This window comes from Brevibacillus sp. FSL L8-0520 (assembly GCF_037963895.1).
In the GTDB taxonomy this organism is placed as follows: domain Bacteria; phylum Bacillota; class Bacilli; order Brevibacillales; family Brevibacillaceae; genus Brevibacillus; species Brevibacillus borstelensis.
The window spans coordinates 2319442-2377112 of sequence record NZ_CP150171.1 but is presented as its reverse complement, the minus strand read 5'-3'; the positions used below and the strand labels follow the sequence as shown (position 1 = coordinate 2377112).

Annotated in this window: 56 protein-coding genes (2 of these 56 only partly in view); 3 read left to right on the top strand and 53 right to left on the bottom strand. The window is 52.0% G+C overall.

The features are described 5' to 3' along the window. From spoVAD to NSQ24_RS11660, 37 genes are all read right to left on the bottom strand, one after another. Positions 1-697, bottom strand: the 5' portion of a protein-coding gene (spoVAD, locus tag NSQ24_RS11840) for a stage V sporulation protein AD (protein WP_003387183.1). Its footprint begins 332 nt before the window's first position; 697 of the gene's 1029 nt are visible here — the first part of the coding sequence; it begins with the start codon at positions 695-697; its stop codon lies off the left edge, out of view. Positions 698-708: 11 nt separating this feature from the next. Next, positions 709-1188 carry a stage V sporulation protein AC gene (gene spoVAC, locus NSQ24_RS11835; RefSeq protein ID WP_003387184.1) on the bottom strand — a complete coding sequence of 160 codons (480 nt, stop codon included), beginning with the start codon at positions 1186-1188 and terminating at the stop codon, positions 709-711. A gap of 102 nt (positions 1189-1290) precedes the next feature. Then, positions 1291-1713, bottom strand: a complete 423-nt coding sequence (locus tag NSQ24_RS11830) for a stage V sporulation protein AB (protein ID WP_003387185.1) — start codon at positions 1711-1713, stop codon at positions 1291-1293. Then, complete coding sequence (locus NSQ24_RS11825) at positions 1710-2324, bottom strand: stage V sporulation protein AA (RefSeq protein ID WP_003387186.1); 615 nt, start codon at positions 2322-2324, stop codon at positions 1710-1712. Before NSQ24_RS11825 ends, NSQ24_RS11830 begins: the two co-directional genes overlap by 4 nt. An 85-nt stretch (positions 2325-2409) precedes the next feature. After that, positions 2410-3165, bottom strand: coding sequence for an RNA polymerase sporulation sigma factor SigF (gene sigF, locus NSQ24_RS11820; protein ID WP_003387187.1), 756 nt, complete (start codon positions 3163-3165; stop codon positions 2410-2412). Positions 3166-3176: 11 nt separating this feature from the next. Continuing rightward, positions 3177-3626 carry an anti-sigma F factor gene (spoIIAB, locus tag NSQ24_RS11815; protein WP_003387188.1) on the bottom strand — a complete coding sequence of 150 codons (450 nt, stop codon included), beginning with the start codon at positions 3624-3626 and terminating at the stop codon, positions 3177-3179. After that, positions 3626-3976: an anti-sigma F factor antagonist gene (gene spoIIAA, locus NSQ24_RS11810; protein ID WP_003387189.1), complete on the bottom strand. Its 351-nt coding sequence runs from the start codon at positions 3974-3976 to the stop codon at positions 3626-3628. The genes spoIIAB and spoIIAA overlap by 1 nt, the downstream gene beginning before the upstream one ends. 148 nt (positions 3977-4124) lie before the next feature. Then, positions 4125-5312, bottom strand: coding sequence for a D-alanyl-D-alanine carboxypeptidase family protein (locus tag NSQ24_RS11805; protein ID WP_003387190.1), 1188 nt, complete (start codon positions 5310-5312; stop codon positions 4125-4127). A 256-nt stretch (positions 5313-5568) separates the two neighbouring features. After that, positions 5569-7635 (bottom strand): methyl-accepting chemotaxis protein, encoded by a 2067-nt coding sequence (locus tag NSQ24_RS11800; protein WP_243014077.1) that lies wholly within the window; start codon positions 7633-7635, stop codon positions 5569-5571. Between the two features lie 171 nt (positions 7636-7806). Continuing rightward, positions 7807-8766 carry an oligopeptide/dipeptide ABC transporter ATP-binding protein gene (locus NSQ24_RS11795; protein ID WP_003387192.1) on the bottom strand — a complete coding sequence of 320 codons (960 nt, stop codon included), beginning with the start codon at positions 8764-8766 and terminating at the stop codon, positions 7807-7809. Positions 8767-8783: 17 nt separating this feature from the next. Continuing rightward, a complete protein-coding gene (locus NSQ24_RS11790) occupies positions 8784-9782 on the bottom strand; it encodes an ABC transporter ATP-binding protein (protein ID WP_003387193.1) in 999 nt (332 codons plus the stop codon). A 14-nt stretch (positions 9783-9796) separates the two neighbouring features. Continuing rightward, on the bottom strand, positions 9797-10711 hold the full coding sequence (locus tag NSQ24_RS11785) for an ABC transporter permease (RefSeq protein WP_003387194.1): 915 nt from the start codon (positions 10709-10711) through the stop codon (positions 9797-9799). Between the two features lie 6 nt (positions 10712-10717). After that, entirely contained in the window at positions 10718-11650 is a 933-nt protein-coding gene (locus NSQ24_RS11780; RefSeq protein ID WP_003387195.1) for an ABC transporter permease, read from the bottom strand. 254 nt (positions 11651-11904) lie between these two features. Continuing rightward, complete coding sequence (locus NSQ24_RS11775; protein WP_003387196.1) at positions 11905-13563, bottom strand: peptide ABC transporter substrate-binding protein; 1659 nt, start codon at positions 13561-13563, stop codon at positions 11905-11907. 122 nt (positions 13564-13685) lie between these two features. Then, positions 13686-14153 carry an Lrp/AsnC family transcriptional regulator gene (locus NSQ24_RS11770; protein ID WP_003387197.1) on the bottom strand — a complete coding sequence of 156 codons (468 nt, stop codon included), beginning with the start codon at positions 14151-14153 and terminating at the stop codon, positions 13686-13688. A 434-nt stretch (positions 14154-14587) separates the two neighbouring features. Further along, positions 14588-15895, bottom strand: coding sequence for a pyrimidine-nucleoside phosphorylase (locus tag NSQ24_RS11765; protein WP_003387198.1), 1308 nt, complete (start codon positions 15893-15895; stop codon positions 14588-14590). A gap of 93 nt (positions 15896-15988) precedes the next feature. Next, on the bottom strand, positions 15989-16798 hold the full coding sequence (locus NSQ24_RS11760) for a purine-nucleoside phosphorylase (RefSeq protein WP_122958414.1): 810 nt from the start codon (positions 16796-16798) through the stop codon (positions 15989-15991). A gap of 52 nt (positions 16799-16850) precedes the next feature. Next, entirely contained in the window at positions 16851-18026 is a 1176-nt protein-coding gene (deoB, locus tag NSQ24_RS11755; protein WP_003387200.1) for a phosphopentomutase, read from the bottom strand. 86 nt (positions 18027-18112) lie between these two features. Beyond that, entirely contained in the window at positions 18113-19000 is an 888-nt protein-coding gene (xerD, locus tag NSQ24_RS11750) for a site-specific tyrosine recombinase XerD (RefSeq protein ID WP_003387201.1), read from the bottom strand. Positions 19001-19087: 87 nt separating this feature from the next. Beyond that, the gene (locus NSQ24_RS11745; protein WP_031931821.1) at positions 19088-19327 is read right to left on the bottom strand and encodes a DUF4227 family protein; all 240 of its coding nucleotides are present in this window, start codon (positions 19325-19327) and stop codon (positions 19088-19090) included. 68 nt (positions 19328-19395) lie between these two features. Next, the gene (gene ald, locus NSQ24_RS11740; RefSeq protein WP_003387206.1) at positions 19396-20526 is read right to left on the bottom strand and encodes an alanine dehydrogenase; all 1131 of its coding nucleotides are present in this window, start codon (positions 20524-20526) and stop codon (positions 19396-19398) included. Positions 20527-20643: 117 nt separating this feature from the next. Continuing rightward, positions 20644-21108 carry a Fur family transcriptional regulator gene (locus NSQ24_RS11735; RefSeq protein ID WP_003387207.1) on the bottom strand — a complete coding sequence of 155 codons (465 nt, stop codon included), beginning with the start codon at positions 21106-21108 and terminating at the stop codon, positions 20644-20646. A 91-nt stretch (positions 21109-21199) separates the two neighbouring features. Then, the gene (gene spoIIM, locus NSQ24_RS11730; RefSeq protein WP_003387209.1) at positions 21200-21829 is read right to left on the bottom strand and encodes a stage II sporulation protein M; all 630 of its coding nucleotides are present in this window, start codon (positions 21827-21829) and stop codon (positions 21200-21202) included. Positions 21830-21886: 57 nt separating this feature from the next. Then, positions 21887-23095, bottom strand: a complete 1209-nt coding sequence (locus NSQ24_RS11725) for an endonuclease Q family protein (RefSeq protein WP_339167853.1) — start codon at positions 23093-23095, stop codon at positions 21887-21889. Beyond that, the gene (locus NSQ24_RS11720) at positions 23082-23639 is read right to left on the bottom strand and encodes an NUDIX hydrolase (protein ID WP_003387212.1); all 558 of its coding nucleotides are present in this window, start codon (positions 23637-23639) and stop codon (positions 23082-23084) included. Before NSQ24_RS11720 ends, NSQ24_RS11725 begins: the two co-directional genes overlap by 14 nt. A gap of 166 nt (positions 23640-23805) precedes the next feature. Continuing rightward, on the bottom strand, positions 23806-24993 hold the full coding sequence (locus tag NSQ24_RS11715; protein WP_251246894.1) for a DUF3866 family protein: 1188 nt from the start codon (positions 24991-24993) through the stop codon (positions 23806-23808). Positions 24994-25163: 170 nt separating this feature from the next. Then, a complete protein-coding gene (locus NSQ24_RS11710) occupies positions 25164-26285 on the bottom strand; it encodes a M20/M25/M40 family metallo-hydrolase (RefSeq protein ID WP_085974950.1) in 1122 nt (373 codons plus the stop codon). A gap of 127 nt (positions 26286-26412) precedes the next feature. Then, a complete protein-coding gene (locus NSQ24_RS11705; protein WP_024984920.1) occupies positions 26413-27969 on the bottom strand; it encodes a carboxyl transferase domain-containing protein in 1557 nt (518 codons plus the stop codon). Beyond that, positions 27962-28813 carry a methylmalonyl-CoA epimerase gene (mce, locus tag NSQ24_RS11700; protein WP_031931818.1) on the bottom strand — a complete coding sequence of 284 codons (852 nt, stop codon included), beginning with the start codon at positions 28811-28813 and terminating at the stop codon, positions 27962-27964. Before mce ends, NSQ24_RS11705 begins: the two co-directional genes overlap by 8 nt. A 41-nt stretch (positions 28814-28854) precedes the next feature. After that, the gene (locus NSQ24_RS11695; RefSeq protein WP_003387217.1) at positions 28855-30507 is read right to left on the bottom strand and encodes a methylmalonyl-CoA mutase family protein; all 1653 of its coding nucleotides are present in this window, start codon (positions 30505-30507) and stop codon (positions 28855-28857) included. A 321-nt stretch (positions 30508-30828) separates the two neighbouring features. After that, a complete protein-coding gene (locus NSQ24_RS11690) occupies positions 30829-33003 on the bottom strand; it encodes a copper amine oxidase N-terminal domain-containing protein (protein WP_339167850.1) in 2175 nt (724 codons plus the stop codon). Between the two features lie 243 nt (positions 33004-33246). Further along, positions 33247-34644, bottom strand: coding sequence for a dihydrolipoamide acetyltransferase family protein (locus NSQ24_RS11685; protein ID WP_122958418.1), 1398 nt, complete (start codon positions 34642-34644; stop codon positions 33247-33249). Between the two features lie 21 nt (positions 34645-34665). Further along, complete coding sequence (locus NSQ24_RS11680; RefSeq protein WP_003387220.1) at positions 34666-35649, bottom strand: alpha-ketoacid dehydrogenase subunit beta; 984 nt, start codon at positions 35647-35649, stop codon at positions 34666-34668. A 12-nt stretch (positions 35650-35661) separates the two neighbouring features. Further along, positions 35662-36654, bottom strand: a complete 993-nt coding sequence (locus tag NSQ24_RS11675; RefSeq protein WP_003387221.1) for a thiamine pyrophosphate-dependent dehydrogenase E1 component subunit alpha — start codon at positions 36652-36654, stop codon at positions 35662-35664. A gap of 27 nt (positions 36655-36681) precedes the next feature. Next, positions 36682-38103 carry a dihydrolipoyl dehydrogenase gene (lpdA, locus tag NSQ24_RS11670; protein WP_339167847.1) on the bottom strand — a complete coding sequence of 474 codons (1422 nt, stop codon included), beginning with the start codon at positions 38101-38103 and terminating at the stop codon, positions 36682-36684. Positions 38104-38300: 197 nt separating this feature from the next. Then, a complete protein-coding gene (locus tag NSQ24_RS11665) occupies positions 38301-39392 on the bottom strand; it encodes a Glu/Leu/Phe/Val dehydrogenase dimerization domain-containing protein (protein WP_227277463.1) in 1092 nt (363 codons plus the stop codon). Positions 39393-39676: 284 nt separating this feature from the next. Next, positions 39677-41749 carry a sigma-54-dependent Fis family transcriptional regulator gene (locus tag NSQ24_RS11660; protein WP_003387225.1) on the bottom strand — a complete coding sequence of 691 codons (2073 nt, stop codon included), beginning with the start codon at positions 41747-41749 and terminating at the stop codon, positions 39677-39679. Between the two features lie 139 nt (positions 41750-41888). Here NSQ24_RS11660 and NSQ24_RS11655 point away from each other — a divergent pair, with 139 nt between their 5' ends. After that, positions 41889-42146, top strand: a complete 258-nt coding sequence (locus NSQ24_RS11655) for a DUF2627 domain-containing protein (protein ID WP_024984916.1) — start codon at positions 41889-41891, stop codon at positions 42144-42146. A 55-nt stretch (positions 42147-42201) separates the two neighbouring features. Here NSQ24_RS11655 and NSQ24_RS11650 read toward each other — a convergent pair whose 3' ends face one another. From NSQ24_RS11650 to NSQ24_RS11615, 8 genes are all read right to left on the bottom strand, one after another. Then, positions 42202-43077 (bottom strand): hypothetical protein, encoded by an 876-nt coding sequence (locus tag NSQ24_RS11650; RefSeq protein WP_081787854.1) that lies wholly within the window; start codon positions 43075-43077, stop codon positions 42202-42204. After that, complete coding sequence (locus NSQ24_RS11645; protein WP_003387228.1) at positions 43062-43751, bottom strand: glycosyltransferase family 2 protein; 690 nt, start codon at positions 43749-43751, stop codon at positions 43062-43064. The genes NSQ24_RS11650 and NSQ24_RS11645 overlap by 16 nt, the downstream gene beginning before the upstream one ends. Continuing rightward, positions 43738-44295: a copper transporter gene (locus NSQ24_RS11640; protein WP_003387229.1), complete on the bottom strand. Its 558-nt coding sequence runs from the start codon at positions 44293-44295 to the stop codon at positions 43738-43740. Before NSQ24_RS11640 ends, NSQ24_RS11645 begins: the two co-directional genes overlap by 14 nt. 2 nt (positions 44296-44297) lie before the next feature. Further along, positions 44298-45467: a putative cytokinetic ring protein SteA gene (gene steA, locus NSQ24_RS11635; RefSeq protein ID WP_003387230.1), complete on the bottom strand. Its 1170-nt coding sequence runs from the start codon at positions 45465-45467 to the stop codon at positions 44298-44300. Positions 45468-45589: 122 nt separating this feature from the next. After that, positions 45590-45766 carry a DUF2759 family protein gene (locus NSQ24_RS11630; RefSeq protein ID WP_081607723.1) on the bottom strand — a complete coding sequence of 59 codons (177 nt, stop codon included), beginning with the start codon at positions 45764-45766 and terminating at the stop codon, positions 45590-45592. A 129-nt stretch (positions 45767-45895) separates the two neighbouring features. Beyond that, positions 45896-46672, bottom strand: a complete 777-nt coding sequence (locus tag NSQ24_RS11625; RefSeq protein ID WP_339167842.1) for a methyltransferase domain-containing protein — start codon at positions 46670-46672, stop codon at positions 45896-45898. Then, complete coding sequence (locus NSQ24_RS11620) at positions 46669-47040, bottom strand: VOC family protein (RefSeq protein WP_039070841.1); 372 nt, start codon at positions 47038-47040, stop codon at positions 46669-46671. The genes NSQ24_RS11625 and NSQ24_RS11620 overlap by 4 nt, the downstream gene beginning before the upstream one ends. A gap of 23 nt (positions 47041-47063) precedes the next feature. Next, a complete protein-coding gene (locus NSQ24_RS11615) occupies positions 47064-47849 on the bottom strand; it encodes a class I SAM-dependent methyltransferase (RefSeq protein WP_024984910.1) in 786 nt (261 codons plus the stop codon). Between the two features lie 113 nt (positions 47850-47962). Between NSQ24_RS11615 and NSQ24_RS11610 the strand changes: the two genes are divergently transcribed. Continuing rightward, entirely contained in the window at positions 47963-48829 is an 867-nt protein-coding gene (locus NSQ24_RS11610; RefSeq protein ID WP_031931810.1) for a LysR family transcriptional regulator, read from the top strand. Here NSQ24_RS11610 and NSQ24_RS11605 read toward each other — a convergent pair. The 3 genes from NSQ24_RS11605 to NSQ24_RS11595 all read right to left on the bottom strand — a co-directional run bounded on the left by NSQ24_RS11605 (position 48826) and on the right by NSQ24_RS11595 (position 51199). Continuing rightward, positions 48826-49707 carry a metallophosphoesterase gene (locus NSQ24_RS11605; RefSeq protein WP_243014072.1) on the bottom strand — a complete coding sequence of 294 codons (882 nt, stop codon included), beginning with the start codon at positions 49705-49707 and terminating at the stop codon, positions 48826-48828. The two genes, NSQ24_RS11610 and NSQ24_RS11605, sit on opposite strands and share 4 nt — an antisense overlap. After that, the gene (locus NSQ24_RS11600; protein WP_003387239.1) at positions 49682-50260 is read right to left on the bottom strand and encodes a carbonic anhydrase; all 579 of its coding nucleotides are present in this window, start codon (positions 50258-50260) and stop codon (positions 49682-49684) included. Before NSQ24_RS11600 ends, NSQ24_RS11605 begins: the two co-directional genes overlap by 26 nt. 174 nt (positions 50261-50434) lie before the next feature. Continuing rightward, complete coding sequence (locus NSQ24_RS11595) at positions 50435-51199, bottom strand: metallophosphoesterase family protein (RefSeq protein WP_122958420.1); 765 nt, start codon at positions 51197-51199, stop codon at positions 50435-50437. Between the two features lie 148 nt (positions 51200-51347). Between NSQ24_RS11595 and NSQ24_RS11590 the strand changes: the two genes are divergently transcribed. Then, positions 51348-51698 (top strand): hypothetical protein, encoded by a 351-nt coding sequence (locus tag NSQ24_RS11590; RefSeq protein WP_339167837.1) that lies wholly within the window; start codon positions 51348-51350, stop codon positions 51696-51698. Positions 51699-52065: 367 nt separating this feature from the next. Here the strand turns inward: NSQ24_RS11590 and spo0A are convergent, their stop codons facing one another. The 5 genes from spo0A to NSQ24_RS11565 form a co-directional block, all read right to left on the bottom strand. Then, positions 52066-52854: a sporulation transcription factor Spo0A gene (gene spo0A, locus NSQ24_RS11585; protein ID WP_003387242.1), complete on the bottom strand. Its 789-nt coding sequence runs from the start codon at positions 52852-52854 to the stop codon at positions 52066-52068. A gap of 246 nt (positions 52855-53100) precedes the next feature. Beyond that, a complete protein-coding gene (spoIVB, locus tag NSQ24_RS11580; RefSeq protein ID WP_003387243.1) occupies positions 53101-54432 on the bottom strand; it encodes a SpoIVB peptidase in 1332 nt (443 codons plus the stop codon). A gap of 244 nt (positions 54433-54676) precedes the next feature. Further along, positions 54677-56401, bottom strand: a complete 1725-nt coding sequence (gene recN, locus NSQ24_RS11575) for a DNA repair protein RecN (protein WP_339167835.1) — start codon at positions 56399-56401, stop codon at positions 54677-54679. A 16-nt stretch (positions 56402-56417) separates the two neighbouring features. Continuing rightward, positions 56418-56867 (bottom strand): transcriptional regulator ArgR, encoded by a 450-nt coding sequence (argR, locus tag NSQ24_RS11570; protein WP_003387250.1) that lies wholly within the window; start codon positions 56865-56867, stop codon positions 56418-56420. 4 nt (positions 56868-56871) lie between these two features. Next, positions 56872-57671 carry the 3' portion of an NAD(+)/NADH kinase gene (locus tag NSQ24_RS11565; RefSeq protein WP_024984906.1) on the bottom strand. It continues 58 nt past the right edge of the window, so only the last 800 of its 858 coding nucleotides appear in the window; the start codon falls outside the window, past its right edge; the stop codon is at positions 56872-56874.

The following is a 57671-nucleotide window of genomic DNA, read 5'->3' as shown; positions in this document are numbered from 1 at the left end:
AATCATTCGGATTGCGGCCGGTATCCTTGAAATGTGTCTGCAAGGTAGATGCTGCAGCAGGCGCCATCGCCGATCCCATGTCAAATGGGTCTTTAATCCCCATATCGACGACTTTGCCGATCGTGGCGTACGTAATCCGCGGCCCGCTCCCGCCAGTACCGACAACGGCAGCACCCGCTCCTGTCACCGTCCATTGTGCCGATGGCGGCTTCTGTCCGCCGTACTCGGTTGGATAACGGTATTGCCGCTCGGCTGTCGCATTGTGGCTGCTGCAAGCGGCTAATGCTTTATTCGCATACCCGGCGTTGATCTGGGCAGCGGCATTGGCCAGGGTGAGCATCGAAGTCGAGCAAGCCCCGTACATGCCCATGAGCGGAATCGACACCTTCTCGGCAGTAAAGCTGGTCGTAATGTTTTGGTTCAGCAAATCCCCGGCGAAAAACACGTCAATGTCCTGTCCGCTCAGATTCGCTTTGTCCAAAGCGAGATTAACGGCATCCTCCAGCAGCTGTCTTTCCGCGTTCTCCCACGAGTCCTGTCCGGCATACATATCGTCGTAGACCTTGTCGAACAAGGCTCCGAGAGGTCCCTCCCCTTCTTTTGGTCCGACAGCAGTGGCTGTTGATAGAATGCGGACGTCATTCGGGAAGTGCCAGGTCTGCCGGCTTACCCGAAAATCGCTGGATCCATTATTCATAGCAGCTCCCCTCACACGATCATCTTCCAAACCGTTTTCAACACGCCGGCTATGAAAGCGGCGACCACGCCAAAAACAATGACGGAGCCGGCCAGCTTAAACATATTTCCTCCTACTCCAAGAACGAATCCTTCGCTTCGATGCTCAATCGCTGCAGAAGCGATCGAGTTGGCGAATCCGGTGACAGGTACCGCTGAGCCCGCACCTGCGTACTGTCCAATATTGTCGTAAATGCCTAGTCCGGTCAGAAGCACAGAGAGGAAAATGAGCGTGGCAACGGTAGGATTGCTCGCAGCCTTTTCCGAAAATCCGAAGAAGTTGATATAGATGTTTTGCAGCACCTGGCCCAGCAGACAGATGGCCCCCCCAACCCAAAAAGCGCGTATCGAATTGAGCAGGACGTTCCGTTTTGGCTGGTACTTCGCCGCCTGCTGCTGATAGAGCTGCTTCGTCATTTGATTCGAACCATTGGACTTCGATTTTGTCGCCATCTTTGTTCCTCCCACTCGTCCTGTCTGGTCAACATACTCACATATCCATATCTTGTCTCCTCGTCTCCATTCTATGAATGGCTGAATTTACCAGTCGGCGGGTCAAAGCTTCAGCCACCACTGAAGAAGAGATCCGATGATTTTCCCGAGAACCATCGCCATCAACAAGAAAATCAATTTCGAGTCCATGTTGAGCCTTTTTGCCAAGATCGGAAAGACGTTGAGTGCTTCGGTCAGTCCGGCGGCCAATGTGCCTACGAAGACACCTGCAAATACGCCGTAGATAGAAGTAAACAAGATAGGCAATGCGGCCACCCATTGAAAAAAATCGGCCAGCGTAAAAAACAGAGCGCCGCTAACCAGTGACCATTCCAATGCTCGTATGTAGCGATGTGCGTTGGTGAGCTGAGCCAGCCGGGGGATAATGTCCAGAACCGTAATAAAAGCAACGAACCCGCTGCCTACAGCGAGCCCTCCACCCAGTCCGATGATTGCCAGCAAGATATGCTGCCACAAGCTGCTCATGGCTTGATCCGCTCATTCTCCTTATTTTCATGCTGAATGTAATACTGATCGAGATTTTGCTGGTACAAGAACAGCTCAACCTCCAACGGACTGGGTTCTTCGTTGATTCGCTTCTGAAAAATATGGTTGAAAAACAGGATCATCCCCAGACCAATCCCGATGGAATAAGGGATTTGCAACCAAAGGGGCTGGTCGCTTGCCTGTCCGGTGATCAAATAGTGGATGCGCTGATGGACCTGCAGCATGCTGACGTCCGTGTGGAAGTTCATAATCGCAAGACCGGCACCGACGAAGAGCAGGACCCATACCAGTGTAACCATGAGGAGATTTGCCTTTTTGCGAGGGTTCAAAACTTCTACGACAATATGAGCCGCGCCCTGTACCTCCAATGCCAGCTCGGGGTGCACGCGCCGGATTTGTTTGATGACCTGCATAATATCAATGATAATGAGGTTTCCATCAGCAGGTTTCACCTGATAGACAGGCAGACGGGCCAATGCTTTTTCACGGTCGCCATCCCAATACAGCTGGCAAATATCTCCCAGCGTAATCGTCGCGTTCGGCTTGACAGCCAACCGTTTGCGCAGCTTGAGAAACAGCGGCTGGTTCATCTGCTCCCCCTCCTTTCAAAGACTATGTCCTGCTAGTATGTGCGTGTGGACAAAAGCCATGCACATAAGAAAAGACCAGGCTGAGCTAATGCTCAATCTGGTCTTTGATCGTTTGCAGGATTCGCTTTTCCAACCGGGACACCTGGACCTGAGATATACCCAGCCGCTCAGCCACCTCTGATTGGGTCTGATCCTTGTAATAGCGCAAGTAGACAATCAGCTGTTCTCTTTCTGTCAAACGGCTGATTGCATCCTTCAGCGCGATTTTTTCAAACCATTTGTTGACACTTTCATCTGCGATCTGGTCAATCAGTGTAATCGGATCGCCATCATTTTCAAATACAGTTTCATGGATCGACGAAGGGGCCCTGCTTGCCTCCTGGGCAAACACCACTTCCTCCGGTGTAATTCCTACCGCTTCCGCCACTTCAGAGATCGTAGGAGCCCGTCCGAACTGCTTGTACAGCTCGTCTTTCGCCCGCCTTACCCTGTTTGCGGTTTCCTTTAGCGACCTGCTTACTTTTACAGTGCCGTCGTCCCGCAAAAAGCGCTGTATCTCACCGATGATCATGGGAACGGCATACGTGGAGAACTTCACATCGTAATTCAGGTCGAACTTGTCCACGGCTTTCAAAAGTCCGATACACCCGATCTGAAACAGGTCGTCGGCTTCATAACCACGATTGATGAAACGCTGAACAACTGACCAGACAAGCCGAATATTGCTGTTTACAAGCAGCTCTCGCGCTTGTGCATCCCCATCCTGGCTCTGGGCAATCAGTTCTTTTACTTGGTCGTTGGTAAGAAACGGCTGACTGGCGTTTTTAATATCGGCACCCATAGGCACTACTCCTAATTCTGTAATGCTTTGGCAAAGGAAAGGCGTTTTGTCAGGCGGACAGTCGTCCCTTTCCCGACAGCAGTTGCCACTTCAAGCGAGTCCATAAAATTTTCCATAATCGTAAAGCCCATTCCCGAACGCTCCAGCTCGGGCTTGCTGGTGAACAGCGGCTGCATTGCCTGGTCGACGTCCTCGATTCCCTTGCCTTCATCCTCCACTACCAATTCCACGACACCCTCATCGATGCTGACCGAGATGCGGACAACACCATCCGGGTTTTCGTCGTACCCGTGGATGATGGAATTGGTCACTGCTTCCGAAACAACGGTCTTGATCTCTTCCAGTTCCTCAACCGAGATGTCAAGCTGAGAGATGAACGAGGCAACCGCGACACGGGCGAACGCTTCATTCTGACTTACGGCAGCAAACGCCACGCTCATAAAATTGCGTTTGGCCATCATTACGCCACCCCCAATACGTGCAGTGCTTCCGCTTCGTTCTCGCGAAACTTGATCACCTTAAACAGCCCGGACATCTCGAAAATCCGGTAAATGGTTGGATTGATCGAGCACACCACCATTTCACCGGAGCGAGCCGAAATCTGCTTGTACCGCCCCAGGATGACTCCAATGCCGGAGCTGTCCATAAATGAGAGCTCTGCCAGGCTGAGCACGATATGGCGAATAGACGATTGGCGCAAAAGGTCGTCTACTTTCCCGCGCAATTCCTCTGCTGTATGATGGTCCAGTTCTCCTTGCAAACGGACAACCAAGACGTCCTGTTTTGTTTCCATGATGATGCGTAGACTCATGGCTGAAACACTCCTTCATCCCGTAGTACACTCTCATTTCTTCTCTCTCTGTTCCATTTCCTGCCAGCCGACAAAAGAACAAAAAAATCGAGCGGCCACATGGTACAATTCGAGGCAACTCGATTCTTTTCGCGTTCTCGCTGTCAGGTTAATAGCTAATCAATACGTTTCTCGTTGTCCGCTTGAGAATCTCCCACATGCCTGCTTTGTCGACCGTTTGTTCCGGGAACAGGTCGATCCGGTTTACTTCCTTGCCGTCTTTCGTGCGGATAAAAATATGTCCGATCACTTGATTCTTATCGAGCGGAGCGCTGATGTCAGACTGCAACACGACTTCGCGGTCATATTGGTCGGCAGACTCCCCGCGCTTCATCAACAGGCTGACAGCGTGCGGCGTGACCGCGTTAACCGTTGGCTGTCTTCCTTTGTCCACGCTCAAGCCTTGCACAACCTCCCCTTTTTTGTACAAGGGAGCTACCTGATAATGAGCAAAAGCGTAATTGAACAGTGTCGACACTTCGGCGTTTCTCGTTTTTGTATCGGGCTCGCCCATAACGACGGCAATGACCCTCATGTTATTTCGTTTGGCCGTAGCCGTCAAACAGTATTTGGCTTCGCTTGTATAGCCTGTTTTCAGACCATCTACGCCTTCATAAAAGCGAACGAGCCGGTTCGTATTCACCAACCAGAACGGGTTGGACGTTTCTTTTCGCAAATAGTCCTGATAAATTCCTGTATATTTGGTAATCGCTTCATGTTTCAAAAGTTCGCGGGACATAATTGCAATGTCCAATGCGGAGGAGACATGCTCCGGTGCAGGCAACCCGTTGGAATTGACGAAATGCGTTTGCTTCATTCCAAGCTGCTTGGCCCGCTCATTCATTTTGGCTACGAACGCTTCTTCCGTTCCCGCCAAATGCTCGGCCATCGCGACGGAAGCGTCATTCCCCGAGGCAATCGCGATCCCCTTGATCATGTCTTCTACCGTCATTTCCTCGCCAGGCTGGAGAAAAATCTGCGAACCACCCATGGATGCAGCTCGTTCGCTCGTACGAACCTTGTCCGTCAGCTTGATTTCTCCGCGCTCCAGCGCTTCCATGATCAATAGAAGCGTCATGACCTTGGTAATACTAGCAGGAGGCAGCTTTTCGCTTGCGTTTTTTTCGAACAAGACGGTTCCCGTATCCGCTTCCATCAATATGGCGGAGGTTGCATGCGGTGCAAAATTCATCTGTCCGTCTTTCGCCGGCGTGTTTTCCTTGGCTGCCGTCGCTATCGGAGAAAAGAACGCAACGCACAAGATGAAGCATAAGCTCAGATACAGACTCCTTTTCATAGCAAACTCTTCCCTCCATTCATGGTTCTATTCTCACCAAACAGAAAGGAAAATATTCACAGAAAAAAACGGGGTTTTCGCACTCTGAAAAATATGATTGAGAGAAAATCGTGCCGAACCGGGGCAGCTACTTCTCAAAAACAAAACTGCCTTTGTTCGATTAAAAGCTGCCTTGTTAGATTAAAACTGCCTCCGTAAGCAGCAAAAAAACTCCCTCCGAATTGACAACAGAGGGAGTTTCACGTGTTTTACCCATCTAGATCTTAAACTTGCTTACATTTTCCGACAAATCATCCGCAAGCTTTTTCAATTCTTCTACATTTTCACTGATTCGCGCAATGGACTGCAGCTGTTCGTCGACAGTCGCCACGACACCGCTCAGTGATTGATTGATTTCATCCGATACTTCGGAAAGACGCTGCATCGAGCTTGTGACAACCTGATTGCCTGCTGCCATCTCCTCAGAAGCGGCTGACATGGATTCGCTCTGCTCTGCAGCAGATTGAATATCGGATACGATATGCTGGAAGGCCGTACCTACGGTCTCGACGGACTGGAGACCGGTGCTGACCATGGCAACGATCTCATCCATATGCTTGCTCATATCCATGGCTTCGTCGTTGATCGAGTGCGCGATCGACGCGATCCGCTCAGAAAAGGAGCTGCTCTCCTCTGCCAATTTCCTCACTTCGGTGGCTACAACAGAGAAGCCTCTGCCGGCCTCGCCCGCTCTCGCAGCTTCAATTGCCGCATTTAAGGCAAGCAGGTTCGTCTGGGAGGCGATGCTGCTGATCATCTCGACAATGCTTGTGATCTGTCTGGCCCGCTCTCGCAATCCATGCATTTGCTGGGCCGTACGCTCTACTTCACCATTTGCTTGTCTGACGGTAGAGATGACGTTTTCGACCAGCTTCATGCCGTCCTGGGCTCGCTCAAAAGTGCGACTCGTCGCCCTGGTCGTCGATTCTGCCGCAATCGCCACCTGCTCGACGCCTTGGGAAATTTCTGAAACGGTCGTGGCAGCGGAAAGCACCTCTTTTGTCTGCTGCGAAACTCTCTCGGAAATCGAAGAGATATTCTCCGTAATAAAATGAATGGAGCTGGTGTTTTCCTGAGCCGATTGATTCAGCTCTTCCGCCGCGATGTTCAGGCGATTCGCTTGTCCCTGGACAAGGGATACGAGCTTTCTGAGCTCGCCCGCCATTTCGTTCATCTTGTGCCCGACCATGGCAATCTCGTCTTTTCCTTTTACCTGCACCTGCACGTCAAAACGGCCGGACCCGATTTTCTCCATGTCTTGCGCGATCGCCAGGAGCGATTTGCGAATCCGCTGTGCAAACCACCAGATGGAAAAGGCGGCCACAGCGATGATGGGAATACTGATCAGCCCGAATGTAATTCCCATGCCATTCAACTCGCCATAAACCTCCGAGGAAGCTGTCGTCAGGACAAGCGCCCAGCCCAGCGAGGCGATGGGAGCGACGGCTGCAAACGAATCCACGCCATCCGCTTCATATTCCAGACTCTGGCTTGTGCCGTTTTGCACCAATGCAAGCAATTCTGTATAATCCCCATTTTCTGCCAGCGACAGCTTGTTGTTTTGCGCCGAGTCCTTGTGGGCAACGACCAACCCATCCTTGCGAACGACATACGCATAGCCGTTTTGCATGAATGGAATTTCTTCTGCCTTTTTTACGATTGGGTCGATCTGAAAACCAACCACGAGAAGGCGGGAGGTGTCTTTATTCTTCTCCCCTACCGGAGTAGCCAAGTAAATGAAGCTTCTTTCCGCCCCAAGTACGACTTCCTCATCAGAAAAAACAGGTCCCCCAGAAGAGAGCGCATTTTGCACATATTGCTTCTGCTTGAAGTCGATCTCATTTTTGCCGGTCAACGAATACAACGATTTGCCTGTGCCGGGATCAACCAAATATATTTTTGAGACCTCTTTATGGCTTTGACGCAAGAGCCGGAACTGCTCCATAATGAGCGGCTCCAGATCCGTGGTCATGACCCTTTTGGCCGCTGTCTCCAGAGACGAGCTTTTCAGGTCATCGATCCAGTCTTCCATGCTTTCGGCATACTGCTCCGCCAGCATTTTCGCCTGGTTGGAAGTAATGTCAATCAACGTGCTTTTGGAAAAAGAAAGTGCTATGTATTGCAATGCACCAATGATCACGATAACAAGAATAATTCCAAAGGTAATCATTTTTTTGGCCATGGAACCCTGCAGTTGCTTGTTGAGACTGCCAACCACGTCAGCCAGCTTTTGCGGTGCTGACAGATTTTTTGGGCGAAAACGCGGCAATCGGAATATCCGCATGGTAACTACCCCCTTCTCTCTTTTGACGTCCTGAATACTCAGATGGAAAAATGAAAAGAGGCCCCGGACGCAAAGAATGGGGCGATTCCCCCATCCATTCGCGGAGGCCACAGTATCTCGCATGATGGAAAGACAGGATTCCCCATATGGTGGAAATCCTGTCGCTGTAATCTAGTTGTACAAATGGCAGGCAGCGAAATGACCAGGCTCTACTTCTTTCCATACGGGCTCAGCTGCAGCACATTCAGGCATTGCTTTCGGGCAACGCGTGCGGAAGTGGCAACCGCTCGGAGGATTCATCGGACTTGGAACATCGCCTTGCAGAACGATGCGCTCACGCTGGCGCTCTACCTCTGGATCAGGAATCGGGATAGCAGACAGAAGCGCTTGTGTATATGGGTGAAGCGGCTTTTCATACAGCTTGTCACTCTCTGCAAGCTCTACCATTTTTCCGAGGTACATAACTGCTACACGGTCGGAAATGTATTTAACCATCGACAAATCGTGGGCAATAAACATGTAGGTAAGGCCCATTTTTTCCTGCAGCTGCTCCAGGAGGTTTACGACCTGCGCTTGTACGGAAACGTCGAGGGCAGAGATCGGTTCGTCACAAACGATGAACTTGGGCTCTACCGCCAGTGCACGGGCAATACCAATCCGCTGGCGTTGACCACCGGAAAACTCATGCGGAAAGCGGTTCATATGCTCCGGATTCAAGCTGACCAGCGAAAGCAGCTCCTGGATACGCTCTTTGCGCTTTTGTCCGGCGGCAAGACCGTGGATATCCAGAGCTTCTCCGATAATATCCCCGACTGTCATCCGCGGGTTCAAGGAAGCATACGGGTCCTGGAAGATCATCTGCATGTTGCGGCGCATGGCTTTCATCTCTTGGTTGTTCAGCTTCATGATGCTTTTGCCTTCAAACAAGACGTCCCCTGCGGTAGCATCATACAAGCGGAGAATGGTCCGCCCGGCTGTCGATTTTCCGCAGCCGGACTCCCCTACCACACCGAGAGTTTCCCCACGCTTGATCTCGAACGAAATGTCGTTCACGGCTTTCAACGTATTGTCGCCGATTTTAAAGAATTTTTTCAGGTTGCGAACTTCTAACAATGTATCACGATTATCCACTTGTCTTCTCCCCCCTCTTACGATCCTGCGCGATTCTGTGCCAACGGGTGCTGGAGCCAGCAAGCAGCCCGTTGTGTCGAGCTAATGTCATTCAGTTCAGGATCGTACTCCTGGCAGACGCGCATCGCTGATTCACAACGCGCGGTAAAGCCGCATCCAACCGGCGGACGAAGCAGATCCGGCGGCGTACCAAAGATCGGAGTGAGCGGTTCGTCGCGGTTCAGGTCCAGTCGAGGTACCGAGCGCAGCAGGCCTTTTGTGTAAGGGTGCTGCGGGTTGTAGAAGATATCGTCTACGGTACCGGTCTCGATTACCTTGCCTGCGTACATAACGATGACGCGATCGCACATTTCAGCCACGACGCCAAGGTCATGCGTAATCAGGATAATCGACGTATTCATTTTCTTTTGCAGCTCTTTCATCAGATCCAGAATTTGCGCCTGAATCGTCACGTCGAGCGCTGTTGTCGGCTCGTCAGCGATCAGAAGCTGCGGAGAGCAAGCCAGCGCGATCGCAATCATCGCACGCTGGCGCATCCCGCCGGAGAATTCGTGCGGATATTGATCGACACGTTTTTCCGGTTGCGGAATTCCTACCAACGTCAGCAGTTCGATGGCACGATTGCGGGCATCGGAACGCGACATGTTCTGGTGCTTGATCAAACCCTCCATGATCTGGTTGCCGATCGTTAAAGTCGGGTTCAATGAAGTCATCGGGTCCTGGAAAATCATCCCGATATCTTTACCGCGGATAGATTCCATTTCCTTGTTTGATTTATTGACAAGGTTGACTCCGTTAAAGAGAATTTCGCCTTTTTTGATCTCGCCTGGCGGCATCGGGATAAGCTTCATCAAGGTTTGGGCGGTTACAGACTTGCCGCAGCCGGACTCCCCTACGATCGCAACAGCTTCTCCGCGCTTCACGTGAAAATTGACGCCGCGTACAGCTTTGACTTCCCCCGCATAGGTATGGAAGGAGACGTGCAGGTCTTTTACTTCGAGAATGCGTTCTTCCATGACTGTGATCCCTCCTATTTCCGCAAGCGTGGGTCTACGGCGTCACGCAGACCGTCGCCAAGCAAGTTAAATGCCAACATCGTTATCGAGATGAACAGAGCCGGGAACATCAAGCGCCACGGGTAGTATTTCATCGCCGACAAACCTTCGTTGGACATCGTTCCCCAAGATGCTACCGGAGCGGATACCCCAAGACCAATAAAGGAGAGGAACGACTCGGCAAAAATGGCAGATGGAACAGTCAAGCTGAGCGTTACGATGATCGGACCCAAAGCGTTCGGGATCAAGTGTTTGAAGATCAGACGGTTGTTGTCAGCACCGAGAGAGCGGGCTGCCAATACAAACTCCTGCGCTTTCAACTGGAGAATCTGACCGCGGACGATCCGCGCCATCCCAATCCAGCCCGTTATCGTTAAGGCGATAATAATCGTCCCGACCCCGGGCTCTAAGACGACCATGAGCAAAATAACCACCAGAAGATAAGGAATCGCATACAGAATATCGGCAATACGCATCATGATTTCATCGACTTTACCGCCGTAGAAACCAGCAAGACCGCCCCAAATTACGCCGATGATCAGGTCGATAAACGCTGCGGCGAAGCCTACTTCCAAAGAAATGCGTGCCCCGTACCATACGCGGACGAAGACGTCGCGACCCAGGTCATCGGTACCAAACCAGTGTTCAGCAGAAGGTTTTTTGTTCTTACCTGCCAAATCAGTCGTAAAATAGTCATTGGAGCTAAGGATCGGAATCAGGATCGCACAAGCGACCAAAATCAAGATAAAGACAAGGGACGCCATCGCTACCTTGTTCATTTTCAATCGGCGCCATACGTCCGCCCAGAAGGAAAGGCTCGGGCGCTTAATGGATTCTGCCTGGCGAAGGTCGACAGAAATCGGCTCAAAATGCTCTTTCGTCAGTTGCATGTATCATTACTCCCTTCCTGCATCGCTTAGCTTGATCCGCGGGTCAACCAGCGTATAAGCGATATCAACCAGCAAAATTCCTACAACCAGAATGATCGCATAGAACACCGTGGTCCCCATAATAACGGTGTAGTCACGGTTTGTAATCGAGATAACGAACTCGCGACCCAAACCAGGGATACCGAAGATTCGCTCGATTACGAATGCACCGGTGAGGATGTTTGCAAGCAGCGGCCCGAGATAAGTAATAACAGGCAGAAGAGCGTTGCGAATAGCGTGTTTGACAGTAATCGTCACTGTATTCAAGCCTTTGGCTTTAGCCGTTTTGATGTAGTCTTGCCCGAGAACCTCCAGCATGTTGGAACGAGTCAGACGGGCGATGAAAGCGATCGGCATCGCGGCGAGAGCCAAGGAAGGCAGTACGGTATATTCAAAACCTTCCCACTTTGCAATGGGAAAGATGCCCCATTTGATTGCAAAGAAATATTGATAAAATGATGCCAAAATAAATCCAGGGACGGACAGGCCGAGAACGGCGATAAGCATGGCTGAGTAGTCCTGCCATTTATTGTGCTTGAGCGCTGCGACAACGCCTAGCGTGATCCCTCCGAAGATCGCGAGCAGCAAGGCCTGTGCTCCTAAATGGGCGGATACGGGGAAGCCCCGGCTGATCATGTCATTTACTGTGGAAGACTTCTCAACAAAGGATGGGCCCAAATCCCACGTAATGACACCCTTCAGATAGTCCAGATACTGCTCGTGGAGCGGCAGGTTCAATTTGTACTTTGCTTCCAGAGCTGCCTTGATTTCATCTGGTACGTTCTTTTCGGAAGTGAATGGACCGCCCGGCACCGCTTTCATAATGAAGAAGGTGGCCGTTACGATCAAGAAAAGCGAAAGAATCATGAAGATGATACGCTTACCAAGATAACGGATCAACAAACTTACCCCCTTACAATTTTTTTGCTTTCACGTCCCATCTTTACACTGCAGCATTCTGGATCCAGTGCAAAAATCGACTGTGTAAATAATTCCCCGTTGTTCGAATCTCTTGCGGATTTCTCTCTCTTTTTCTGTTGGCTATGCGCCATCTTTATATATATCGGAACGGTCGGCATAAGATAAGGTATATGGACGACCATATACCCTATCTCTGCAAACCGATTTCCTTTATGCCAATGCGGAAAACAAAATTACTCTACCGAAGCCCATTTCCAGTCGACATCGCCCAGACCGCCGATTACGACGCCTTTGACGTTTTCCTTTTGCACCCAGGAGTTTGTATAGAAGTAGATCGGCATGATCGGCATTTCATCCATGAGGATTTGCTCCGCTTCTGCCAGAATCTTCTTGCGTGCTTCCGGATCGCTTTCCGTGTTGGATTTGATCAACAGTTCCTTGTACTTTGGATGCTCCCAACGCGTGTCGTTGTTTCCGCCATCCTTGTCTCTGTACAGCTCGAGGAAGTTGATAGGGTCGTTAAAGTCACCCAGCCATCCCATACGGCCAACCTGGAAGTTTCCTTGGTGCATGTCTTCGAGGTAGACTTTCCATTCTTTGTTTTCCAGCTTCACTTCTACGCCGAGATTTTTCTTCCACTGGTCTTGAATCGCCGCAGCGATTTTTTGGTGGGCCTCAGACGTATTGTAGGACAGAGTGATTGGCGGAAGCTTGGAAATGCCGAGCTCCTTCATGCCTTCTTCCAACAGCTTTTTCGCTGTTTCAACATCATTGTCCTTGAAGTAGCCATCAGGTTTCAGCGCCATGGACGGCGGGACTGCACCTGTGGCAGGAATTTGGCCAGTTTGCAGGATATTGTCAATCAGGGACTGACGATCGATAGCATACGCGAACGCCTTGCGAATTTTCACATTATTAAACGGCGGTTTTTCTACGTTGAATTTATACCAGTACGTACCCGCGATTGGCTGAGTCGTAATTTTGTTCTGCTCTTTCAGAGCCGGGATGGCATCCGTCGGCAATGCGCTTGTCGGAGCACCAGCCCAATCGATTTCGCCGTTTTCAAACATGGACAGCTCGGTGTTCTCGTCTTCTACCATGGCAAACTCGATGCGATCAAGTTTTACAGAATCTTTGTCCCAGTAATTTTCGTTTTTGACGAGCACTAGCTTGCTCTTATGCTCCCAGCTCTCCATCTTGAAGGGACCGTTGCCCAAGTGAGTCTTTGCTTCCCCTGCCCACTTCGGATTGGATTCAAGGAGGGCTTTGTTAACAGGGAAATAGGTTGGGAATGCAGTCAGCTCCAGGAAGAATGGAGTCGGGTTTTCCAGTTTTACTTCCAATGTTTTGTCGTCAAGTGCTTTCACACCGACTTCGTCGCGGCTTGCTTTGCCTTTGTTGTAGGCTTCACCATTCTTTACATAGTATAGCTGATAAGCGTAGTTGGATGCCGTATTTGGATCCAAAGCGCGTTTCCATGCGTATTCGAAGTCATGTGCCGTCAACGGTTCACCGTTTGCCCATTTGGTATCACGCAGCTTGAACGTATACGTCAACATGTCCTCGGAAAGCTCGTAGCTTTCAGCCACAGACGGCTGCGGCTTGTTATCCGGACCGATGCGGGTGAGACCGTCAAAGGTAGCGCGGATAATCGCGGCAGATGTCGTATCTTCGGAGAGTCCCGGATCTGCCGTTGGTGGTTCCGAATGGAGATTCAGTTTCAGCACTTGTGGCTTTTTCTCCGCAGGCGCCGCTGCTGGCTGTTGGGTCTGGCCTGTGTTCTCAGCCGGCTTCTGTTCTGTGGTAGTAGCCTGTTGGCCTCCACCGCAACCAGCCAATGCTGTACCGAGAACGGCAACGGAACTGACAAGAGCAAATACGCTTTTTTTCAACGCAATAACCCCCAATGTCATTGTCTTTTTTGTCTGTTTCTTTTTTTGTATGTTTTCAGAAAATTAGGAAAGAAAAAACCGTTTTTTCCCTCTTTGTTACCGGCGCTTACCAACCCCTTTCCTTATATGGCCACATCTTCATCACGAACGAACGAGAAGGAATCTTTATATTGTTTTAGCTCCAGCGACACATCCGCCGCCAGAATTCCTTCACATTGTGAGAGACGTTCGTTGACAAAGGTGATCAATTCTTCATTATTATGGAAACACGCTTGAATGATCAAGTCGTGCTTACCGCTGAATGCACCTACAAAGCGTACCTCCGGAAATTTGCTCAGTTCCTCAGCGACGCTGTTTTGCAGCCCGAGCTTGGTGGTCAATCCGATGATCGCCTGTACATGTAAGCCCAGCTTTTCTGGGTCAGGGTGAATAACAAACTGAAACACTCCATCTTGTAACAGGCGTGTAATCCGTGAACGGATGGTCCCTTCGCTCAAGCCAAGTTGATGAGCAATATCGGTGTATGCTCGTCTGCCGTCTTCTTGTAAAATTTGCAAGATCTGCATATCAACATGGTCTAGCTTTTTCATAAATACGATTTTTTAAGAACCTCCATTGGTTTTTTACGAAATTCGCAAAAATCTTTTACAATTTGCCTGTCACTTTAAACATAATCCGAAATGATAGCGGTGTCAACGAAATTTGACAAGTAGAATTATAAAAAATTATAAAGTGAATCCGAACAATAAATAATTTTTTAACATTTCACACTTACTATCTTTTACTCTATTGAACCGCAATTCAGTTGATTAATCAATAAAAATTTATCGAGAAAGACGTATTTTTTATCGAATGCTAGCATATTTATTTCCGAACGATGCCTTTTTTCGAGGCCTGCTCTTCGAAATGCGCATAAACCAGTGTCTTCACTCGATTTTCCAAAGTTTAGGAAAGCGTTTTCAGCAAATCTCCTGGAGAACAAACGCCGGACATTTCGTCCGACGTTATTTGTTTTACAGGAAACCTATTCGGTTATGATTTTGTAAATTAATGGTTGATCGATCAATGACTCGCTATCATAAGTATATGCGCCTTTCAACTCTTCTACCGCTTGCTTGAGCAATATCTCGTCATTGGCATGTACGGTAGCCAGTACATCGCCCTTGCGCACTTGATCGCCCCGCTTCTTGGCCAGCACGATGCCGACAGCCAGATCAATCGGCATTTCCTTGGTCAGTCTGCCCGCCCCCAACACTACCGACGCATGCCCGACTGTCTCCGCATCAATTGCAGAGATATAACCGTCCTGGCTCGCTTTCACCTCGGCTGTCAAAGACGCCTTGGGCAGTCGGTCAGGGTTGTATACATCCTCTTTGTTACCACCCTGGGCCTCGATCATCTGGGCGAGCTTTTCCACGGCTTTCCCGCTGTCCATAATCTCTTCCAGGCGCTTTCGGCCCTCTTCGACGTCTGCCACGAGCTCGCCGAGTACGAGCATATGCGCTCCAATCGCAAGCGCCAGCTCGGTCAAATCCTTCGGTCCTCTTCCAGCGAGTGTGTCAATCGCTTCTTTGACCTCTAATGCGTTGCCCACAGCAAAGCCGAGAGGTTGATTCATATCACTGATGACTGCGACCGTCCTTCTTCCTACCTGCGTGCCGATTTGGACCATGGCTGATGCAAGCGTTTCCGCCTGTTCCAGCGTCTTCATGAAAGCGCCTTTGCCGACCTTTACGTCCAGCAGGATCGCATCGGCCCCGGCCGCTATTTTTTTGGACATGATGGAGCTCGCGATCAGCGGAACCGCTTCTACCGTTGCGGTCACGTCCCGCAAGGCATATAGCTTCTTGTCTGCCGGGGTCAGATTCCCCGATTGGCCGATCACCGATACGCCGATTTCCCGTACTTGCTGCAAAAATTGTTCTCTCGTCCGTTCCACCTGGAAGCCGGCAAACGACTCCAGCTTGTCAATCGTCCCTCCGGAGTGCCCCAGGCCTCGTCCTGACATTTTGGCAACGGGAATCCCGGCCGCGGCAACGAGAGGAGCCACAACAAGCGTCGTTTTATCACCAACGCCGCCTGTACTGTGCTTGTCAACTTTGATTCCTTTCAGAGAGGACAAATCAAGCTGCTCGCCCGAACCCGCCATAGCCAGCGTCAGGTCGCCCGTTTCACGCGGAGTCATGCCGCGCAGCAGGACTGCCATCGCCCAAGCGGACATCTGATAATCCGGAATGCTTCCGTCTGTATAACCGCTAACCAGGAATTGAATTTCCTCGCTGGAAAGCTCCAGGCCATCTCTTTTTTTCGCAATGATATCGACCATGCGCATGATTATTCACCTCGTAGACAGTCTTTCCCCAAGCCCAGGGAGCAACAGGAAAGAAGGGTATGAAGCATGAACATACCCTCCTTTCCACCGCTCTTACAGCTTTGCGACAATGCCGTTAATCAGCGACAGGAACTGCGCTTTCACTTTTTCCGTCGTTTCCATGACTTCCTCGTGAGACAGCGGTTGCTCCAGAATTCCGGCAGCCATGTTGCTGATGCAGGAGATGCCGAGAACGTTCATTTTCATGTGTTTCGCCACAATCACTTCCGGTACTGTCGACATTCCGACCGCATCTCCGCCGAGAATGCGCAGCATGCGGATTTCTGCCGGAGTCTCGTAGGATGGGCCGAGCAGTCCGACATAGACCCCTTCCTGAAGCTCGATGCCTTGCTCGGCAGCTACCTCTTTTGCCAATCCGCGCAGCGCCTTCGAATACGCCTCTGACATATCCGGGAAGCGCGCTCCCAATTGCTCGTCGTTTGGTCCGATGAGCGGGTTGCGGAACGTCATATTGATATGATCGGCAATCAGCATCAGGTTTCCGGGCTGGTAGTTTTCATTAATGCCCCCTGCGGCATTCGTAACAATAATCGTTTCAACACCGAGCATTTTCATGACGCGGATCGGGAAGACGACCGCATCAAGCCCGTGTCCCTCGTAGTAATGGAAGCGGCCCTGCATCGCGACCACTTGTTTGCCCTGCAGCTTGCCGATGACAAGCTGGCCTTTGTGTCCGACGACGGTAGAAACCGTGAAGCCAGGAATCTCATGATACGGAATGATCACCGGATTTTCGATCTCGTCTGCCAGTACGCCCAGACCAGACCCGAGAACAAGCCCAATGGTAGGCTTCTCGCTCAGCTTTGGTTCGATGTAGCGGATTGCGTCTTGATATGTTGTCATCTGTCAAACTCCTCTCATACTATCGAAATGATTGCGTATTGCATGCCCGCATTTACAGTTTGGAAAGAAAGCTTTCCCCAATGGCTGGCGGCTGGACGCCAAAATTGTCCGCGATGGTTGCGCCGATGTCGGCAAATGTGCTGCGAATGCCCAAATGGCTGCCTGTGGCTATCCCTTTGTGGTAAATGAGCAGCGGAACGTATTCGCGCGTATGGTCGGTTCCGTGATGAACCGGATCATTTCCGTGATCGGCAGTGATGATCAGCAGATCTTCCTCCCCCAGGGAAGAGATAAGCTCAGGGATGCGTGCGTCAAATTCCATCAGCGCCTTGCCATACCCTTCCGGATCGCGGCGATGTCCGAATTTCGCATCGAAGTCGACCAGGTTTACGAAGCTGAGGCCGGTAAACGACTCTTTCATCGTACCCAGCAATTGATCGACCCCATCCATATTGTCCTTGGTCCGAATCGCTTTCGTAACCCCTTCATCTGCGTAAATATCACTGATTTTACCGATCGCAATAGAAGCCAGTCCCGCATCCTGGAGCCGGTTCATCACTGTCGGCGCGAACGGCTTAACGGAGTAATCATGCCGATTGGCTGTACGGACAAAGGAGCCGGGCTGGCCTACGAACGGGCGGGCGATGACGCGGGTGACGGCAAACTCGTCACGCAAAGTCAGCTCCCGGGCAACCTGACAGATGCGATACAATTCTTCCAGCGGGACCACTTCCTCGTGGGCTGCCACCTGGAACACACTGTCCGCAGAAGTGTAGACAATGACGTTGCCAGTCCGCATATGCTCTTCGCCCAGCTCATCGAGAATGTCTGTGCCGGAAGCGACCTTGTTGCCCAGCACCTTGCGTCCGATCCTCTCTTCGAACTCGTGGATCAGCTCGGTCGGAAAACCATCCGGGTATGTGCGGAACGGTGTGGATACGTGCAGACCCATAATTTCCCAATGCCCTGTCGTTGTGTCCTTTCCGATAGAAACTTCATTCATTTTCCCATAATGGGCTTTTGGCTGCTGCGCAGCAGGGACATTGGCCAAAGGAGCGATATTCCCCAGGCCCAGTGCTTGCAAATGCGGAAGAGCAAAGCCTTCTACTCGTTCGGCAATATGGCCGAGCGTATGGGCACCCTCGTCTTGAAAACGGGGGGCGTCAGGCAATTCGCCGATCCCGACGCTGTCCATCACAATCAAGAAAACACGAGAAAAACGTGGCAAAAAAACCGCCTCCTACAAGTAAGTATGAAGAATGCACCCAGGTGTAAGGATAGTCGTCAGACGTCTGACGAGGAAAAAAAGAGAGACTATGCTCTCGGGTGGGTTTTTGCGTAAATATCCTTAATCCGGGTTCTGGTCACGTGCGTGTAAATCTGGGTCGTAGAAATGTCTGCATGGCCGAGCATTTCCTGCACGGAACGGAGATCTGCACCGTTCTCGAGCAGATGCGTGGCAAAGGAATGGCGCAGGGTATGCGGAGTAATTTCTGCTCTGACATTTGCTTTTTGCGCATATCGCTTAATAATTTTCCAAAAGCCCTGCCTGGTAATCTGCTTGCCCACATGGTTCAGGAACAGCGCAGTCTCCCCCTGCTCTTTTACAAGCCGGGGCCGCCCTGCCTGCAAATAATGCCGTACCATTTGAATGGCGACCGAACCGAGCGGGATGATGCGTTCCTTTGACCCTTTGCCCATGCATTTGACAAACCCCATCTCCAGATTCACATCCAAGACGCTGAGATTCACCAATTCCGACACGCGGATGCCTGTCGCGTACAGAAGCTCCAGCATCGCTTTGTCGCGTAGACCTGCGGGATGATTCATGGGCGGGCTGTCGAGCAGACGCTCCACCTCTTCCACCGATAATACCTTGGGCAGCCTTTTTTCAATTTTGGGCGTTTCCAAATGAATCGACGGGTCTTTGTCGATAAACTTGTCGCGTACGAGAAATTGATAAAAGGCCCGTATCGAAGCCATATTACGGGAAAGTGTCGCCGTAGCCCTGCCTTTTTCCTGCAAACTCATCAAATACCCGATGATCTGTGTCCGGGTAGAGTCTTCTATCCGGGTGATTCCCTGCTCCCGCAGATAGTTGGTATAGGCAACCATATCCCGTTGATATGATTCCAGTGTATTTGGTGAAAGCCCCTTTTCGACGGAAAGAAAATGGATAAAATGATCAATCAGCATGTCCATGAAGTTGTCCCCTTCAGGTGAAAAGTATCTCGTATTGCTTTCCACACGAAAAGGAAAAGTCCTCTTTTTTGGAGGAAAAATGCCCCTCTATTCCCCTGTCAGATAGAACAGCTGCAGCCTCGCCATATATCCGTCCAAATCCTTTGGAGCAGATGTATTGACGAGCTTCACGACTTTTACCGCATTGCCGTTTGGCTCCCGGTATTGGTTCTCGGACCACAGTTTATCGGTAAGCAGAGAGATAATCCCGTACGAAATCAATGTGCAGGTGACAAACAGGAGAAAAAAGCGCAAGATCTCCATGAATCGTCGAACCGGTATTCGCATGTGCCGACTTCCTCCCTGTTATCGTTCCTTCCATATATATGCGCCATTGAAAAATCCATTCAGCCCGCTTATGTGGGAAGGTCTTGGAGGACGTCGTCAAGCGGTACAAAGGGAACGTTCAAGGATCTGGCTACTGCTTCATACACGACGTGGCCGTTGAGCACATTGACCCCGCGAGCGAGCGCCCGGCTTTGGGCGATAGCAGTGCGGTACCCTTTGTTGGCAATCATCAGCCCGTAGGGAATGGTGACATTGGTCAAGGCGATGGTTGAGGTGCGGGGAACCGCTCCAGGCATGTTGGCAACCGCATAATGGACGACTCCATGCTTTACGTATGTCGGATCGCTGTGGGTCGTAATCCGGTCGATTGTCTCGATCGATCCCCCCTGGTCAATCGCCACATCCACGATGACGGAACCGGGAGCCATCGATTTTACCATTTCCTCCGTGACCAGTTTGGGAGCCCTTGCTCCCGGAATCAGGACCGCACCGATCAAAAGGTCCGCTGATTGTACAGCCTCGGCAATATTGTAGTGATTGGACATGAGCGTATGCAGACGCCCCCGGAACAGGTCATCCAGCTCACGCAGCCTGCCTGCATGAATATCAAGCAGCGTTACCCTTGCCCCCATTCCGACAGCCATTCTGGCCGCATTCGTCCCGACAATGCCGCCACCGACAATGACTACGTGCGCCGGCGGAACACCTGGCACCCCTCCCAAAAGGATGCCCTTTCCGCCGTGAGGCTTCTCCAAAAATTGGGCGCCGATCTGTACAGACATCCGTCCTGCCACCTCGCTCATCGGCATGAGCAGCGGCAGCGACCCGTCATCGGTCTGGATCGTTTCATAAGCGATCGCCACCACTTTTTTGGCGCACAGCTCTGCTGTCAGCTCTCTTTCCGGTGCGAGATGCAAATATGTAAACAGGATCAGATTTTCCCGAAAATATGCGTATTCCTCCGGCAACGGTTCCTTTACCTTGCAGATCATGTCTGCATGCTGCCAAACTTCCCTGGCGCTGCTGAAGATTTCCGCACCGGCCGCGAGATAGTCCTCATCAAAAAAGCCAGAGCCCGCTCCAGCCAGTGTCTCCACGAGTACCCGATGTCCCGCCTGCCTGTAGGCGCTTACGCCTGCCGGGGTCAATCCTACCCTGTTTTCGTTGTTCTTCAGCTCTTTTGGGACTCCAATAATCACGCTTTTGCCGCCTCCTTCACTTGGCATTCACTTTCCTTATGATGCCTCCCGAAGTGAATCTCTAACAGCCAAAAGCGTCAAAACAAGAAAAACTTCTCCTTTTGAAAGAGAAGTTTTTTACTTGAAGTCCTCCACGTTGACCTTGTCGATACAGCGGCTGCAAATGCCGTAGAATGACAGGCGGTGATCGGTAATATAAAAGTTGTAAACATTCTTTACCTTTTCTTCTGCGGATACAAGGAGGTCCTCAAAAATTTCATCTACCGAGCCACAGTTGTTGCAGATCAAGTGATGATGGTGATACTCAGAATTATCGTCACGCAGGTCGTACCTGGCGACTCCGTCTCCAAAGTTCATCTTGTGGATGATCTTCAACTCACTCAGCAATTCCAGCGTACGATAGACCGTAGCCAAGCCTATTTCAGGGGCTTTTTCTTTCACGAGCAGATAGACGTCTTCCGCACTCAGATGATCTTCCTCGTTCTCCAGCAACACGCGAACAGTGGCTTCACGTTGTGGCGTCAGTTTATAGTTTTGGGAATGAAGTTGCTGCTTGATCTTCTCTAACTTTTCTTCCAACATGCTTGCCCCTCCCCGCTCACATGAAACCTGCTCCTATTATAGTAGAGGGGCATCCTAGAAGTCAAATACATAAGTTCTTACTTGAGAATAATTATTGATTGAGCACGATCTGCATCAGCTTCGGCGAAACAAAGGTTTCAAACATCGCCGCAATCGTCAGAACCGCCAGCATCGCAAGCACGAGCAAGGAATACCCCATGAAATGAGGCATGATCACATCTCGTTTGGATAACAGCCTCGTTCTGATCAACCTGAGTGAAAAAGAAATCCCGCTTACTCCCACGATCATCAAGGCCGGAACAACCAACAGATTTTGCGGCAATACGCCCATCAGCGCAAAGGTGACTCCTTGCCATTGCAGCTGGTTGACGAGAAAACCGACCGTAAAGCCGATGACTACGCCTTTTAAAAACAGAAGGAGCAAAATCATCGGCAGGCCGATTATGGACAACCCCAGCACCCACATGATCCCGACTGTTTTTGCATAGTAGCCGAACGACTGCTGAAAATGCATGTTCGGTTCGGGAATGCCCTTTTCCCCGATACTGCTGAAAAAAAACTGGAGAAATCCGAACAGCTCTTGCCTTTGCGCGAGCGGCAGTGAATTGACGATAACCGCGCCAAAAATAATTCCCATCGTAAACAGAACGATCGTAAACCAGTAGAGTGATTGGTGCTCTTTCGCATATACGTGGATTGTTTGTCCAATTCGCGACCGCACAGCAGCTCGCCTCCCGCTTCGCTGATTCTTATACAGCTTATGCGGACGGGCTGTCGCCTATGACTTGTCCTCGCGCAAAGGGAGGATCTTGCCATACGTGCCGGCCCCACCTGCTTTTACCACCAGCCGCCCCTCTCTGGCCAAAACGATCAGCTCTGCAATACGGTCTCCTGTAATGCTCGCGAGCTCCTCCTGCCTTGTCCGATGCAAGATGGACATTTCCGTTCCAAAGCGCTCATAGAGTTTTTCCCGCAGCTTCGGACCTACTCCAGGGATAAACTCCAGCGGGACCTGCTCTATATACGGCGGCCGAAACGGAGGATGCACTCCTGCAGGCGCATCTGCCAGTTGGGCGATCCGGTCGTATACACCTCGAACCACACGCTTGAATCCGCATTGCGGACAGCGTCCCTGCTCGTTCGCCGGCTGTGTCGATTGACACGATTGGCAGGCTGTCTGATGGTACTTCCCGAGCTGGGGATGAAGGCCATAGTTTACGCTGACCCCGCGCCCTTCTTCCCTGCGCAGCGCCTTCACCCATTCCAGGAACGAGCGTTCACCCAGTGCAATGGATTGGTACTCCCTGCCGATTTTCGCCAAGGAATGTGCATCGGAATTGGTCAAAAACGTCTTTTCATGCAGCTCCAGCAAGCGATCCGCCATTTCCGTATTGGCGCTAAGCCCCAATTCCACCGCATAAATCAGGCTCGGATCAATCAATTCAGCCAGCGAATCCGTACAGCTTCCGTATAAGCCTTTATGCGGGGTGAAAATATGTGCGGGAACAACGACTCCGCCCCAATCGGCAATCACCTGCTGCAGCTCCCGCAATGTCGTACGAATGCGCTGCGAGCTGAGCTGCACATTTTTGCAGCGCTGGGAAAGCCATTTCGTAAACAGCCTCATCCTTGCCAGATCGGGCAGATAGCAGAGAAAATGCGCTTCTCCTCTGGCTGTCTCCTTGATCTCCACCTCACAGCCTAGGATCAGCATGGTCTGTTTGTACAGCACGCCTCCATCCTTGTGCTCTGCTGCATGTCCTTGGTCGATGAGATGCTGGAGCTCCTCCTGCACCTCCGGCGAATGGGCGTCGATAATCCCGATCATATCCATGCCTTTTCGCTCCGACGCCTCTTCCAGGATTCTCGTCAAAGTCATTTGCCGCGAAGCCGTGATTTTGACGGGCTTTCCGGTCCATGTCCCCCCGACGTGGATATGCATGTCACAAAAAAACTCCGGCAGCGCGCTCTGCTTATTTTTTGCCATGCAACAACCGATTTTCCCACGCGAACAATGCCGCTACTGTTTTTGCATCCCGAATCTCCCCGAGTCGATGAAGCTCGTGGGCCTCTTCCAATGTAAGCTCCAAAACCTCTACAAACTCGTCTTCATCGGGTTGACTCTCTCCCTTTGTCAGTCCGGTTGCCAGGTAGAGGTGGAGAATTTCATTGGCAAACCCTGGAGAGGTGTAAAAAGAACTGAGAAGGGTATAATCTTTGGCCTGGTACCCCGTCTCCTCCTGCAATTCGCGCTTGGCACATGCAAGCGGCTCCTCGCCGGGCTCAAGCTTTCCAGCAGGAAGCTCGACGATCACTTGCTCCAGCGGCTTGCGGAACTGGCGGACCGCTACCAATTTTCCTTCATCGGTCAAAGCCATAACGGCAACGGCCCCCTGATGGGTGACAATCTCCCGCTTCGCTGTATGGCCGTTGGGCAGCAGCACTTCATCCACTTTCAACGTAATGACCTTGCCTTCATAAATCGTCTGGCTGGAAATCGTTTTCTCGTACAAATGCTGTGTATCCTTCATCGGTTCATCACCCTTTGCGTTTGGCTGGTTCTAAACAGGAATGTCTCTCCATATGCTTTGAGCAAGACACTTGTCCAATCCATATTGTATAGGAGGAGAGAGAGGATGAAAACCTATGTGGACGAAAAGCAGATTCGGATGGTAGGAAAAGCGTGGGAAATTCGCGCTACACTCCGCTCCTGGTCAAAAAAAGACCTAACCTTGCAAGAATATCTCGCCCGACGCAGCAATTCGTCGCGTCGCTAATGCTGTCTTTTATGTAGGGAATGCTCTTTGCCGCAAGCACCCCGGCCAAAGCAGCTGTCTGAAACGGTGCCGGGTCTTGCCGCCAGCCTCGGCCCATCGTGGAAAAGTGCAGGTCATACATGCGCTCCAGCTCATCCAATTCTTCCTCTGCTGGTGCGGCTGCACGCAGGACAAGATGGTCTGTCTGTTGGCAGATGCCGTCCATTTGCCTCGCGATACGGCTATCGCGTTCGTCATCCCATACGGGGACGGGTACGATGGCTGGACGAAGCGCAAACCTTTTCAGCACCGTAATCGTGTGATGGCTTACGCCCAGATGCCGCTCCCTAGGGTCGGAAAAACTGATGCGCGGTATAAAAAACGGGACGCCTCCAAGCAGGCTGACAGCATGCGTTACTTCAGCCAACTGCATTCCTGAAAAGCCGAATGTAGTGGCCGTCCCTATCACACCGGGCCCCAAGATGCATAGAATGATGTCAGCTTGTGCTACGTGACGGGCAGCTAATAAACCGTTGTGAATCGAAACGGTTTCCAAATCTCCGCCCCACGCATGTCCGGTCGTGACCGTGCTGCCAAGCAGCCCTTTCCGCTTTAAATGGTCTGCCTGTTGGCTCAAGCCGATTGGCAATGATGCCGCATCGGGCATGACATAGACAGCTCTCAGGTCTGAGTCGGTTTGTTTGATTGCTGACGCCACTGCCGGCAGCAGACTGTGAAGCTCTCCGATCAATACAGGGGTCCCCTCCAATGAGACCTGTTCATTGTTGAACAGCGCGTGATAGGGGCTATGCTGCTCTTCCACGCTATCCACAGCTAATTGCCACGGAGCATACCGCATTTTCATGACGTGGCCCCACGTGCTCGGATATACATCGACCGGATTTTTCTCTGCCGATTTTCCTACTACAATATGATACCCTCCCGTACCCAATTGGAGTCGAATGGCTGTCGTATTTATCAGGAGCTCCTCGCCTTCCTCGTAATGCTCCTGCGAGTATGAAATAGCGTGTTCGGTTTGGCTGGTTTCAGGCAAAAAAACCTCCAGAACCTGCATGCCTTGTCTTTTGAGCAGAACCTGCTTCACAACCCCCGATTCCAGGCGAAGCACTGCACATCCCCCCGCTTTCGCCAGCTTCCTTGATCAAAACACCAATTCGGCAAAGACCAGTACCTTTTTGATAAATTATGGGAATCAGGCAAAAAAAAGAACCAGGTCTCCCCATGGAAGACCCGGCACTTCGCGTTGTGCTTCTTCATTTTAATTGTATCGTTTTCGCTTTACTCAAGAACTTCTGCAATAACCGCCAACACGAGTTCGGACGCTTTGTTGAGCTCAGCAATCGGCATCCGCTCGTTCTTGGTATGGATGTCTTCGTAGCCGATCGCAAAGTTTACGCTCGGGATGTTGTAGCCGTTAAAGACGTTGCCGTCGCTGCCGCCACCGCTCGATACCAGCTCGGGATTGCGGCCGATGCGCTTCACTGCGCCAATCGCTTTTTGAACAACAGGCGTTTCTTCATTAAACTTGTAGCCGTGATACATAAAAATGACATCGTTTTCGCACTTCCCGCCCATTTCCGCAGCTGCCTCTTCAAAAGCGGTAGTCATGCTTTTTACCTGCGCCTCCAGCTTATCCATTACAAGGCTGCGCGCTTCCGACCATACCTCTACATAGTCCGTCACGATGTTGTATGCCTTGCCGCCTTCAAATCGGCCGATATTGGCCGTCGTATCGGCGTCAATGCGACCCAGGGACATGCGGGAAATGGCTTTGCTGGCAATCGTGATCGCACTGATTCCGTCTTCCGGATTTACCCCTGCGTGAGCGGCTTTTCCGTGAATTTTGGTCACGATACGATACTGTCCAGCCCCTGCTACCGTAATCGCTCCGACCGGACCTTCCGAATCGAGGATGAAGCCCATCTCGGCCTTCAGCAGGCTGGAATCCATGGCGCGTGAACCGACGAGACCGGATTCTTCACCGACAGTCAGGACAACCTGGATAGTCGGATGCGGCAGATTTTTTTCCTTCAGTGTCCGAATCGCTTCAAAAATCGCTGCGATCCCGGCTTTGTCGTCCGCACCCAAAATCGTAGTCCCGTCGGAGTAGACGTAGCCGTCACGAACTTGCGGTTTGACGCCGTTGCCTGGAACGACCGTATCCATGTGGCTGCTGAACAGAATAGCCGGACCTTTGGCATTTCCCTCCAGCGTGGCAATGAGGTTGTTTCCGCCGTGGCCCGTCTTGGCCGCTGCGTCGTCTTCCTCAACGGTGAAGCCCATTTCAATCAGCTTGTCCTTCAGCACTTTGTTGATTTGCGCTTCGTTTTTGGTTTCACTGTCGATTTGAACGAGCTCCAAAAACTCGTTTAGCAATCGCTCCTGGTTGATCACGACAATTCCTCCCGAATAAAGCCCCCGCGGGGCTTGTCTAATGAAAATGCCAGATGATAGCATTGTCTACCTGTTACAAGTATACAGCAAAAAAATTTTTTCTACCATGTCGTGCCAGCCTTTTTCTGCTTGTTTACAGGGGGATATTTCCGTGTTTCTTGGAAGGACGGCGCTCTTCTTTGTTTCTCAGCATTTCCAGCGACCGTTTTAAATATTTGCGGGTTTCCCGCGGATCGATCACGTCATCCACCATTCCGTTTTCTGCTGCCACATACGGATTGGCAAAGCGCTCGCGATACTCGGCAATCTTGGCCTGGCGGGTAGCCACCGGATCAGCGCTCTGTTCGATGTCACGGGCAAAGATCACGTTGGCCGCTCCTTCCGGGCCCATGACCGCGATCTCGGCATTCGGCCAGGCATAGACGACGTCTGCACCGATGGCCTTGGAATTGAGGGCCACGTAAGCACCGCCGTACGCTTTTCGCGTAATGACACTGATTTTCGGCACTGTCGCCTCGGAGTAAGCAAACAATATTTTTGCACCATGCCTGATGATCCCGCCGTGTTCCTGGTTAATGCCGGGGAAAAAGCCGGTCACATCGACGAATGTAATCAACGGAATGTTGTAGCAGTCACATGTCCGGATAAACCGTGCCAGCTTGTCGGATGAGTCGATATCCAAACCGCCTGCCATCACCTTTGGCTGGTTGGCGATCAGCCCCACGCTTTGTCCGTCGATACGCCCAAAGCCGACCACGATATTGCGGGCGAAATCCGGCTGTACTTCTAAAAACTCTCCATGATCCACAATCTTTTCCAGCACTTTTTTTACGTCATACACCTTGGTGCCCGCTACCGGGACCAGGTCGATCAGCTCTTCCAGCCAGTCCCCCTCATCCCCGCTATATGCTTTTACCGGCGGTTCTTCCCGGTAATTTTGCGGCAGGAAGCTCAGCAGGTTGCGCACTTGCAGCAACACCTCTTCTTCTGTTGCGGCGGTAAAATGCGCGTTTCCACTGATGGCAGAGTGGACAGAAGCGCCGCCCAGATCTTCGCTGGATATTTTTTCGCCCGTTACCGTTTCAATGACTTTCGGTCCCGTAATAAACATCTGTGACGTCTTTTCCACCATAAAAACGAAATCGGTAATCGCCGGGGAATAGACTGCCCCGCCCGCGCAAGGTCCCAGAATGACGGAGATTTGCGGAATCACGCCTGAATAGATCGAGTTCCGGTAGAAGATATGCCCGTAACCGTCGAGGGAGACGACCCCCTCCTGAATCCGCGCCCCGCCTGAGTCGTTAAGACCAATGACAGGTGCGCCGTTTTTGGCCGCGAGATCCATAATGTTGGCGATTTTTTTGGCATGCATTTCCCCAAGCGCTCCACCAAAAACCGTAAAGTCCTGGGCGAACAGATAGACGAGCCGGCCGTTGATTTTGCCGTAGCCTGTCACTACCCCTTCGCCTGGAGCGTCGAGTTTGTCCATCCCGAAGTTGGTCGCCCGGTGTTTGACAAATGGCTGCAGCTCGACAAACGTGTCCGGATCGAGCAGAAGCGAGATACGCTCCCGTGCCGTCAGCTTGCCGCGATTGTGTTGGGCAGCGATGCGCTCGTCTCCGCCGCCCATCTCGACTTTCCGTTTTCGCTCGTACATCTCGTCGATTTTTTCGAACATCGCTTCACTCATCGTTGCCTTCCTCCTTACCTGCAGATGTATCCGGATACTCACACAATTCGAACAGAACTCCGCCAGCCGCCTTTGGATGGATAAAGGCGATTTGCGCGCCATGCGCTCCCGGCTTGGGCACTTCATTTATAAGCGGAATGCCGTTTGCCTGCAAATGGTGCAGACGCTCCGCCACGTTCTCGACATCAAAGGCGATATGGTGAATGCCTTCGCCGCGCTTGTCAATAAATTTGGCGATCGGACTGTCCGCACTCATCGGCTCCAACAGTTCGATCCGGCTTTCTCCGACCCCGAGGAAAGCGACACGAACCTGCTCGCTCTCCACCGCTTCTGTCCCGAGCAGGTTAAGCCCAAGCTGCTCGGTGTAAAATGGCAGAGCCTTATCGAGATTTTTCACAGCTATGCCGATATGGGCAATCTTTTTCGGGGCTTTTTGAAAGGTCAACTGCTTTCTTTTCACATGGGCACGGATAAAGTCAGCGGTCACACTGGTAGGCGTGCCTGGCGTGAAAACTTCCGCTACTCCGTGTTCTTTCAAGTAGGGGATATCTTCCTGTGGAATTACGCCTCCCCCAACGACCAAGATGTCATCCGCTCCCTGTTCCCTGAGCAGACGGACAACCTCTGGAAAGAGCTCATTGTGAGCCCCTGAAAGACAGGAGAGTCCCACGCAATCGACATCCTCCTGTATCGCAGATGCGGCGATCTGGGCCGGTGTCTGACGGAGCCCCGTGTACACTACTTCCATCCCTTCGTCGCGAAGGGCCTGCGCCACTACCAATGCACCCCGATCGTGTCCGTCGAGCCCTGGTTTGGCAACCAGTACGCGAATCCTCTGTTCCATCAATAGCTCCCCCTTGTCACTAGAACCTTCCTGTTTGCTGACTAAACCGCCCGGTACTCGCCAAATACGCTTCGCAATACGCCGCAGACCTCTCCAATCGTGGCATAATGGCGGACGCATTCGATAATGTACGGCATCAGGTTGTCTTTGCCCTGTGCTGCTTCGCGCAACTGATTGAGCGTTTGTTCAACTGATTGCTGATTCCTTTTTGCCCGCAGTGCATCTAGCCGCTCTTTTTGTTTCCTGCCAAGCTCAGGGTCTACGCGAAGCAGCTCCGGCTGTGGCTCGTTTTCGAGCTGAAAGCAGTTCATTCCCACTACCTTTTCCTCGCCGGATTCTATTTTTCGCTGCGTTTCATAGGCTTGCTTGTGAATCTCCCGCTGCATATACCCCGCTTCCACAGCAGCTACGGCGCCGCCCATTTGCTCGATTTTCTCCAAATAGGAAAGCGCCTTGGCCTCTATCTGGTCTGTCAAATACTCCACAAAGTAGGAACCTGCCAGAGGGTCGACTGTATCTGTTACGCCGCTTTCAAACGCGATGATCTGTTGTGTCCGCAGCGCGATGCGGGCAGATTCTTCCGTCGGCAAGGCGAGCGCCTCGTCGCGGGAATTCGTATGCAGGCTTTGCGTGCCGCCAAGGACTGCTGCCAGTGCCTGCAGGGTGACGCGAACGATGTTATTGTCAGGCTGCTGCGCCGTCAGCGTGGAACCGCCCGTTTGGGTATGAACGCGAAATTGCCACGACTTCGGATTTTTTGCTCCGTATCTCTCTTTCATCAAGCGAGCCCACATTCTCCGGGCTGCACGGAATTTGGCAATCTCTTCGAAAAAGTGATTGTGTCCGTTGAAGAAAAACGATAGCTGTGGAGCAAAACGGTCAATGTCGAGACCGGCCTGGAGCGCAGCTTCCACGTATGCGATGCCGTCCGCGATCGTAAACGCGACTTCCTGAACGGCAGTCGACCCGGCTTCCCGAATGTGATAGCCGCTGATGGAAATGGTGTTCCATTTGGGCACGTTCTCTGCACAGTAGGCAAAGATGTCCGTAATCAAACGCATGGACGGCTGCGGCGGAAAAATATATGTGCCCCGGGCAATGTATTCCTTCAATATGTCATTTTGAATCGTACCTGACAGCTTCTCTGCCGGTACGCCCTGTTTTTCTCCTACTACGATATACATGGCAAGCAAAACAGATGCTGGTGCATTGATCGTCATCGAGGTGCTTACCTTGTCGAGCGGTATGCCGTTCAGCAGCACTTCCATGTCCTCCAGCGAATCGATGGCTACACCGACCTTCCCGACTTCGCCTGTTGCCATCGGGTCATCCGAGTCGTAGCCGATCTGTGTCGGCAGGTCAAAGGCAACGCTCAGCCCGGTCTGCCCCTGTTCAAGAAGATAGCGGAACCGCTTATTCGTTTCCTCGGCAGAACCAAAGCCGGCGTATTGCCGCATCGTCCACAGTCTTCCTCGATACATATTGGGTTGAACGCCCCGCGTATACGGATACTCTCCCGGGAATCCGACATTTTCCATATAAGCATCATCGATCTGATCCGGCACATACAGCGGATCGATCTCGATCGCGGACGAGGTGGCAAACTGCTGTTTTCTTTCGGGCGACTTGGCCAGCCGTTCATTCAGCTCTTGTTGCCACTTTCGGTACAGTTCGGTACAATCTTTAGTAGTCACCTGCAAACACCTCGTTTTCCATGTAATGACCGATCGTCTAAACGAAGGAAGGAACTTCTCCTCCTTCCAATAATTCTAGCACAGCGAGTTACACAATAACGCGACAATTTCCACTTTTCGTGCAGTAAATTTTTCAATCGCGCTATTCAGGAGGTTCGATATGCCGAAACATTCAACACTGGTAAAAATCATGGTCTTTATTATGATTGCCGCTCTCGTGGTTCCAACGTTCTTTTACTTCCGATGATCAGAGGCCCTCTGGGCAGCCAGACGGTTCATCATAAGAAAAACCCCTCCCGACCGGGAAGGGTTTTTTGCTGTTTATTGATAGACGAATACGCTGGATGTTTTGGCATCCCAGCCTACTTTGTAGCCCAGATTGTCGGTTACAAAGCGGATCGGAACCATCGGCATTCCGTTTTTCAACGCAACTGGCGCTGGCAGGGTAAATTCCTGACTTCCTACGTATGCCTTGTTGGAGTCAACTGTAAAACGGACCACTGTTCTGCCTTTAATGATCGCTACCGTCTGGTTGTTCCATTGGGTAGTCAACGCCATGGCTTCCTTGAAGAACTGAGCTGGCACCATTGTTGTATTTCCGTTCGCCAGATAAGGAGCTTCCTGCAACGGATATACTTTTCCATGCAACGTAAACGATTTGTTGTTTACTTTAAACAGTGCAGCGTTCGCCGGGACTGCTGTCTGCGGCTGCTGCGGCTGCTGTGGCTGCTGTGGCTGCTGCGGAGCCGGTTGAGCTGGCTGCGCCGGTTGAGGCACGCCCACTCCAACTGCACGTCCAAACAGCAAGCCTTTTTCCTCAGAGCTGAAGACATTGATCGTGTACGTGTTTTTCGCCGCAGGGTTCACGATGTTGGCTGCTGCCCCGATCACGATGTTGGCTCCAGTTCCTGCAGCGATGTCTTGAGCCGGGTAAACCAGCACGTTTTGTCCGCGAACGGCAACAAAGCTGGCGGCAACGCCGTTTACAGAAACGCTTGCCGGTGCGATGTATGCTGGCACCTTGTACCCAACCGGGAATACGACTTCAATGAAATCGCGCTGTTTCACCAGCGGAGCGCCAAATGCTTTCACGGCGATGTTGACGCCAGTTTGCTTCCCTACCGCTGTGTTGGTCAAGGTGATTGTTGCCGTGCTGTTGTTTGCCGGTGCAGGAGTGCCAGGTGTCGTTGGCGTTGGAGTTGGCGTTGGTGTCGGCGTTACCGCCCCTGCACCATTGATCCGGAACGTTTTGGACGTTGCCGTTTTGCCGTCAACCGTCATCTTGAGCGTATAATCGCCCGCAGACTTTGGATTGGTAATCCACGCGTTGAAATCGATATCTACTTTGACCGTTTTGCTGGAAGAGAAGTTGTACGGCGTGGTCAAAGAGATCTTGTTGCCGGAAGAACCGACTTTTCTGACCGTCTTTCCGTTGATTCTAAAATCATCCGGATTCAGATAGCCCGGAATCATGTCAGAGGATGGGAACTCGATGATGACTTCGCTGTCCGCCTTCAATTCCGTTTTTCCGAAATCGGCTTCAAAAGTGTAGCTGGTGCGTGCTCCAGCCGAACTGTCGGAGAGCGATACAGTGAAGTCGCTCGCGGTGGAAGAGCTGGAAGATGAACCGGATTTTTTGATGTCAAATTTTTCGGATTGATAAGTAACGCCGTCCCATTTTACGTCAATGGTGTATTTATCCCCGGCAGACGGGTTCTTGATGCCGGCGCTCTTGTAAAACTTGAGCGTCAGTTCTTTTTTGCCGTCCACCTTCGACGGAACCTTGATTTCTACTTTTTTGCCGGAGACGCTGACGGAATCAGGCTCGTATTCATTGATGTCCACGTCGTCCTTGGAAATCTTGCTCGGGAGCATGTCCGAGCTTGGGAACGTAACCGTGATCCAGTCGCCTTTTACCAGCTTGTCATCCAGCTTGATCGGACCGATTTCGTACTGGGTTTCTTTCTTTTCTGTGGTGTCGTCGATATCGACGGAGTAGTCATCCGAGCTTCCTTTTTTGCTGCCGCTGTTGCTGCTGCTTCCGCTCGTGATCTTCACATCTTCAGTCTCTTTAGACTCGTTTGAAGTTCTGATTTCAATCGAGTATGTACCCTTGTCGTCAGGGTTGGTAATGCCGTCCGTAATGTCGAAAGAGATCTCATCGTCTGCTTCAAGTTTTTCTCCGACCTTGATCGTGATTTCTCTGCCGCTGACGCTGACCTCCTTCACCTTAAAATCAGCGTCGATGTCGTCTTCATCGATATCGCTGTCGATGTCAAATTGCTTTGGAAATTTAACATAAATCTTATCGCCGGATTTCAAATCTTCTTCCAGGGTAAATTCAAAGGTATATGTGGTGCTTTCGCCTGCCTCGTCATCGTCTGGATCAATCGAGATATCGGTGATTGCACTAGCGGACTGCGGAGCGATGACAAACGGCGTCGTTGCCAAGGCTGTAGCCAGCATAATTGGAAGTGCTTTTTTGCTCTTCTCCATGTTCTTCCTCCCATACTTCTCTTGAAATCGATCAAACTTTTCTTGTCGAAACGCTATCAGTTTACCATATTTACGAAATAGAGGGAATCTATTCGCATAAAAATGATAGGCATGACAGCATTCATATGGTATGACGAAGCAACATGGAAAAAGGTTACAAAGCAGTTACACGAAAAAATAAAAAGCCAGCAGCAAGAGAGAAGTCCATCCCTCCTGCTGCTGGCACAGCGTTGTTTTTGTCGATCAGTACAGCTTTGTATCCGGCCCGATCGCCTCCAGCTTTTGCTTGACGCTTTGCAGGAAACGGCCGCACACCAGTCCGTCGAGAACCCGGTGATCCAGCGAGAGGCACAGGTTCACCATCGAGCGGACGGCAATCATGTCATCGATCACGACAGGCCGCTTCACGATCGACTCGACGCTGAGGATCGCCGCCTGCGGCGAATTGATGATCGGCATCGACAGGACCGAGCCAAACGAGCCCGTATTGTTTACCGTAAACGTCCCTCCGGACATGTCATCTACGGACAATTTGCCTGCCCTCGTCTTCGCCGCCAAATCTTCGATCGACTTGGCGATGCCGAGAATCGACTTCTGATCCGCGTCCTTGATGACCGGAACGAACAGAGCATCCTCTGTCGCCACGGCGATCGAGATGTTGATGTTTTTCTTGACGATGATTTTATCCCCAGCCCAGGTGGAATTGATCATCGGGTACTCCTTCAGCGCTTCGACTACCGCCTTGATAAAGAACGGCAGGAAGGTGAGGTTTACTCCTTCTTTGCGTTTAAATTCGTCTTTTACCTGATTGCGGAAAGCGACGAGCTTGGTCACGTCTACTTCTACCATCGTCCACGCATGGGGTGCCTCGTGTTTGCTCTGCACCATGCGGTTTGCGATCGTCTTGCGAATGGGCGTGACCGGGATGATCTGATCGCCTGCGGCTGCGGGAACTTCCCTTGCTGCTGCCTGGACGGGCTGCGGGCTTTGCCCCACTGCCGCGGAAGCCGGCACCCCTACTGGCGTATTCACAACCGGCGCTGCCTCTGGGGCTGCCGCAGCCGGCTGTCCGCCGTTGTCAATGATCGCTTGAATATCCTTGCGCGTCACGCGCCCTTCCATCCCCGTTCCCTGCACGCGGGACAGATCAATTCCATGCTCCTGGGCAAGCCTCATCACGGCTGGGGAAAAGCGTTGTTTTCCGCGCTGGGCCTGTTGACCGTTCGTGTCCGGACCTACTCCGGAAACAGCCTGCCCTGCTGCAGCTGGAGCAGCATTGGCCGCCAGATTGGCCGAAACAGCCGCCCTGCCTTCTGCCGCTTGAGCAGGAACCGTTTTTGCCTGCTGGCTGGTGTCAGCACTGTTGACAGCGGGGGTATTTTCCGGCTGATCGGCCCCTCCCCCCTCTTCTTCGATGTACAAGATCAAGGTACCGATCGCAACCGTGTCACCTTCGGGCACAACGATCTCCGTCACGCGGCCGGCAACCGTGGAAGGCACTTCCGCATTTACCTTGTCCGTGGAGACTTCAGCAAGCGGATCGTATTTTTTGACCTGATCTCCCACTTTCACCAGCCACTTGGTAATGGTGCCCTCTGTCACACTTTCTCCCAGTTGGGGCATTAGCACTTTTGTCGCCATGTTCGATGGTCCTCCTTGGTTTTAAAAGTGGGCCAGGTCCCGCATTGCTTCCAGCACTTTGTCCGGATTCAACATAAAGTATTTTTCCATTGGCGGACTGTATGGCATGGCCGGCACATCAGGACCGCACAGACGTTTGATCGGAGCATCGAGGTCAAACAGGCAATGCTCCGCAATGATCGCAGCCACTTCACCGCCTACGCCGCCCTCTTTGTTGTCCTCGTGAACAATCAATACTTTTCCGGTCTTGGAAGCGGCTTCGACGATAGCTTCCTTGTCGAGCGGGTACAGTGTCCGCAAGTCGAGTACATGCGCGCTGATGCCTTCCTGAGCCAGCTTTTCAGCGGCCTGCAAGCAAAAATGCAGCGTCAGGCCGTAGGAGATGACTGTAATGTCCGTTCCTTCCCGTTTGACATCCGCCTTGCCGATCGGCAGCACGTAATCTTCTTCCGGCACTTCTCCTTTTATCAAGCGATAGCAGCGCTTGTGCTCGAAAAAGAGGACGGGATCGTTATCGCGGATGGCCGCCTTCAGCAGGCCTTTTGCATCGTACGGCGTAGAAGGCGCCACTACCTTTAGCCCGGGTACATTCGTAAACATCGCTTCCACCGATTGGGAATGGTACAGTGCACCGTGCACCCCGCCTCCAAATGGAGCGCGGATGGTAATCGGGCAGGTCCAGTCGCCATTGGAGCGGTAGCGCATTTTCGCCGCTTCGCTGACGATCTGGTTGACAGCAGGCATGATAAAATCAGCAAACTGAATTTCGGCGATCGGACGCATCCCGTATGCGGCAGCGCCAATTCCAACACCGACAATTGCCGACTCGGCGAGCGGCGTGTCAATCACGCGTTCTTCGCCGAATTCCTCGATCAGTCCCACTGTGGCCCGAAAGACGCCACCCCGAACGCCGACGTCTTCCCCCAGGACAAACACACCCGGATCGCGGCGCATTTCCTCACGCATCGCCATAGTGATCGCATCAATAAATGAGATGACTGCCATTTGGATTCCCCCTTATTCCCCGTATACGTGGGTAAGCGTAGATTCAGGTGTCGGATAAGGCGCCTGTTCGGCATAATCTGTAGCCTCGTCGACTTCCTTCTGAACACGGGACAGCAGCTCCTGTTCCTTGGCATCATCGAGAAGTCCTACCTCTTTCAGATAGTTGCCAAATACGAGGATCGGGTCCTTTTTCTTCGCTTCTTCCACTTCTTCCCGCGTGCGATAGGTGCGATCATCGTCATCGCTGGAATGAGGGACCAGACGGTACATGACTGCTTCGATCAGAGTCGGGCCCTGGCCGGAACGAGCTCGCTCCACCGCTTCCTTCGTGACGCGGTAGACCTCGATCGGATCATTGCCGTCGACGCTGACACCAGGGAAGCCGTAGCCGATCGCACGGTCAGCCACACTTTCGCAGCCCAACTGCTTTTTCAGCGGAACGGAAATGGCGTATTTGTTATTCTCACAGAAAAAGATGACGGGAAGCTTGTGCACACCCGCAAAGTTTGCTCCTTCGTGAAAATCCCCCTGGTTGCTGGAGCCTTCTCCGAACGAGGTGTAGACAACGTGGTCTTTCTTTTGCATTTTGCCGGCCAGTGCGATTCCGACTGCATGAGGTACCTGCGTGGTCACAGGGCTCGAGCCTGTCAGGATATTCCATTTTTTGCCACCGAAGTGACCTGGCATCTGCCGGCCGCCGCTGTTCGGGTCCTCGGCTTTGGCAAATGCGGAAAGCATGCAATCTCTTGCTGATTGACCAAATACCAGGACTAATCCGAGATCACGGTAGTAAGGACACAGGTAGTCCTTCCCTTTTTCCAGCGCAAACGCAGCGCCAACCTGTGCAGCCTCCTGCCCCTGGCAGGAAATGACGAATGGCACTTTTCCCGCCCGGTTCAACAGCCACTGACGCTCATCGATTTTGCGAGCCAGCAGCATGTAATAATACATTTCCAGCACTTGCGCGTCAGTCAAGCCTACTTCTTCATGCCGTTTGCTTGTCATGTTCGGATACCCTCCTTATCATTTTCGCTAGCTGTGAATTGCCTTTCCGTCTACTGCCAAAGCAGCCTCCATGATGGCTTCCGACAAAGTCGGATGGGGATGTATGGTATGTCCGATTTCCCATGGCGTCGCGTCCAGCACGCGTGCCAGCCCGGCCTCGGAAATCATGTCGGTGACATGCGGACCGATCATGTGCACGCCGAGCAAATCGTTTGTCTTCGCATCGGCTATGATTTTGACAAAGCCGTCGTTTTCACCGTGCACCAGCGCTTTTCCGAGCGGCTTGAAACTGAATTTGCCCACTTTTACGTCAAAGCCCTGACTGCGGGCCTCCGCCTCGGTCAAGCCGACATTCGCAACTTCGGGCCTGCCGTACGTGCATTTCGGCACCTTGGTGTAATCAAGCGGCTCGACAGCTAGACCTGCCATGTGCTCGACGGCGAGAATCCCTTCGTGCGATGCCACATGAGCGAGCTGCAGACCGCCGATCACATCGCCGATCGCGTAAATATGGGACTCGGCGGTCTGGAAGTATTCGTTCACGCTGATAAAGCCGTTTTCCACCTTGATTTCTGTCGCTTCCAGGCCGATATTTTCCACGTTGGCCTGTCTGCCAACGGACACGAGCAGTTTTTCGGCAGAAAAGCTCTGCACGCCGCCTGCGGTTTCAGCTTGAATGGCTACCTTTCCCTCTGATGTTTCCAGTGATTCCGGCAGCACCCTGGCTCCTGTCACGATGTTTATTTTCCGTTTCTTCAGCAGACGTGCCATTTCCTTGCTGATTTCCTCATCTTCGGTCGGCAAAATCCTGTCTGCGTACTCGACGACTGTGACCTCAACGCCGAAATCATTCAGCATCGAGGCCCATTCGATCCCGATGACACCACCGCCGACAATGGCCACCGAAGAGGGCAGCTGCTCCCATTGCAGCGCTTCGTCGCTGGTCACAACTTGCTTTCCGTCGATCATCAGTCCTGGAAGCGTACGGGGTCTCGAACCGGTAGCGAGAAGCAAAAAGCGCGGCACCAGCATTTCCTGTTCGCCAGACGGCGTTTCGATCCGGACTGCGCCTGCCTGCGGCGAAAAGATAGAGGGACCCATGACGCGGCCAAATCCTTCGATTACCGTAATGTTGCCTTTTTTCATCAAATACTGGATGCCTTTGTGCAATTGCTCGACGATTCCCTCTTTGCGAGCTTGAACGCGCGCAAAATCAAGGCCGATCTTTTCAGCCGTGACTCCGTATTTGTCTCCCTCTTTCAGCGTAGCAAATACTTCCGCACTTCTAAGCAGCGCCTTGGAGGGAATGCAGCCGCGATGAAGGCAGGTGCCACCCATTTTGCCCTTTTCCACGACAGCTACCTTCATTCCCAGCTGTGAGGCACGGATTGCTGCTACGTAGCCCCCCGTTCCTCCTCCCAACACGACGAGATCATATTCCTGCGACATGTTTTTCTTCCCCCTCTGATGGCAAACTGCATTGCTTGTGAACGCGCCATGACCGTCAGTGGCTTGCTGGACGATCAGTAAATGGCTGCTCATATGACTAGATCATAATAACAGGTACAAGTAGGTTATGTATACCGGAACCGCCTGCTTTGCGAGCAGGTGCGGCCCCGGAAATAAGTACTTTTTATACGATCAGCTTACCGGTGGTAAACCGATTTTCCATTTTGCAAAAAGGTGCTGCGCGATTTGGCCAGGCTGGCGATGCGTTCTTCGGCCATGCGGTCTGCCGCTTTGTAGGAAGGCACCCCGTCGCGTTCAGCGATTTCAAATACTTTCAGGATGTTGTCGTAAATCGTCTCTACCTTTTTCAGTGCGCGCTCGCGGTTGTAGCCTTGCAGCTCGTCGGCTACATTGATCACGCCGCCGGCATTGATGATGTAATCGGGTGCGTAGATGATGCCCATCTCATGAATCATATCGCCATGTCTTTCTTCTTTCAACTGATTGTTGGCCGCTCCTGCAATTACTTTCGCCTTCAAAAGCGGGATCGTGTCGTCGTTGACGATGGCTCCCAGGGCGCATGGAGAGAAAATATCGCAGTCCACGCCGAAAATTTCGTCCACGCCTACTGCTTTGGCGCCAAAATCGTTGACAGCGCGGTTTACGTTTTCTTCATTGATGTCGGTAACAATCAGGTGTGCGCCTTCTTCGTGCAGATGGCGGCAGAGGCTGTAGGCTACGTTCCCCACGCCCTGAACCGCTACTACGCGGCCAGACAGGTCGTCGCTGCCATACGCGAGCTTGGCAGCGGCTTTCATCCCGCGGTACACGCCGTAGGCAGTCACAGGAGAAGGGTTGCCGCTGGAGCCAAAGGCTGGAGATACGCCTGTTACATAATCAGTCTCAAGGTGGATCATATCCATATCGGCAACAGTCGTACCTACGTCTTCGGCTGTAATGTAGCGGCCATTCAAGCCTTGAATGTAACGGCCAAAGGCACGGAACAGCTCTTCGCTCTTGTCTTTGCGCGGATCGCCGATGATGACCGCTTTTCCGCCGCCGATGTTCAGGCCGGCTCCGGCATTTTTATAGGTCATGCCGCGAGCCAAGCGGAGCACGTCGATAATCGCTTCCTCTTCCGTTTTGTACGGCCACATTCGGGTGCCGCCCAGTGCAGGCCCCAATGTTGTATCGTGAATGCAGATGATTGCTTTCAGTCCGGAATTCTCATCCTGGCAAAAAACAAGCTGTTCGTAGTCGTACTTTTGCATGTAGTCAAAGATGTTCATGAAGAAACCTCCCTAGTTTGTTCATTTGCGTCGATCGTGCTGCTTGTCTGAGGTCTCCTATTGGAGAATTTCCCAGCAATGTACCACGTTGCAATTATCGTGCCAAAAAATCCCCAGTTTGAAAGCGCTTCATTTTTCTACAGTTGTTTTTTGGGCCTGCCCTCTATTCTGCACATTTTTGCAGGATCAAGCAATGTTTTGCATGCAAAAAATTGCAGTTATGTCTCTGTTCAGCCCGATTGCTCACAATTTGATCACGGATATTCGCCTGCACTTATTGTTCATCACGGCTGTTCATCAGATATGCCGCACTTGTCCAGCTTGTAGTAAAGACTGCGGATCGAAATCCCGAGCCTCTTCGCCGCCAGCGTCCGGTTTCCCTTTGCTGCGGCAAGCTCTCGCAAAATATGTGCCCGCTCCGCTTCATCCATCGCTTCCTTCAATGTCTTGCCGGAAGCCTGTTCCATCTGCAAATGCGGTGTCAAAGCGGCGGACTGTACGCTCCTTCTCTCCAAGGGGGGCAAGTGCTCTGGCAGAATGACCCGCTCGCCGAACTTCATGTGGATCATGGCCCGCCCCAGCACATTTTCCAGCTCCCTGACGTTGCCCGGCCACTGGTAGGCAAGCAGCATTTGCAAAGTGCCTGCCGCGATGTCCTCCACATTTCTTCCGTATTCCTGGTTGTATTTTCGCACCAGATGCTTGGCCAGCGGCTGGATGTCCTCCAATCGCTGACGGAGCGGCGGTATGTAAATGGGGACGACATGAAGCCGGTAGTACAAATCCTCGCGAAAACGGCCGGACGAAATCGCAGATTCCAAATTGACATGTGTAGCCGCGATGACCCTCACATCGATTTCAACCGCCTTCGTACCACCAACCCTGACTACTTCCCGCTCCTGGAGAACGCGCAGCAGCTTTACCTGCATGCTCATCGACAGCTCGCCGATCTCATCAAGGAAAATGGTCCCGCCGCTGGCCTCCTCGAACAATCCGCGCTTGCCGCCTCGTTTGGCTCCGGTAAATGCGCCCTCTTCGTATCCGAACAGCTCGCTTTCCAAAAGATTCTCGGAAATGGCTGCGCAGTTGACGCGAATAAACTGTTTATACTTGCGGCTGCTCGCATTGTGGATGGCGTGGGCAAACAGCTCCTTGCCCGTGCCGGATTCGCCGCGCAGCAGCACTGTGGCAGGTGTCAATGCCGCTTTTTGCGCTTGCTCGAGCGCCGCCTGCATCGGCTCGCTGTACCCGATGATGTCTTCAAAGCTGTACTTCGCTTCCAGCGTCCTGATGATCCGGTGGGCCGTCTCCAGTTCTTCGGTCAAACGCTTAATCTCCGAGACGTCATGGATGACCCCGACGCTTCCCTTTAATTCTCCGTCTACCATGACTGGAGCGACGTTTACCACCACGTCTCTGCTCTTCGGTCCCAGCTTCATATGTACGCCGCGCACAGGCTTCTTTGTTTTCAGCACCTGCATGTGCATGCTGTCGCCTTCGGAAATGTCGACAGTGGCTGGCTTGCCGATCACGTCCTGATGAGTCAAACCGGTAATCCGCGTGTACGCCGGGTTGATCAAAAGGCCGTTTCCTTTTGCATCCACAACGGAAATGGCCTCATCCGAAGAATTGATGATCGCCTGAAGCATGCTTTTCAATTCCTTCAGATCGGTTACTTCCTCGGCCAGCGCCATGATATCGGTAATATCCCGGAAGATCGCGACTGCTCCCGCCACCTCGCCCCGTTCGTTTCGAACAGGTACCCGGTTGGTGATGATCCGCGTCTGATTCGGCAGGATCTGCTCCTGGTTCAACTCTGGCTGTCCCGTCTCTAATACAATATGTAATCGGGTATTGGGTATGCGCTCGGAAACTGCCGTTCCCAATACAGCGTGGGCTTCAATGCCCATCAGGCGTTCTGCCGCTCTGTTGAAAAGAGTGACGATCCCTTCCCTGTTGACCGCGATGATCGCGTCATGGGTAGAGTTCAGCATGATTTCCCGCTCGCGCTGGTTTTGCGTCAAGGCTGCAATCAATTCGTCCCGTTCACTTATCAATTTCATGATGATAGCTGTAAATGTTCCGGGGATTAACACCGTTTTTTCCTGTTTGAGACGCAAAATTTCTTCGAATGCCGCAGAGTCTCCGGTCGCCTCCAGTATCACGTCGATGTCGCTCGACAAATACGGACGAAAGTCAGTTCCCACTTCAATTCCCAAAGAGCGGGCGAGGACAAGTCCTGGCGCATCCGCCCGCTCATCCACGACGGCCACGATTTTCATCCGCTCCATATTGCTAAGCATTTTCAAGAGCGCTGTTCCTCCCTGGCCGGCTCCAACGATGAGCAGCTTGTGCATGCAAACAATCCCTCTTTCCAGTGAATCAAACTGTTTCCATTGTAACTCAACCCGGCTGGAATGCACAGGAGATGTTGGACAAGGAGCTACCCATCCGATATGATGGAAAGGTAGCATGATGGAAAGGGGAGAAACACCCTTGATCGGTCAGAAACTGGTAGCTCTGTTGATCATGGTCGTCCCGGCACTGATCGCCATGTTTGGGATAAAGCTCATCCGCGATGCATTTTTCTACTCGGTATCATCGGAGACCGGATTTCTCTGGGGACAGTTCGTCTTGGGCGTGTTGTTGTTTGTCGTTCCGGTCCTGTTCATCGCCGGCTTTGTCCTGCATCACGACCGCAAGCGCAACCGCGTCCAACCCCGGTTTATGAAGCGTGAGCCGGAAGAAGATTAGGATATGATCGAGCAACAGACCAAACGTCAGAAACCGGGTATGCTTCCCGGTTTTTTTATTTTGTCTCCGCAGATCTTCCCCACTCATCCAATCGATTGAGCCAGCGCGTGTTTTCGATCACCCGGGAAAACGAAACGAACTCGGCCAAAAGGTGCAGCCCTGCGAAAAATAGCAAAAGCGCCAGCTGTCCACCGAACGGAACGCTTGTCACGAGCGCAAAGCCCGCAACAAACCCGAGATAATTGGCTCCCGTGTCCCCTTGCATCAAGCAAGCCTGTGCATCGTACGGAAACAAGAGGACACTTGCGGTCAAGACCGGCAATATCCAGATCCAGCAAGCTGCAGCAGCCGCGGACATCGGCATGCACAAGGCAGCTGCGGCGATCAAAAGCCAAAACACCTTAATCGCCCGGGCTGGCCTGACGTCAAACAGGTTTAACAGGTTGGGGGAAAGCGCCAAAAGACCGGTTCCGACGATAATCCCCGGTATGCCGGTAAAAAGGAACAGGCTGACGGCCAAAGCGGTCCCGCCTCCCCCGAATGCCTTCCACATGCCGCTCGTCATTCGCCGTTCCCGCCAGAGAACCCCCAGATGCCCGCGAAAGCCTTTCGGCGCTTTATCTGCCGAACAGTCGTCAAGCCAGCCGCATAATGCCACGGCGAGAGATCCGAAGAAAAGCAGCAGCCCGGATTCAAGCATTTGGTAGCTCCAGCCCGAAGCCGCTCCCCAGGCCAACAGGGCAAATTGGATTAATCCCGCATACCCAGCCAGTATCACTCCTCCAGCCGTAACCACTTGTTCGCCTCTGTAGTTGGTTCTGGTGATAGCGGCATTATGCAGCTTTTCCCATGCGGCGCGAAAATAGAACCGGTGCAACAAAAAAGGCCCTGCCACTCCCAGGACCCAGGCGCTTGTCAGGTTCGTGTCCAACGCACTCCCTCCCACCATTTTCTCCCCAATGCCTTTCCGATTTCGACGAATTCCTTTCCCCGATGCCGATAGCCTGTCCAATCATTTTCCGTCTGCCGGTGCGTAAAAGGTACAGGAACTTCGGTCAAGCGGTACCCGCAGCGGAGCGCTTCGATGGTCAGTCCCACTTCGATTCCAAAGCCTCCTTCCAATTGGCCAATGCGTTCCAGCACCTGTCGTTTCACTGCCCGTTGACCGGATAGCGGCGCCTCCGAAGAAAATCCGGTGAGTGCCCGTATCCCCCCTCGGGCCAATCCCTTTGCCAGGCCCAAGCCGACCTTCCGCCGCAGCGCCGGCAGCACGGCGATAGCCATGTCGCATTCATCGTTTATGACCGGGGCAAGCAGCAGGTTGGCTTCCCCCGCGCTCTCTTTCAAATCTCCGTCCAAAAACAAAAGCACCTCGCCGCTGGACTGTCTCCAGCCGGTTTGCAGAGCCGCCCCTTTTCCCAGATTGACCGGATGCCGGATGACGCGGTCTGCCCACTCCTCGGCCAGTAACGCAGTCTGATCCGCGCTCCCGTCATCGACAACGATCACCTCGTCGCAAACAAGGCGCTGCCGTATCGCCGCCAGAGTCGGGACAATCCACTCTGCCTCATTGTAAGCCGGGACGATGACACTAACTCTTTTCACGTTCCACTCTCATCTCCGCCATCAGTTTTTGCACCCGATCCAACAGCCCCCATTGCTGGGAGAAGGTCTCTGGCACCTTGTCCACAAATAACCAGCGGCATTCGCCCGGAAGCTGTTCCAACCAGTCTGGCTTCGTTTTCCCCAGCGCGAGAATCGGTCCATCCAACGGAACACTGCCTTGACCGTACGGAACGATCTCAACGCCGACCTGCTCAAACAACCGCAGTAGTCTGCCGATTTGGAGCTCCGGGGACTGCCAGACATATACCTTGTTGCCCTGCATGGCGTCAGCGTAACGGACTGCCATCAGATGGGCAGCCTCTTCATTGTTTCGCTCCATCTCGATCAAAAGCCGATTTAACTGCTGCTTCAGTTCATTGTTGCTTTTGAGAGCCTGGCTATACCTCGTCTCCATTTTGCTGAGCACAGCCTGCTCCTCGACGGAAAACCACGAGTGGCCTGTCATTCCTCCGAGCAAAATGCCAATCCCGAGACTAAAGAATACGGCCACAAGCGAAATCAGGTGATGACGAAAAGGAATCATGCCTACCCTCCTAAAAATGCCCAGCTCCTCCACTGCATCCACCACAACTGCATGACATGCCGGGTGATGGGATGAAGCGAGAGAACCGCCATGACCGGCACGAGTGTGGCCGCTACCAGCCACCCGGTCCAATTCCATGACCAGCGCGGCTGATACAATTGGCTGACGCCTTTGGCATCGATCAGCCTGGAACCGATTTTGGTCCTTACCAGCAGCGTGCTCGCCATGCCCTTTCTCCCTTTTTCGAGAAAATCGATCATCGTGGAATGTGTACCGATCGTAACAATCAATTTGGCTTTTTCCTCAAAGGCGAGCAGCATGGCAATGTCTTCGCTCGTCCCCGGCGCGGGCAGCAAATGGCAGCTGATCCCCAGCCTCTCCACTCTTGCCTTCCCGGGAGCCTGCCCGTCTTGAAAAGCGTGCACGACTATCTCTGCACCTGACAGCAATGCTTGATCTGTGACACTATCCATATCCCCTACGATCATATCGGGGATGTAGCCGTTTTCCAGCAAAGCATCCGCTCCCCCGTCCACCGCAATCAAAACAGGATTGTAATCGCGAATGTAAGAGGAAAGCATCCGCAAATCTTCCCGATAATGCCGGCCTCTGACGACCACGACGACATGGCGGTCAGAAAGCCTCGTACGCAGCGGGAGTTTTTTCAGCGGGCGCAAAAACCACTCTTTTTCTGCACTCGCGTATCTCAACGTATTGTCGATAAAAGCGGACAGGACGTCATCCAATCGCTCATTTGCTTCTTGCCATCGCTGGCCGATCTCCTTTGTGGTCAGCCGTCTCAGCTCAGCTTGACGAAACCAGCCCTTGTCAGAGCAAACCCACAGTTGTTCTTTCCATACAGCCCCGGGTCTGCCATCCGCTTGATCCAATATGCTTTTGTCTGCGCTGGCTGTTTCATAGAGAGGGATGCCAGCCTCCAACAGGCGTCTGGCGCCTTCAGCCGGGTATGTCCCTGTCAAAAACGGTGAGAGGTTTATGACGGCTCGCACATTCGCTCTCACAAGTGCCAGAGCGGCAATCTCATCCATATCCGGGTGATCGACGACAGCAATGTCTGAAGGATTGATCCGGTTGCAAAGGTTCTTCGTTTTCCGGTCTGCCGCAATCTTCCCGACGTATGAAAACCTGTGAGGCCATCGCTGCTTGCCCACCTGTCCCACCTCCATCCTTATTATGCGAAAAATGGAGGATGGCCATGCAGGTTTTTCCAGAAAATGAAAAAGAGACTGTGCGAGTATGCGCACAGTCTCTTGAACATATGTATCCTCCGGCTTTACGCGCCTTTCGTTGCAAAGTAAATGATCAAGCCATCTGCAAAGAGGAATACGGCGAGGGCAATGATTCCAAAGCCAACCGCGAATTTATTTTTCGCCCGGATCGAACGGAAAACACCCATCGCGATGAAGAACGTGAACACGAACATGAGAAAATCAAACAGAGTTACTTTCATGAACTACACAACTCCTTTGGCAAAAAGTAAAACGTACGGGAAGAGAATAGCACCTTCATTATATAGAATACCCCAGACGTATACAAGTCGAATCAGGAATTGTGACAGACGATTTCACAATTATGCCATTTATCCCTTTACTCCCCTCCAAATGGTCCAGCGATCCTGTTCGACGATCGGCAGCAGACCGCCCATCTTCTCTTTGACGAAGGAGATGAGCTTTTCCAGTTCGTCATCATTCAGCTCGTGGAGGATCGAGCGTCCAGTCCTTTTTCGAAGATCGCTTTCCAGCTCCGTCCAAGTGCTGTATCTCTTCCGAATCTCCCACATCTGGCTTGTATGTACAGAGAAGAAGCCCGCATTTTTCAAAGCTGCTTGCACCTCGGTCAAAGACGGGCGGCGCTTTTCCTCCTTCTGCAGCAGACGGGGAAACGCTTCAAAGAAATATCCTCGCAAATGCTCTGTCGACCCGGGGACGGATACATCATCCATCGTCCGATCCTGAATGATGCACATCCCCCCCGGCGCCAAAATCCGGTTCACCTCCGCCACAAAGCTGTCTACACTGTCCAGGTGGTGGATCAAGGCACGGGCGAAGACAATATCTGCACAGCCGGCGGCAAGACCAGTCTGACAAGCATCCCCCCAATGAAAGGAGACTTGAGGCAAATGAGCGGTGTTCTCCCGTGCGGCTTCCAGCATGACTTGAGAAAAGTCGACTCCCATGACGCGCTCTGCTCCCAGCTCAGCCCAGCCTGCCGTATAAATGCCGCCGCCACAACCGATATCGATCACGTTCTTGCCGACAGGGTTGACGATTTCCGCCATCGCTTTCAGCCAGCCTTTGTCGGCTGAACGGCCGGTATACGAGCTTCGATTTTCGGATGCATGGAAATCAATGCTCATTCTGTCGTCACCTCCATAAACTCCAGCCTGTTGCCGAAGGGATCATCTGCAAAAAAGCGAATGACACCCGGAATTTCTTCTCCCTGCTTTATCGTCACCCCCGCCTCGAGCAAACGATGGCGCAATCCCTCGATATTTTTTACAAGGAAGGCCGGATGCGCTTTTTTCGCTGGGGTGAACCCCTCCTCTGCCCCGATGTGAATGGTCTGCGGCCCGCATTGAAACCAGACCCCTCCCCGTTTGCGCAGTGCTTCCGGCTTGGGCACCTCTTTCATTCCCAATATCCCGCTGAAAAAGCTTCGCGCCTCTTCCTCACATCCGACCGGCGCTGCCAATTGTACATGATCCAATCCCAACCATGTGTGCATCTCGCATCTCTCCTCGTTTTTCCTTAGACTTCCTTTTTGCAGACTGCCATCCATTCATCGATCTCATGCCCGGCTACGCGCCCATCGATTAACGTCACACCCATATAGTCGTGAATGTCCTTGGAAGCATGTATGAGCAACTGTTCAACGGCTTTTTCCTGCTCCCGCGATTCAGACGTCCGTGCTACCCACTCGGGGAAGGAAAACCGTTTTTTTCGCTGCCGCTCCCTTTGGACCGACAGACCTGCTTGTTCCACCAGGCTGATCCATTCCGTGCGGGAGAGACAGCGGACGTGACTCGGGTCTCGCATCGCCTCAAAACGGTTGATGAAGCTGCTTATTTCCTCTGAATCGGGAACGATATTATCTATGAAGACAAACACGCCGCCGGGTCGAAGTACACGTGCTGCCTCCTGGACAAAAGCTCCCGGGTTGGGAAAGTGATGGGCGGCAATTCGGCACAAGACAGCGTCAAAGGAGTCCGCGAGAAAAGGCAGGCGTTCGGCGTCAGCCACCGTATAGCCGATGTTTCTCAACCCCGCTGCTTGATGAGCCGCCCTCGCTGCTTCCAGCATCGGTCCGGTCAGATCGGTAGCAACTACCCATTTGCAGTGAGGAGCCAATGTCTTGGCTACATGTCCTCCCCCAGTCGCGACATCCAGCACCACCCATTCCGGTTGAGGCTGCGTCCATTCGATGATGAGCGGAAGATCCTCCCCTTTTGCGTGCGTCTCGCTCGTCACATAGGCATTGGCGTTTTTGCCGAACTGCTCTTGGACTTGTCGCTTGATTTTCGCTTCTTTCTCCACGAAGACCACCTCCTGCATCCATAATATTCCCTTTTTTCAGCCATTTGTTATAGAATATCGATAGCAGGTTATCGAGAAATCAGATAACCAATCATTCTGCGGGAGGAAGCCGTATGGATCTGGACAGTCTGGAGATTTTTTTGGCAATTGCCCGGCACGGCTCGCTGAATCGAGCAGCCCACGCACTCTTTTTGGCGCAGTCTACGGTAACGCACAGGCTGAAGCAATTGGAGAGACAGGTAGGAACTCCCTTGTTCACCCGTACAAGCACCGGGGTAAGCCTGACAGCTGAAGGACGACGCCTGTTGCCTGTTGCCGCGACCGTAGTGGAACAGCTTCGCGCCTTTTCGACTCATCGCGAAGAACGTCAGTCCCTCACCGTAGTTGCCGGAAAAGCGTTTGCCTCCTACGAACTGCCCCGCCTGCTCGGGCAGTATCGCAAGGAGCATCCGCATTTTACCTGCTACGTCCGCTCTACCCTCTACGAGGAATCCATCTCTTCCCTGTTGACTGGTACGGCAGACATCGCCTTCCTCGGCCACGAAGTCTACCATCCCCACATACACCAGGAATTTTTGCCGAGCGATCGCGTCATGCTGGTCACCTCACCCGAACATCCATGGGCGGACACATTTCCCGGATTTGGGCGCTGGGGTTCGGAGCCCGTCATCGCATTTGGCAGTCAAAGCGCTCCTTTTCGCCAGCGCGTCGATCGGTTCCTCGCTCAGCATGGCGTCTTTCCCAATGTGATTATGGAGCTGGACAGCTTTAGCGCCGTCATCAAAATGGTGCAGCAGCAGTTGGGCGTGACGATGCTTCCCGAGCGGACGGTTCAGGATGAGGTGCGTGCAGGCAGACTTGCTGCACTCGATATCTCTCACGGCGAATTTACCCGCCCCACGCTAATTGCTTATCTGCATGCAAAAAAAGAGGACGAGGCATTCATGCCATTCGTCCAATGGATCAAGCAAGTCTATTAAACAAGAGTGAGTACAGTAATTTCCGGCCGGCAGAAAAGTCTTACCGGCAATATCGTCGTACCGATTCCCCGATTGATATACACCGGCAGCTTGCCATCTCCCGCGTGTTGCAGTCCCTGCACAAATTTTTGTCCCATGGGGGGCGTAATGACATGTCCCAGGAGCGGCAGCCTCACCTGCCCGCCATGGCTGTGGCCGGAAAGCTGCAGGGCAAAAGGGTGCTTGGCTGCTTCTTCCGCGAAATCAGGCTCGTGGACGAGCAAAATCACCGTATCTCCCTCAGCTATTCCGTCCAGAGCCTTCCGCGGATCGGGAACGCCGTGCAGCACGTTGTCCATCCCCGCTACAAAAAGTGCGTCGCCTTCTTTTTGTAGCTTGATGTGCTCATTGATCAGAACCGAAAATCCTGAATCCAGAAGAGCTTGACGGACGATTCCCTGTTCTCCGTATCGCCAATCGTGATTTCCGAGAACAGCAAATTTGCCGAGAGGCGCGTGCAGCCGAGCCAGGATCGGGATCGCGGTAGACAGCAATCTAGTGCTTTTGTCTACCAAATCTCCGGTAAAACAGATCAGATCCGGCTGTTGTTCATTAATCCGGTCAACAACCTTTTCAAGTTCTTCAACGCCCAGGTAGTGTCCCAAATGCAAATCGCTGAAATGAACGATACGCACGCCCTTCCATTGCTCCGGAAGATCCGGAATGGCAACCGGTTGACTGACTACCTCGAGCCTGTGTCTCTCTACACCATAGGCGTAACCTGTCGTCGCTATTCCCAGCCCAATTGCCCCAAAAAACCAGCGTGCCGCTTTTTGCATAAAGGTTCTGCGTGTAACATGCGAAGCGTTGGAATTACTTAACCGGGGTTGCCAGTTCATATCCATCTACTACCCGATCCAGTCTGCCTGTAACCGGATCGATCAAGAGGCCGTGAACCGGAACCTCTTTTGGCAGCAGCGGATGGTTTTTAATCACTTCCACACTTTGTTTCACACTATCCTCCACGTGGTCAAAGCCGCGCAGCCAGGAGTGCAGGCGGAAGCCAGAATGTTTGATGATATTGAAGGTTTCCTCTGTGATCCCTCTTGCTTTCATTTTCGCCATCATATTGTCGGCATTGATCACGCTCATCCCGCAATCGTAGTGACCTACCACGACCACTTCTTCAGCGTTCAGCTCGTAGATCGCAACCAAAATACTCCGCATGATACTGCCGAACGGATGAGAAACGACAGCTCCCGCACTTTTTACGTGCTTGAAATCGCCGTTTCGCAAATTCATTGCCTTTGGAAGCAATTCTTCCAGCCGGGTATCCATGCAGGACAGCACGACTAATCGCTTGTCAGGGAATTTCGTTGTCTGATATTTCTCGTATTCCTTGTTCTCGATAAATGCCCGGTTATGCGCCAGAATTTCGTCAATGATGTTCACTGGTCGGCACCTGCCTTTCCCGTTTTTCTCATTTTTATTTTACATGGTTCTTCCCGGTGTGCAACCGTATTGCATATTCATCCCGATTGCTCGAAGGATATTCCCTTTTCATTCTTCATTCGTTCAGCCGTTTTTTTGCACGATCGCCATCTGCTGTAAGAAAATCACTTTCATTCATGATGAAGTCGTTTGTATCAATTTCTTATAATCGTTGTACGGATAACGAGCCAATCTGAGAGCGTATTCATACGCTTCCACGTCCGGCATTTTCAATGCTTTTGCGGTGGCAAGCGCTTTTTCGATGTCGTAGGCAACTCTTCTGAGTTGAACGGCAATGTCCCTTTTGTTAAAGTCCACAATGGCGTAGCTTGCTCGATTATCGCCATCAAACGGCAGGCCGACACTCCCGCAATTGACGATCAATCTTCCCTTTCCCTGACGCGCATACGCATGGTGTACATGTCCAAACAGGACAAGCCTGGTATGCTCACTCCGGTTTAATATGTCCATTTCATCCAGGCTTGCCCACGGATAGACGACATTGACCAGCGAATCGGGTCCAGCATGATACATCTCCGTAGGGACGTCTTCAAATGTCCAGGCTCGCTCCACAGGAAGGTTTGCCAACCATTCCTGATCATCGTGCGCAATCCGTTTACAGTCGTACTCGTAGGCCCGCAAGACCAGCTCTTCCTTGTCGTTGCTTGGGACCCACCCAGGTGCTGGGAATCGGGTAAACATATCGTCATAATTTCCGCGAATAACGGCTAGAGGCTCCAATGACCTTACCATGTGTATACATTCGCTTGGCTGAGGTCCCCGCATGACGATATCTCCGAGAAATACGATGGCATCGGGGCTTTGACTGTTTAAGTCTTGGATAACGGCTTCAAAAGCAATTGCATTTCCATGTGTATCTGACAGGACAGCCAGTCTCATGTGGAACCTCCAGAAAGTGGGATAGTCTTGGCTTACGCCTTTACTCTCATCCTCCAGAACAGTAAATCTTAAGATTTGGATCGACACGATACACAATGTGTTATATTGGGATTGCGCGGACCATTTACACTGTGAAGGAGAATCTACTGTGCTTATTGAAGAACGTTTTAGCGATTTATCAAAAATATTGCTAAAGGTTTGGTCGATTGAATCTAGTTCAAAATGGTCCTCCCAAAACCCTGCCAATGGACAATGTGGAGTAACTGCACTGGTTGTAAACGATCTTTTTGGTGGAGAAATCTTGAAAACGAAAACCCCTGAAGGATGGCATTATTACAACAAAATTGACGGAATACGTTGTGATTTTACAGAATCTCAATTTTCTGAAATACCTCACTACCAAGACATTCCTTCCAATCGAGAGGAAGCATTCTGTGATACCAATGATAAACAGTACAGCTATTTAAAAACACAGGTACTTGAAAAACTTAATCGCTGAAAACTGGTTTATCATAGTAAGCAGTTGGTAAATACAAACTTTTCTACTTGTTTTTTCTTGGTTCTGTCTTTCATTGGCTGTCATCTTCCTCGCCCTTTCTTTAAGAAAGACGAAATAGCATGCAATCGCCCCAAGTTCGATAAAAAGCCCCGTATCAGGTCCGTTTGTACTGCAAGGCCACAGATATGCCTTCGTACGTTACGGACACCCATACGGGGTCTTCAATCGCGCAAAACCTTCCGGTCGGCACGCCATCAAATACCATACATTTCCTGGTAACGGTTTAGCGGAATCCTCGCAATGCTCAACATAAAAGTTGCGCCAAACAGCGGAAGGCTTGCGGTCATTACCTTTTGTAATATCGCAATTATGAGATCTTCGCCTCAATCCGCAGCTTGTCCGCCACCATGGCGATAAATTCACTATTCGTCGGCTTCGCCTTGGTGTTGGAAATCGTATAGCCGAACAGGCTGGAGATGGAATCCAGATTTCCGCGGGACCAGGCCACCTCGATCGCATGACGGATGGCACGCTCTACACGGCTTGCAGTCGTATTAAACTTCTTGGCGATATCAGGGTACAGCACTTTCGTGATGGACCCCAGCAATTCCACGTCGTTGTACACCATCGTGATCGCTTCCCGCAGATACAGATATCCTTTAATATGCGCTGGAACCCCGATCTCGTGGATAATGCTGGTGATGCTGGCGTCAAGATTGCGCCCTCTGATCTGCAATGGGTTTTGCGACTTGACAGCGGTCACAAAAGAGCTTGAAGGCTTGCTATTCGTCATCTGACGGATTCGCTGTGCCAAGACCTCCATGTCAAAAGGCTTCAGGATGTAATAGGCGGCCCCCAATTCGACTGCCTTTTTGGTGATTTCCTCTTGCCCGAATGCCGTCAGCATAATAATTTTTGGTTGAGAAGTGAGTCTCATGGCTTGGATTTGTTCCAATACGGCCAATCCATCCAGATGAGGCATGATAATATCCAAAATAAGGACATCCGGAATGCGTTCTTGGAGCAGGCGAATGACATCATTTCCGTTATACGCCACACCGATCACGTTCATATCATGCTGGCTGCTTATGTACTCTTCCAGCAGGTTCACAAATTCCCGATTGTCATCCGCCAACAACACTTCAATCTTGCTCAAGGTCGTTCCTCCTTACAATCAACGGTCTGTTTGGGAAAAAAGGTGGAAGTATTCTCAGAAGTAATGAATCCCTCAACATATGCCCATACCATCTTTTCACTCCAAAAATAATTCGACAATGCCAGTGGCATTCCTGCCAATGACGAAAGATTGAATGATTTTTCCGATATTTCGACAATGATTTCCACGTTTTGCTCAAAAAGTGAAAGGCCGGCTCACCTTTTGGCGAGACGACCTCGTCTTTGCTTACGCTGCACTTCCGGACGGTTTGGATTGCTGTCCCGGACGAACCTGCAATCCTGCATCCTGCAGCATCCATTCGATATAGCAACCATAGCCGGAGGTCGGGTCATTCACAAATACATGGGTAACCGCACCGACCATCTTTCCATCCTGGATAATCGGGCTTCCGCTCATTCCCTGCACGATCCCACCGGTTTTTTCGAGCAATCGCTTATCTGTCACCTTGATGATCATGCCTTTCGTGGCAGGGAAATGCTGCTTCACGACATTCACGATCTCAATGGAGTACTCTTCTACCTTTTGACCTTCTACCACGGTAAGGATTTTGGCTGGTCCCTCTTTTACCTGTTCGGCCAGAGCGATGGGAATGGGCTCGGGATAAAAGCTTCTTTTTGGCTCCTCGTTCATTTTCCCGAATATGCCAAACGGCGAATTTTTCGTAATGTTGCCCAACACTTCGCTTTCATTGTAAAAACGGGCAAACTTTTCTCCCGGATTCCCGCTCTGCCCTTTTTCAATCGAGGTCACACTCGCCCGTACGATTTGACCGTCGCCGACAACGATGGCCTGTCCAGTGTCCACGTCGGAGATGACATGGCCCAATGCTCCGTAAGCTTTCGAATTCGGCTCGTAAAAAGTAAGCGTACCGACACCTGCAGCCGAATCACGAATGTATAAACCCATCCGGTACTCCTCATCCTTCTTGTCTTTAGCAGGCCTCAGCGTCACATTTACTTTCTCTTTGCCCCGGACGATGAGGAGCTGCAAAGGTGTCTGCTTTTCGCCGGCTTCACTTACCAGCTTTTTGACATCGTTCATGTCATTGATGTACAAGTCATTCATTTTAATGATACTGTCCCCGACATGTACACCCGCTTGTTCCCCTGGTGAGACTTTTTCTTTTCCTGTGTCAACCAGATGATGACCAACGACAAGAACGCCAGCAGTCTGCAATTTGACGCCGATAGACTGACCGCCCGGAATCACCCGCAAATCAGGCAGCACATTTACCTTGACCGCTTTCAGCGGGATGTTGCGCCACTTTACCTGCAAATTGGCTTCTCCCGCCCTCTTCGGTTCTACCGAAACTGGCTGACTCAGATCTACAGAAACTTCCCGGGCTTCCGTTCCATTGACATGCAGAATTTCCGGGTTGCTGTTGACCAACGTACCCATGACGGGCATAGAGACGCGCAGTTGCTTCAAGGAGCCTTCCATCAGGCGTAATTCATGGGGAAAAGAAGACAGGTCGTGGAACGGGGTGGAACTCACGACAAGCGCCGTGATAAGGAGAAGGAGACTTCCCATCCATTTTCTTCTGTTGTGACGGATCACCAGCAATCACTCCTACCGTTCCCTACCTACACCTACAGATAACACCTCCACCTTGTGTAGTTATACTATTGCCTGCGCGGCAATGGATTATGTCAGGAAAATCTAACACCAGTCGCAAGAATACAGCACTGAAAACCTCGGTGGACAGGGAGCTGTCAATGGGTGTATCAATTGCTATTTGCTGCGTAAACCTTACCTGAAACGCTCCGCATTCGGTACAACAGCAAACAAAAAAGCTGCCCGGTTACTTGGCAGCTTTTCGTTGTCGCCCGAGCGTGATCATCTCGCGCGCGTGCTCTTCTGTTTTTGCTGTAACCTCGGCTCCGCTCAGCATGCGGGCCAGCTCGGTGACCCGCTCCTCCTCGCGTAAGCTGTGAACGAGCGTCATCGTTTCGTTCTCGCTCATCTCCTTTTGAATCAGGAAATGGGCATCCGCGAGAGAAGCTACCTGCGGAAGGTGTGTAATGCACAACACCTGACGCTGGAGCGCGACATGTGCAAGCTTTTCAGCAATGGCTTGGGCAGCCCTTCCGCTTACCCCTGTATCGACCTCGTCGAAAATCAAGGTCTGCACCTGGTCGGTACCGGCCAAAATCGTCTTGATCGCCAGCATGACCCGCGACAGCTCACCGCCGGAAGCGATTTTGGCCAAAGGGCGCAGCGGCTCTCCGGGATTGGGCGAAATTAAAAACTCGACGGTATCGATTCCGTTGGCATCGACGCGCCATTTGGCTCCCTCGATTTCCACCCCGTTTTCATCGGGAATTTGCCGGACATCGATGGCGAAGCGGGCGCGCTCCATATGTAATTCGCGAAGCTGCTGCTCAATTTCCTTGGCAAGCCGGTCTGCACAGCTGCGGCGGATCATGGACAGCTCCAGTGCCTCGACGGCGAGATCGGCAGCCAGCTCAACCAGCCGTTTTTCCAGTTGCTGCAGACGGTCATCGTAATGATGCATTTCGTCCAATTCATCCTGAATCGTTGCCGCATATTCCAGAATATCGTCTACATTTTTCCCGTATTTTCTCTTCAGCGTCTGGATCAAATCCAGCCTTCTCTCTACTTCCTGAAGCTGCTCCGGTTCAAAATCGAGCCGGTCGGAGAGCTGTCTGAGCTGGTGCACTGCATCTTCTACCTGATAGTATGCGCTTTGGACCGTCTCGAGTATCGGTCCCAACTGATCATCATAGGAGACAATTCGTTCCAGCTCGCTCATGGCATGTCCAAGCCACTCGCTTCCGCGCTGGTCGCCGTGCAGGGCCCGGTAGGCGTCCTGGATGCCTGCAAATACCTTCTCAATGTTCATCCATTTCTTTCTCTGCTGAAGCAGCTTTTCGTCCTCTCCGGGCGCCAGGGATGCTGCCTCGATTTCGTTTAACTGGTATTGCAGCAGATCGATCCGCTGAACGAGCTCCCGTTCGTTTTTGGACATCCGTTCCAGATCCTGTCTCGTCTTTGAATAGAGGCCAAACAACTGTGCATACTCCTGTTTGGCCGATCCCATTTCTTTTTCGCCGTAGGAATCGAGCCAGTGTATGTGCTTGTCCGCCTGCATCAGCATATGAGTGTCATGCTGTCCGTGGACGGTCACCAGCCAGGGGCCCAGCTCCCTGAGCATGGCAAGGGTGACAAGCTGTCCGTTGATGCGGATGATGCTTTTTCCCTGACTGGAAATATCGCGCCTGACGACAAGCGTGTTGTCCTGCTCTACCTGAACACCGAAGCTCTCGCAAACCGAAAAGGCCGGATGGCCGCTGGGCAGCTCAAACAGACCCTCGACTTCTGCCCGCGTTTCCCCGTACCGGACAAAATCAGTCGAGGCCCGGCCTCCCAGCAGCAGGCCGAGCGCATCAATAATAATCGATTTTCCCGCACCGGTCTCCCCGGTCAAAATGTTTAAGCCTTTTTGAAAAGAAATGGTTACGGATTTGATGATCGCAAAATTGCGTATGGAAAGCTCCAGCAGCATACTGTTTCCCCACTCCTTACAGCATTTCCATGAGCCGCTTGGTCACTTCTTCAGAGTTTTCCTTGGAGCGGCAAATAATCAAAATGGTATTGTCGCCGCTGATGGTGCCCATGATTTCTTCCCAAGGCAAATTGTCGATCAGCTCCGCTACTGCATTGGCATGCCCGGACAGCGTCTTCAGCAGGATAAAGTGATCGGCGTGATCCATGCTGACAAACGAATCAACCAGCATGCGGCGCAGCTTCTGGATCGGATTGAACTTCTGCTCGACAGGGAGCGAGTATTTGTAGCGGCCATCCGGCAACGGAACCTTCACCAGATGAAGCTCCTTGATGTCTCGGGAGACTGTCGCCTGGGTCACGTTAAAACCCGCTTCGCGCAAACGGTCTACCAACTCATCCTGCGTCTCCACCTCGTTATTTCCGATAATTTCACGAATGCGAATATGCCTTTGTCCTTTATTCATGCGATTACTCCCATTCCCCTTGTAATTTGGTGCGAATTGTTTCAAAAAAGCCGCCTTTTTTCCATTTGACCAATGGGGTCACATATGGCGACTTGCGGATGAAAATCTGATCGCCACCCTCCAGCTTGTATCCGAATTGCCCATCTATAGACAAGCCCATTTCGTGATGAATGGCATCCACCTCAATCCGAATAACCTGATTGGGCGATAGCACCATCGGGCGGGCAGTCAAAGAATGCGGCGCTACAGGCGTCAGCAGCAGCATATCGACATTCGGCGCCACAATCGGACCGCCGGCAGATAGAGAATACGCTGTAGAGCCTGTCGGACTCGATACGATCACCCCATCGCCGCTGAAGGTTGCCACATACACATCGTCCAAATAAACCGCACATTGAATAATGCGGCAGAACGACCCTTTGGCAATCCCGATGTCATTCATCGCCGTATAGCGGGCAAGCGTGGATTTGTTTCGGACCAGCTCTGCCTCCAGCATGGAGCGTTCTTCAATGTAGTATTGTCCAGAAAGCAGATTGTCGACGGCGTGGGGCAAATGCTCCGGGTCGGCTTCCGAGAGAAACCCGAGCGTTCCCAGATTGATGCCCAAAATCGGCAAGGAGCGTCCTGCCAAGCGGCGCGCGATGCCAAGCAAGGTGCCGTCTCCGCCCAGGACACACAAAAGCTGAGCTTCAGAGCCGATCGCTTCCAGGCTTGTCCCGATATCCCCTCTGCCTACGTAAGAAGCCATCTGTTCATCCAGAAGGACTCTGGCTCCTTTTTCCTCCAGCAAATATACCAATTCTC

What these genes read in the sequence shown, in the direction of transcription:
- NSQ24_RS11770 (WP_003387197.1), bottom strand. Translation starts at nt 14,153, where the DNA reads ATGAAAAAGCTAGACCATGTTGATATGCAGATCTTGCAAATTTTACAA.
- NSQ24_RS11725 (WP_339167853.1), bottom strand. Translation starts at nt 23,095, where the DNA reads ATGGCAAAAAATAAGCAGAGCGCGCTGCCGGAGTTTTTTTGTGACATG.
- recN (WP_339167835.1), bottom strand. Translation starts at nt 56,401, where the DNA reads ATGCTGCTGGAGCTTTCCATACGCAATTTTGCGATCATCAAATCCGTA.
- NSQ24_RS11825 (WP_003387186.1), bottom strand. Translation starts at nt 2,324, where the DNA reads ATGAACCAGCCGCTGTTTCTCAAGCTGCGCAAACGGTTGGCTGTCAAG.
- NSQ24_RS11660 (WP_003387225.1), bottom strand. Translation starts at nt 41,749, where the DNA reads ATGCACAAGCTGCTCATCGTTGGAGCCGGCCAGGGAGGAACAGCGCTC.
- NSQ24_RS11800 (WP_243014077.1), bottom strand. Translation starts at nt 7,635, where the DNA reads ATGCGGATATTCCGATTGCCGCGTTTTCGCCCAAAAAATCTGTCAGCA.
- NSQ24_RS11630 (WP_081607723.1), bottom strand. Translation starts at nt 45,766, where the DNA reads ATGAAAGTAACTCTGTTTGATTTTCTCATGTTCGTGTTCACGTTCTTC.
- NSQ24_RS11745 (WP_031931821.1), bottom strand. Translation starts at nt 19,327, where the DNA reads ATGCGAATACCGGTTCGACGATTCATGGAGATCTTGCGCTTTTTTCTC.
- NSQ24_RS11690 (WP_339167850.1), bottom strand. Translation starts at nt 33,003, where the DNA reads ATGGAGAAGAGCAAAAAAGCACTTCCAATTATGCTGGCTACAGCCTTG.
- NSQ24_RS11685 (WP_122958418.1), bottom strand. Translation starts at nt 34,644, where the DNA reads ATGGCGACAAAAGTGCTAATGCCCCAACTGGGAGAAAGTGTGACAGAG.
- NSQ24_RS11735 (WP_003387207.1), bottom strand. Translation starts at nt 21,108, where the DNA reads ATGTTGGAAGAAAAGTTAGAGAAGATCAAGCAGCAACTTCATTCCCAA.
- NSQ24_RS11605 (WP_243014072.1), bottom strand. Translation starts at nt 49,707, where the DNA reads ATGAACTGGCAACCCCGGTTAAGTAATTCCAACGCTTCGCATGTTACA.
- NSQ24_RS11785 (WP_003387194.1), bottom strand. Translation starts at nt 10,711, where the DNA reads ATGCAACTGACGAAAGAGCATTTTGAGCCGATTTCTGTCGACCTTCGC.
- NSQ24_RS11790 (WP_003387193.1), bottom strand. Translation starts at nt 9,782, where the DNA reads ATGGAAGAACGCATTCTCGAAGTAAAAGACCTGCACGTCTCCTTCCAT.
- NSQ24_RS11760 (WP_122958414.1), bottom strand. Translation starts at nt 16,798, where the DNA reads ATGACAACATATCAAGACGCAATCCGCTACATCGAACCAAAGCTGAGC.
- NSQ24_RS11805 (WP_003387190.1), bottom strand. Translation starts at nt 5,312, where the DNA reads ATGAAAAGGAGTCTGTATCTGAGCTTATGCTTCATCTTGTGCGTTGCG.
- NSQ24_RS11765 (WP_003387198.1), bottom strand. Translation starts at nt 15,895, where the DNA reads ATGCGCATGGTCGATATCATTGCGAAAAAAAGAGATGGCCTGGAGCTT.
- spoIIAB (WP_003387188.1), bottom strand. Translation starts at nt 3,626, where the DNA reads ATGATGGCCAAACGCAATTTTATGAGCGTGGCGTTTGCTGCCGTAAGT.
- NSQ24_RS11610 (WP_031931810.1), top strand. Translation starts at nt 47,963, where the DNA reads ATGGATCTGGACAGTCTGGAGATTTTTTTGGCAATTGCCCGGCACGGC.
- NSQ24_RS11705 (WP_024984920.1), bottom strand. Translation starts at nt 27,969, where the DNA reads ATGAGTGAAGCGATGTTCGAAAAAATCGACGAGATGTACGAGCGAAAA.
- spoVAC (WP_003387184.1), bottom strand. Translation starts at nt 1,188, where the DNA reads ATGGCGACAAAATCGAAGTCCAATGGTTCGAATCAAATGACGAAGCAG.
- spoIIAA (WP_003387189.1), bottom strand. Translation starts at nt 3,976, where the DNA reads ATGAGTCTACGCATCATCATGGAAACAAAACAGGACGTCTTGGTTGTC.
- NSQ24_RS11720 (WP_003387212.1), bottom strand. Translation starts at nt 23,639, where the DNA reads ATGAAGGATACACAGCATTTGTACGAGAAAACGATTTCCAGCCAGACG.
- mce (WP_031931818.1), bottom strand. Translation starts at nt 28,813, where the DNA reads ATGGAACAGAGGATTCGCGTACTGGTTGCCAAACCAGGGCTCGACGGA.
- lpdA (WP_339167847.1), bottom strand. Translation starts at nt 38,103, where the DNA reads ATGTCGCAGGAATATGATCTCGTCGTGTTGGGAGGAGGAACGGGGGGC.
- NSQ24_RS11830 (WP_003387185.1), bottom strand. Translation starts at nt 1,713, where the DNA reads ATGAGCAGCTTGTGGCAGCATATCTTGCTGGCAATCATCGGACTGGGT.
- NSQ24_RS11640 (WP_003387229.1), bottom strand. Translation starts at nt 44,295, where the DNA reads ATGATTCCTTTTCGTCATCACCTGATTTCGCTTGTGGCCGTATTCTTT.
- NSQ24_RS11620 (WP_039070841.1), bottom strand. Translation starts at nt 47,040, where the DNA reads ATGCACACATGGTTGGGATTGGATCATGTACAATTGGCAGCGCCGGTC.
- NSQ24_RS11625 (WP_339167842.1), bottom strand. Translation starts at nt 46,672, where the DNA reads ATGAGCATTGATTTCCATGCATCCGAAAATCGAAGCTCGTATACCGGC.
- NSQ24_RS11665 (WP_227277463.1), bottom strand. Translation starts at nt 39,392, where the DNA reads ATGAACATCTTTGACTACATGCAAAAGTACGACTACGAACAGCTTGTT.
- NSQ24_RS11675 (WP_003387221.1), bottom strand. Translation starts at nt 36,654, where the DNA reads ATGACAAGCAAACGGCATGAAGAAGTAGGCTTGACTGACGCGCAAGTG.
- argR (WP_003387250.1), bottom strand. Translation starts at nt 56,867, where the DNA reads ATGAATAAAGGACAAAGGCATATTCGCATTCGTGAAATTATCGGAAAT.
- NSQ24_RS11595 (WP_122958420.1), bottom strand. Translation starts at nt 51,199, where the DNA reads ATGAGACTGGCTGTCCTGTCAGATACACATGGAAATGCAATTGCTTTT.
- NSQ24_RS11680 (WP_003387220.1), bottom strand. Translation starts at nt 35,649, where the DNA reads ATGGCAGTCATCTCATTTATTGATGCGATCACTATGGCGATGCGTGAG.
- xerD (WP_003387201.1), bottom strand. Translation starts at nt 19,000, where the DNA reads ATGGACATGCTGATTGATCATTTTATCCATTTTCTTTCCGTCGAAAAG.
- sigF (WP_003387187.1), bottom strand. Translation starts at nt 3,165, where the DNA reads ATGGGTGCCGATATTAAAAACGCCAGTCAGCCGTTTCTTACCAACGAC.